This window comes from Ruegeria sp. I3, from assembly GCF_056532525.1.
The window spans coordinates 792,410-848,123 of record NZ_JBQFNI010000001.1 but is presented as its reverse complement, the minus strand read 5'-3'; the positions used below and the strand labels follow the sequence as shown (position 1 = coordinate 848,123).

Here is a 55,714-nt window from a genome sequence, read left to right as displayed (position 1 = left end):
CATCAAACGGCCCTGCATGTCAACCAGACAAACCAATACCGTATCAATCTCGCCAGACGAAACCTCAGCCTTCAAATGCTCAAATGTCAGCATGCAATACCTCTGTGATATGCGAGAATTTTCGACGAAAATTCTTTGTCCCTGTAACGACCGGCCCGCGAAAGAACGGGCCGGTCAAGTATTTTATCCGTAACGATAGGGCCGCCCGGCCTTGAGCATTTCGGCGTTGTAGCGCTTGAAGATATCCACGACCTTTGCCTTGGTCTCGGATTCCGCAGCAATTTCGTCCCAGAACTTAACAGCAGCTTCTTCAACCGTCGCCCACTCTTCATCCGGGATGGTCGTCAATTGCATCTTGGTACCGTTAACCCGCAGGTTGGCTTCGCCGCCCCAATACCACCACTGGCGGTAGTAGTGCGACTGGTCACAGCAGACCTTGAACAGAGTTTGCAGATCTTCCGGTAGCTCGTTCCAGCGATCCATATTGGCAAAGAAGTGGCCGGCCCAGGCCCCCGAAATGTTGTTGGTTAGGAAGTAGTTAGTCACATCCGCCCAACCCACGGTGTAGTCTTCGGTGATGCCCGACCAGGCAATACCGTCCAACTCGCCGGTTTGAACTGCAACTTCGATGTCTTCCCACGGCAGTGTGACGGGTACCACGCCAAACTGGCTGAGGAACCGGCCTGCTGTCGGGAAGGTGAAGATGCGTTTGCCCTTCATATCCTCCAGCGAATTGATCGGATCCTTGGTCGCAAAGTGACACGGATCCCACGCGCCGGCGCTGATGTGTTTAACGCCAACCTTCGAATACTCTTCGTCCCAGATTTCGTTCAAGCCCCACTGGTTGAATAGCACCGGCACGTCCAGCGAATAGCGCGAAGCGAACGGGAAGTAGCCGCCGAAAACAGTGACTTCGGTGGGCGAGGCCATCGAGTCATCATCCGATTGAACCGCGTCGATGGTTCCCTTCTGCATAGCGCGGAACAGCTCTCCGGTCGGGACCAGTTGATCGGCGTAGAACAGCTCGATCTGCATACGGTCACCGGCGATCTGGTTGAACATCTTGATAGCCGGGTCGATCACATGCTCGGCCAGTGCAGGACCGGCATATGTCTGCATCCGCCATGTGATCGTGCTTTGCGCCAGTGCAGGCGTTGCCAAAGGTGCCGCCGCAACCCCTACCCCCGCAGTTTTCAGAAACTTACGTCTTGTCGTCATGTCAATTTCCTCTCCGTTTAAGTTTGGGTGCCCGTGTGTCGGGCCTTCTGGTTAATTTCCGTAAACATACCCGGGCAGCCACAAGGCGATCTCGGGGAATATCATGATTATTGCGAGCGCCAGGATCATCACCCCGACAAAGGGCACGATTGAGCGGTAAATGTCCCGCAGGCTGATTTCTGGTGGAGCCATTGCGCGCATCAGGAACAGGTTGTAGCCGAAAGGCGGCGTCATATACGCGATCTGGGTGGTGATGGTGTAAAGTACACCGTACCAGATCAGATCAAAGCCGAGCGCACCTACCAATGGCACATAAAGCGGGGCAACAATGACCAGCATCGCGGTGTCGTCCAAAAACGTACCCATCACGATAAAGCTGAGCTGCATCAGGATCAGGATCAGCCAGGGCGACAGACCAAGTTGCTCGGTGAACAGGTTTTCTATTGCCTTCACTGCGCCTAGCCCATCAAACACCGCACCAAAGCCCAGCGCTGCAAGAATGATCCACATGAACATGCAGGAAATTGCCAGCGTCTGTTTGGTGCAGTCCTCAAAAATCTTCCATGTCATTCGACGCTTGAGGATCGACGCCACCAGCGCTGCCAGCGCACCGATGGCCGAGCTTTCCACCAGAGAGGTCCAGCCGTTCACGAAGGGCAGCATCATTGCGGCAAATATGATCAACGGCAAAGCCCCTGCCCCAAGAAGGCGCAGCTTTTCTGCCCGAGGCACTTCGTGCGCATCTTTCATCGCGGGGCCCAGATGTGGCTGAATGCGGCATCGGATCCAGATATAGAGGATGAACATCGACGCCATTAGCAGCCCCGGCACAATGCCAGCCAACCACAGCTGTCCCACAGGCTGCCGTGCGATCATCGCGTACAAGACCAGAACTACCGAGGGCGGCACAAGGATGCCCAAGCTCGACCCGGCCTGAATGACCCCCGTCACCATGGTCTTGTCGTATCCGCGCCGCAGCAGTTCAGGCAGTGCAATCGTCGCCCCGATGGCCATACCTGCCACGCTGAGCCCGTTCATCGCCGAGACCAGCACCATCAGGCCGATGGTGCCGATGGCAAGCCCACCGTTCACCGGCCCCATCCAGACGTGGAACATGCGATAGAGGTCATCGGCCAGACGACTTTCGCTCAGGACATAGCCCATGAAGATGAACATCGGCAGGGTCAGCAGTGGGTACCATTTCATCAGCTTCATCGCCGCCGAAAACGGAATGTCCTGCCCGCCTGTCCCCCAGAGCGCCAGTGCCGCAATGGCTGCGACGGCACCAATGGCACCAAAGACGCGCTGCCCTGTGAACAGCATCAGCATCATCGAAGCGAACATGAAGATTGCGATAAATTCCTGGCTCATGCCCGCGCTGCCCCGATCTCTTGCCCGTTGATCCGCGCAATGTCTTTGAAAAATTCTGATATCGCCTGCAGCAGCATCAGGAAGAAGCCGAAGACCATGATCGCCTTGACCGGCCAGATGTATGGCCGCCACGCCGTGGAGGATCGTTCTAGCCGTCCGACCTCTTCGCTGCCGGTCAGAAGGCCTGTGAAATAGGCGACAGGCTCATCACCCCAATAGCCCAGGCTGTACGCCGTGGATCCAAGCCCACCGTAGAACAGTACACCCAGATAAAGGATCAGCAGCAGTACCGTGAAGGCATCGAACCAGGCTTTCCGGCGATGGCTCCAATTATGATAAAACAGATCCATTCGCACGTTCGAACCCAGTTGGATCGAATACGGCCCCCCCATGATGTAATAGGTCACCATCGCAAACTGCGCCATTTCTAGCGTCCAGAGCGAAGGCAGAAAGAAGGTCTTCGAGATCGAGGACCACAGCAGGATGCCCATCATCACGAACAGGCCCCACATCATGACCCGCCCGATCCGGTAGTTCACCGCATCGACTACACGCACATATGCTGACATTGCCTTGATCATTCGCCCACCCCGCTACAGAACGGAGCAATGGTACGATTGATCCACGGGGCCAGACAATCGGCCATGACCCGCTGCTGCTCGGCTGTCTGAATCAGATCATTCCGGATCTCGATCATGACGTTTAACAATCCGTTGGGCGCTGCGTGAAGATCCAAAGTGTGCGCCACCCCGTCTGCCGCCGAATAGGGTTCGTTCAATCGAGTAACCAGGGGCAGCTCGTGCGCGGCGCTGGCCAACATCGCCTTGGCAAAGCGGGCGTCCTGGCCATGCAGCAAACCAAGCTCAACATCGCGCGGTGTTCCGCGGTATATCGGCGTGAAACTATGAACCGTCACCATGAGTTTTAGCGTGCGGTGATGACGGATCAGAACATCCTCTAGCCCTTGGCAAAACGGCACGTATACGCCTTCAATCCGCTGCTGACGCGCATTGGCGCTCAGTTCAAGGTTCGCCGGGATCGGTGTGTCTTCACTGCATTCCGGCATAGCATCGGGGGCTTCGGGAGGGCGGTTGCAGTCATAAACCAGCCTCGACACCCCGCCATGCACCAGCACGCCGTTCAACTGCTGGGCCAGTGCCTGTGCAACCGGCAGCGCGCCCGGGTCCCACGCGATATGGCTGCGCAGTGCCTCGGCACTTAGCCCCATGTCCCCCAGTCCGTCCGGGATACGATGCGAGGCGTGTTCGCACACCACCACAACCGAAGGCTCTTCCGGCGCGTCGTCGATGTGAACGACGGGACCGAAATCAGGCTGAGCAGAGGTGAGAGTGGCGCTACGTGATTCCATTTGGAAAAAATTCCACAGAGGTTCTTAACCTGTCAATAAATTTCCTGTATAAAATTCCCCAAGTCAGATTGCATTGTCAAATTTTCCACATAAACATGGGTAGAAAGGGAAAGGAGTATTCCGTGCGAGTGACAGAAAGGCTCCTTGCGCATCGCGAAATGATGACACCGACCGAGCGGCAGTTGGTCAACGTGCTGCTGGATGATTACCCCATGGCAGGGCTTGGCAGCATTACCGAGCTGGCCAGTATCGCCTCGGTTTCCACCGCCACGGTTGCGCGGATGCTTCAGAAAACCGGCTTTGATGGCTATCCGCAGTTTCAGTCCGCGATACGCAGCGAAGTGAAAGAGATGATCTCGGGGCCCGTCGCCAAACGGGATGTCTGGCAGAATGACTTACCTGAAGAACACATTCTCAACCGCTACTCCCGCCAAGCGCTTGAGAACCAGCGGCGTTCGATTGATGAGGTCGACCCGGATGAGTTTGACAGTTTCTGCCGTATGCTTTGCGATCCCAAACGGCGTGTTTTCATCACCGGCGGACGCATAACCGGGACCCTGGCGCAATATCTCTACCTCCACCTGCAGATGATCCGTCCTGATGTGAAGCTGCTGTCAGATGCAGCGTCGTGGACTCACGATCTGCTCGAAGTGCGCGAAGGCGACGTGCTGGTGGCCTTGGATGTGCGGCGTTATGAGAACACTACTTTGTTGATCGGGCAGCTTTGCCATGAACGCGGGGCCGAGGTTGTCCTGCTGACGGATCAATGGCGATCCCCCATCCACCGGCTGGCGAAACACACCTTTGCGGTAAGGATCGCAGTGCCTTCGGCCTGGGATTCCATGACTTCGCTAATGGTGCTATTGGAATGCGCCATTGCCGAAATGCAGGAACGTCTCTGGGACAGTGTCAAGCAGCGCACGGACGAGTTAGAGCAGGCCTTTGACCGGACGAAGCTGTTTCGCAAGTTCGGCCAAAGCTCGGGGTCCTGACGTCAGGTAGCGACGTTTCATAAGGTACAACTGCGCGTGAGCCCTGTTGTCAGACGCTGCGCAGACCGTACACTCCAGCGTATGACATTCATCGCTGAAAACCAATTACCTCTGCTGATACTGGCCTTTATGATCGGCCTGTTTGGCACAGGATTTCTGTTCCGCAAACCTGCAGGGCATCGGGCGTGGAAACTGGCGGATCTGGTCTGGGTCGTATTGGGTGGGATCGGTGCGCTGGTAGCCGTGTTGGCCGGGCTTTACACCTCGGACAGTTCGCGGCTGGACCGGCAGATCGACGTTGCTTATGCCGCCACGCTTGCATTCGACCGTGATGCCGCGCGGTTTCGGCTGAGGTTCTGTGACCCCGCTTACGACCCGGATACAGCTGTTTTGTGCGAAAAGGTAGAGTTTCTGTCCGCCTCAACCGCAAGCAATGCCGATTTACCGTTGTTCATCGCGGTCACGAACGAAGTAGCCCCGCTTCAAGGCCTGCATTTTCTATTCGGCCGCACGTCGAGTGATGACATGGATGAGGCCCGCGAGATGGCCGCGAAAGCGGATGCCTTCAGCATCGATCAATTTCTCGTCTTCACATCTCTGGACGATGATACACAAACCGCAATTGACAACATGCGGCGCAAGGTGCCTGCGATTGCCGGTGATTATCTGATCCTGGCCCAAAGCTATGACGATCTGATCGAACAGGTCGGCAAGCTCAAGGATGAATGGGAATATCTGCAGGCGAATGCGCACATTTTGGTACTGCAGATCATTGCCCTATGTCTGGTAAGCTTTGCTGCACCCTTCCGTTTGGGCAAATCCATCGTTGAACTGCGCACCGCCTTCAACGCCGATACGACTGCGCCAGCAGATGCGGATCAGCCCCCAGAAAGTACCGCGCCAGAGTCCAAAGGTTCCGTGCGCCCCGCCGAAACCAACCCTGACGGATATAGCGTTCCGCACTCGTAACCGCGTCTGCTTTCAACAGCACCGGGCGCGGCAAAGCGCGGATCAAGGCGACATCCTCCATCAGTGGCTGATCTGGGAATCCTCCGACAGAGTCATAATCCCTGCGGCGTACCAACAGCCCCTGATCGCCGTAGGGCAAACCAAACACTCTGCTACGCAGGTTGGCCCAACCAGCAACCCAGCGGGCACCAATCCCGCTGACGCGAAACCGCAATCGGAAGGCTGCTGGCCTGTGCGAACGCAGATGCTCTGCCACGATGGCGCTCCAGCCTGACTGCAGCTCGGTGTCGGCATGCAGGATCAGCAGCCAATCGCCAGATGCTTTGGCACACCCCCTTTGCAACTGCCCTCCCCTTGACGCCGGGCCTGTTACGATCTTGGCTCCGGCTTCATCCGCCATCTCAAGTGTTGGATCCTCTGAGCCGCCATCGGTCACGATTAACTCTCGGATCAGGCCTGAATGAAGCCCTTCCATCAAAGCCTGTAGCGTTCCCGGCAGGGAATGCCCCGCGTTAAGGGTTGGAATCACAATGCTGATCGGGGCGGACACGTCTGAAACCCTCTGGTCATGGCGGCGCGATTTCCTATATCACGAAGCCAGACGAATTGACGAGGATCAACCCATGTCCAATCGCCGCATTCTGCGCCTGACCGGCAACGATACTGATAGCTTTCTGCAGGGGCTGATCACAAATGACGTGCAGCGGCTGGACGACGGGCTGGTCTACGCCGCCCTTCTGACCCCGCAGGGCAAGTACCTGGCTGACTTCTTTCTCAAACGAGACGGTGAGTCGGTGCTGCTGGATGTGGCCGATGTGCTCGCCGACGGGCTTGCCAAACGACTGACGATGTACAAGCTGCGTGCAGATGTGACCATCGACCAGACCGACCTGAACGTACAACGCGGCACCGGCCCCGCGCCCGAGGGCGCCCTACCCGACCCGCGGCATCCTGATCTGGGATGGCGCGCTTATTCTACCGCTCTGGAAAGTGATGACGGTACGGACTGGGATGCGATCCGCGTCCGTCACTGTATCCCCGAAACCAACATCGAACTGACGCCAGACAGCTATATTCTTGAGTCCGGGTTCGAGGCGCTGAATGGCTTGGACTTCAAGAAGGGCTGCTATGTCGGACAAGAGGTCACCGCGCGCATGAAGCACAAGACTGAGTTGCGCAAAGGTTTGCGCGTTGTCGAGATCGCGGGCACCGCTCCGGTCGGGACCGAGATTCACTCCAGTGGTAAACCCGCCGGGGTGTTGTTTACACAGTCTGGCGGAAAGGCGATCGCATACCTTCGGCTGGATCGCGCGGGGGACGACATGCAGGCGGGTGGCGCGACGCTAAAACTGCCAGGTTGATTTTGTTGCTGAACCGGCACGCCCATTCTTTTGAAACTGTTTGCGTATTTGACGCGGCCGGGCCGCGCGGTATCACTGACTGCAATTGGCCTAACGGGATACGTGCATGTTTCGCCTCTATACCGCGATATGGCGTGTCAGCGCCGGACGGCAAATCATCCTTATTCTGCTGTCATTGGCGGTGGCTGCGCTGGCGGCCGCTCCGCTTGAGTTCCAGCGCGACATCGTCAATCACCTGACATCTGATAGCATCGAAGTGGATCGCCTGCTGTTGCTGGGCGCCGGGATGATGGGCGTCATCCTGTTGAGCCTTACGTTGAAATGGGTGCTCGGGTATCGCTCTGGAACGCTGGGCGAGGACATCATCCGACTGATCCGGGGACGGTTGCTTGCCCGATCAATCGATCTCAGCGAAGAGGGGCAAGACCTTCGTTCGGGCACGATGACAACGGCCGTATCTGCTGAGGCGGAAGAGCTGGGCAAGTTCGCAGGCGGTGCGTTTTCCGATCCTGTGGTGCAAATCGGCACATTGATCAGCGTGATCGGCTACATCTCCTCAACCCAACCGGGGCTGGGCTTGATCGCACTTTCCATGATCGTTCCGCAGATCATTATCGTTCTGGCCTCTCAGCGAAAAGTGAACATCTTCGTGGCCGAGCGTGTTCGAATTCTGCGCAGCGCGACCGACCGCTTGACGCACGAGGATATCGAGGCGGCATCGCGAGCGATTGAGAAACAGTTCGACGAGATATTCGAGACCCGCCGCAAGATGTTCATCTGGAAACTCTCAGCCAAGTTCCTGCTGAGTGTCATCAATGGCGCAGGGACTGTTGGGATTCTGATGCTGGGCGGCTGGCTGGTGTTGCAGGGTAAAACCGATGTCGGCACCGTCGTGGCCGCGATAAGCGGTCTCGGACGCATTCAAGGCCCGACCGCTTTCTTGATCGCGTTCTACCGACAGGTCAGCGCCAATCGCATCAAGTACGAACTGATGCTGGAGCTGTTTGGAGATCATCCCGAGCGCTATCGCATTCGGACCTAAAAAAGGGCCGCAGAGCGACCCTTTTGCACCGAACCATCGTCCGCTTACGCGCGTTCGGAATATTCCATGGTCTCGGTATTCACTACGATCATCTCATCCTGCCCGATAAAAGGCGGCACCATGACCTTGACGCCATTGTCCAGAACCGCTGGCTTAAACGAGTTCGCCGCAGTTTGACCCTTCACAACCGGCTCGGTCTCGACGATCTTACAGGTCACTTTTTGGGGCAGCGTGGCGTTCAGCGCCTCGCTTTCATAAAACTCCACTACGATGGTCATGCCGTCCTGCAGAAACGGGCGGCGCTCACCCAGCAGTTCCGAAGGCAGTTCGATCTGCTCGTAGGTCTCGGAATCCATGAACACCAGCATGCCATCGGATTCGTACAGGAACTGCTGATCCTTCTGCTCAAGGCGCACGCGTTCGACCTTGTCGGCCGAACGGAAGCGTTCGTTCAGCTTTGAGCCATTGCGCAGGTTGCGCAGCTCGACCTGGGCAAAAGCGCCGCCTTTGCCGGGCTTTACGTGATCCACTTTGACCGCCGCCCACAGTCCGTCATTATGCTCAAGCACATTGCCGGGGCGAATTTCGTTCCCATTTATCTTGGGCATGACTTAAATCCTTCACAAACGGTTGATGCGTCAGTTCTCGTCCCTATATCTGGCGTGACCACACCTGACAAGACAACGAAACCTAGTGCTGCACCTGCAGCGAGCCATGCAAATGACGCAACGCAACTATGCATTTTAGGTGTATCCGAATCGCATGTAATAGGTCATAAGGACCGTCACGCCGAAAATTGCAAGAGCAAGAAAAACAGGAAAGACGAGATGAGAGATTTCGTTGACGGCACTGCCTTTAACAACGAACAAGGCAATCGTGCACGCAAACTTTTCGCAGCCGTTGTACTGGCTGCTCTGGATGATGCCATCGCCGACGACAAGAAGTATGGCAACGGACCGGAACAAATTGCCCGTTGGGCACGTTCGCGCGATGGGCGCGAAGTACTATCGTGCGCCGGCATCGACCCCAATGAGCGGGTTGTAGGCGGGCTGATGGAATTTGTTGGTCGCGGCGTACGGACGTCTGTCGCCCTGTCCCGCGAAGAAAGCGAACGCCGGAATGCGGCTCAGCAGGCCGAAGCTGCCTGATTGTTCCCCGCATCCGATTGAAAAAACGCGCCCTGACATCGGGGCGCGTTTTTCTTTGGGCTGATTGGTCAGATCAAAAATACATGATCCATTGCCACGCCACCCAAAGCTCGGCCGCCAGTAACAGCGCAAAGAACAGTTTTGCCGAAACCGACAGGCCGCGCTGCCAAAGCACCACATAGGCGGCAATGCAAATCGTCACTGAGATCGGCGCGATCCAAGCCGCATGATGTGTGCTGTCCCAATAGCTGATCGGACTGTGAAAGACCCATGAACTGATCGGCCAGAACTGTGGTCGGCCATCGCCTGCGTGCAATAAGAAATCCATCACCAAATGAAGTATCCCTGCGGATGCGCCAATGGTCAGCAGGTGCCAGCCGCGCCACAGCCCGAGTGCAAGTGCCACTCCCCACAAAATAAACGAGTTATCGATGGCGAATACGGTTTGCCACGCGGGTGAAAAGTAAAGCTGATCAAACACCACCTGTGCCGGGATGTTCAGGATGTGCAGCGAAACGCCGGCCATCAGGTATAGCGACAAATCCGGCAACAAGGACCCAAACAGAGCTGCCCATAGCGTCGCGCCCCGGGCCGGGCGGGCAAAAACAGCAGCACCAATCAAAAGATGCGCAGGCGTATTCATATGGGGCTTTTCCTTTGGCCTTAAATCAGATCATCTGCGCCCGAGCATAGGAGACAGGCCATGGCGCGGTCCATCATGATTCAAGGCACCGGCAGCAATGTTGGCAAATCGGTTTTAGTGGCCGGGTTGGCCCGCGCCTATACGCGACGCGGGTTGCGCGTGGCTCCGTTCAAGCCGCAGAACATGTCGAACAACGCCGCTGTTACGGAAAACGGCGGCGAAATCGGGCGCGCGCAAGCCCTGCAGGCGCGGGCGGCCAAACGACCGACGCATACGGATATGAACCCAATCCTGCTCAAACCCGAAACTGATACCGGCGCGCAGATCATTCTTCAGGGCCAGCGCGCAGGTACAATGAAGGCGGGCGATTATCGCAAGGACAAGTCTAAGCTACTGGGGGCGGCTCTGGAAAGCTTTGAAAGGCTTTGCTGCGACGCTGATCTGGTGTTGATTGAAGGCGCGGGTAGTCCGGCAGAAACTAATCTGCGCAAGGGTGACATCGCCAATATGGGATTTGCCTGTGCCGCACAGGTTCCGGTGGTTCTGGTGGGCGACATTCATCGGGGTGGCGTGATCGCTCAGATCGTGGGGACGCAAGCCGTCTTGGAGGCCGAGGACCTTGCGATGATCCGGGGTTTTGCCATCAACCGCTTCAAAGGCGATGTCTCCCTGTTCGATGAAGGGCGCGACGATATCGCATCCCGGACCGGCTGGCCCTGTATGGGCGTGGTGCCCTGGTTCCATGATGCATGGAAGCTGCCGGCAGAAGACATGATGGACATCCGCTCTCATACCGGAGGGGCATGCAAGATCGCTGTGCCTCAGCTTGAGCGGATGGCCAATTTCGACGATCTCGACCCGCTTTCCGCCGAACCGGGCGTTACGGTCGAGATCATCCCAGCAGGCCGTCCCCTGCCCGGAGATGCCGATCTGGTGCTGTTGCCGGGCAGCAAGTCTACAATCGGCGATCTGGCCTATTTCCGGGCGCAGGGCTGGGATATCGACCTTTATGCCCATGTCCGCCGCGGGGGTCATGTTCTGGGCCTGTGCGGGGGTTATCAGATGCTGGGCAAAACCATCTCGGACCCCGATGGCGTCGATGGACGCCCCGGTCAGGTCGAAGGGTTGGGATTGCTGGATGTCAGCACGACAATGGCCGGAGAAAAGCAGGTTATCCTGCGCTCAGCAACCGCCCTGCCCGGTCATGAACCCGTCAGCGGATATGAGATCCACATGGGCCGTACTGATGGCCCGGATTGCGCTCGGGCCTGGCTGCAGATCGAAGGTCGCCCGGAAGGTGCCGCCAGCGCCAATGGGCGCATACGCGGCAGCTATCTGCATGGGATTTTCACCTCGGACACGTTTCGCGCCAGCTATCTGGCAGAGCTGGGCGTGACATCGGAAACAGCTTACGAAGACGGCGTCGAACAAGTGCTGGACGACCTTGCCGACCATCTGGAACAGCATATGGATCTGGATCTGCTTCTCGCGATGGCGCAGACGCCACGCACCATTTAGACCTCAGTCAACATCCGCTGCGGCGATCGCCCGCGTGATCTCACGCCGAACCATCTTGCGCAGGTTTTTCGTGATCCGTTCGCCCAGCGCGCCCTGCAGCTCTTCCCGGACGATCTGGGCGACGAGTTCGCGCAATTCCTCTTCTCCGATTGTAACATCGGTCGGCTTCTGTGCCATATCTTCCACCACCTCCGGGTCGCGAATAAATGTGGCTTCGGATTTTGGTTCAGCCGCCTGAGACTGCGCAAAAGCTCTGTCTGCCGGCCATTCAACAGCCTGCGTCTTGGTGCCAGAGTAGTCGTCATCGCTCTCGCCATCAGGCTCCCACTGATCCTCGGTGCGCGCGATAGCAGCTTCCAAAGCTTCAATCTTGGCGCTGAGGCTTCCCGCTAGGTCGCGCTTTGGTGCGTCTGCCTTGGCGTCGACATCACCAGCGCGTACAATATCGCTGGGTTGCAGCCGCATCGGTTCGGCAGGGTTGCTTGGCGCATTTGCGGCCCGCTTTGGGGTACTGTCACCCGCGCTATGCTGGGGCATCAGTTTCAAGGGCGCGGCCTTCTTGGCGATCAGCGGTTCATTGCTGACGCGCAGCGCATCCGTTAAAACCAACCGGCCCGGCTTGGCAGCCGGGGCCGTCGGAACAAAGATGAATTCTGATTCGTCATGCGCGTCCTCGTCGACCATTCGCTTAACCGACGAAAGAACGTCCTGAATATTGGCGCTTACAACACGATCTGACATTATTTTCTACCGCTCTAACCTAGGCCCGATTGTAGCCAATCCGAGCCAGCGCCACAACAGGTAGCGATGCCCTTTAGTCGCGGCGCAATGCCTTGAGCACTCGATCCAGATCGCGGCTTTGCTTACTGACCTGCGACGGCGCCTTTTTCACGAGGTTGTAATACAGGGTCGGATCATAGATCTGCACTGCAAGACCCAAACGCTCTGCCGTCAACAGCCCCTGGGCCTGCAGCAGTTCATATGCCGCCCGCGACCGCTCGGTCCGGGATGCTACCTCGGCCAATTGCGCGTCCAGCAAATCCTGCTGGGCATTCAGGACGTCCAAGGTCGTCCGTGCACCCAACGTTGCTTCTTCACGAATACCGTCAAACGCCACCTGCGAAGCACGAACCCGTTCTGTTGACGCCCGCAGGCTTGCAGTTGCCGCCTGAAACGCAGCATAGCGATCGGCAACACCTTGTGTGATGTCTTTCTGAACGTTCAGAAGGTTGGCACGCGACGCATCACGAGTTGCCATCGCACGACGCACCGCTGCCGCCAGACCGCCACCAGAATAGATCGGCTGATTGAAGTTCAGTGAGATCGTCGCATCGTTGATGTAATCGTCATTGTCGTAGCTCTCGGTAATGCCCGCATCCGCATTCAGGCTGACATTCGGACCCAGATTTGCACGCTGCTGCTGCACGATCAGGTCCAGCGCACGCACCTGATGCTGCGCGGAAAGAATCGCAGGGTGGTTCCGCTGAGCCAAATTCACCGCATCCGCCTCTGAACGCGGCAGGTTGGGCAGCCTTGGCTGGCCAGCCGTCCGCCCAGGTGTCTTGCCAACGGCGTTTACGTATTCAGCCTGAGCAATGCTCAGGTTACCACGTGCGACCGCCAAATCAGCCTGAGAGCTGGCCAATTGTGCCTCGGACAGGGCAACGTCTGTACGTGTAACCTCACCTACTTCAAAGCGATCCTGCGATGCGCGCAGTTCTTCCGCCGACACTTCCACGTTGTTCTGGCGGATCGCAACCGTCTCTTCCTGCAGCAGAACACCCAGATAGGCGTTCGCGGCTCTGATCAGGATTTGTTGTTCAATATCAATAAGAGACTGACGGGTGGATAGCACAGTTTCCTGCGCCGATTGCTTGCCAAGGATGGAAGCGCCACCGTCATAGATCAACTGGCTCAGCGTGAGACCGGAAAAAAAGCTCGAAGGCTCGCGCGTCGTGATCAAGCTGCTCGTGTTGGTGCGCGTGTAATCCCGGCTCACCCGCACGGTCCAGTTGATGATCGGACGCAGCGCCGAGAGCGCAATGGCGACATCTTCATCCGCTGCGCGTAACAAGGCACGGTTCTGCTCAAGCAGGCCGCTGGTGTTATACGCGCCGATGAATGCATCGGTCAGATTATCTGCCCAAACCGACCTTCCGGGCATCACACTTAATGCAACACCAGCAGCCAAAGTCAGGCCTTTGACCAGCTTTCCTGTCGTCGTCCCGCGCATAACTAAGTCCTCTCAAATCGAAATTACGCAACCACCAGCGCAGTTTGCGCCGGTGTTTTCAAGTAATCAAGGCATCAAAATACTTCTATTGCCAACTATAGCGAAAATGCACACTCAGCGCAAAATGCGGGCAAAATCGGTGCGCTAGCATTGAATGCAAATCGCCACGAGACACGGCCTGAGGACTTGAGACCCATACGAACCGTGCCAAGATCACCCTCCATGAACAGGCAAATGATCCGGCCCCCATCCTTGAGTTGATCCAGCAAAGTGTCTGAAAGCTGCTCGACCCCACCCTGAATCATGATCACATCGTAGGGTCCATGCTCAACCGCGCCTTGTTCAAGCGGTCCTTCATGAACAATGGCGTTGTCTACATCAGCTTCCATCAGAAGCGTCTGAGCTTCAGCCGCCAATGCCGGGTCGGATTCCACGGCCACAACCAACTCTGCCATTCGCGCGGCAATTGCGGTTGAGTAACCCAGCCCCGGCGCGATATCCAGCACCACTTCATCATTGGAAATGTTGACTGCGTCCAACATCTTAGCCAGCGTCCTGGGCTCAAGCAGACAACGTCCATCACCCAACTCGACCAGATCACCAACATAGGCTGCCTCACGTTGCGCATCCGGCACGAAATTTTCGCGCGCAACGCTCAGCATCGCATCAATGATAGGGAACTTGGTCACATCCGAGGGCCTGACCTGAGTATCAACCATCGTAAGGCGCCGGGCTGCGAAATCTGTCATGTGATCGCTCATTCCTTATCAGACTGTTATCTGGCTTTTGCCACATCCGCCTGCCTGCAGCAACGGGCCAGATTGCATTTCCGGGCGCGGCAAAAACGTACCATTGGGGTATTGTCAAATTTCCAAACAAGACAGAAATAATCGCCCTCAAGGCTATGGACGTTCATCCTGAAAGCTGATAGAACGCCCCTCACACCACGGCAAGTTATTGATATTGCTTAAAAAGGCGAGTTGGCGGAGTGGTGACGCAGCGGATTGCAAATCCGTGTACACCGGTTCGATTCCGGTACTCGCCTCCAATTCACTCCAGATCCTTGACTTAGGGCGATTACGTTTTCCGCCTTGTGCGCATTTTCCTGGAAAACGACAACACGCTACGCCAGTCCCACCTGCGCCAGCTGTTTCGTCATTTCTCCCAAATTATCCAGCTCCTGTACTACGCAGTTCTAGACGGTGTTGGCTGAAAAGCGAAGGCGCTGGCGACAAACTATGTCGCTGTGTTTCAGAATCTGGATAAAAGGCATCCGAAGCCATGAGGAACGACAGGCGGCATAACTCAACTTCCATTGCGTAGATATGTCCAGCGATAGTGGGGCGGCGTAGGACCTTTGTTACGTCCGCCTTGCTGGGTCTGCTCCCAGGCATGGGCCAGAATACCGACCGACCGCGAAAGGCAAAACAAACCCCGTGCCAATGGAGGGGCAAAGCCTAGCTCTGCATAGATCACTGCCGTGACACCATCGATATTCATCGGCACCGGCTTGCCTTTCCGGCGCATCAGGTCGGTTTCCACGGCTTGCCCGACTTTCATGAACCGACCCTCGCAGGCGTCCTGTTCGACTGCATCAGCAACCAGGGCCATCAGCCGGGGTGCGCGCGGGTCCGTCGGTGTATGGAACCGATGCCCGAAACCCGGCAGTATCTTCCCGCGCTCGGCGATCCAGTCGTCCAATGCCTGTTCTGGGCCTTCGGCATGGGCGTCTACAAAGTGATAAAGCTCCATCGCCTGCTCGCCGGCACCACCATGGATGTCACCCAGCATGTTAACAGCACTCGCCATCGCGTTGTTAAGAGACAGCCCGCAGGTCACCGCCATTCGCGCAGCCGCGATCGAGGGGGCTTGCGGGCCGTGATCCACGGCGGCGACCAAAGCGGCCTCGAACAATCGAGCCTGCGCAGGTGTCGGTCTGTCACCCCGCACCATCAACCAAATCATTTCAGCGAAACCCAGATTGCCGATCAGGTCTTGAATCGGCTGGCCACGCAGTTCAATGCGCCCGGGCTCCATATCGATGATGGCGGTGCGCCACCAATCGGCAACATCGCTCATATCACCCTCTCATGTCGCAACGTTTCGATCTCTGCGTCCGACAGTCCAAGCTCGGCCCAAATCGAGAGGTTGTCGGCCCCAAGATCCGGTGGTGCGGATCGTGGCATGCAGCGTGCGCCATCAATGACCACTGGGCTGCCCGCAAGGCGTAAACTCTCTCCGTGCGCCGACAGAGTTCCAATCAGCCCGCGACCTGAGAGTTGGTCGTCGGACAAAGCCTGCGGCACCGTCATCACCGGCCCGGCCGGTACACCCAACGCATTCAACTCTTGGACCCAATCACTGGCTGGACGGGTAGAAAGAGTGCGTTCCAGTTCTTGGCGCAATTCATGCCGGTTGGTCTTGCGATCCTCGCGGGTTAGATAGTCCGGATGCGTCAAAAGGTCGGCGCGGCCCAGATGTTGGGCGAGCGCATGCCATTGTTCGTCGCGATTGGCGGCGATATTAATAGGGTTGTCGGATGTGGCAAAAGTTCCGGACGGGGCCGAGGTTGTGTTTTCGTTCCCATGCGGCGCAGGAGTCACACCACCGACCAGATAGTTGGACACCACCCACCCCATGGTCGAAACCACCGCCTCGTTCATTGCGACATCAAGGAATGCCCCGCGCGGGTTGGCATTCAAGGCCGCGCTTATGGCAAAGGCCGCCGTCATCCCGCCGACGGTATCTGCCAGAGGATAGCCGACCCGGTAAGGCGCGGTATCCGACGCACCTGTGATTGACATGACACCGCTGATCCCCTGCACGATCTGGTCATAGGCCGGGTCATCCCGGCGTAGTCCATCCTGACCAAACCCGCTGATGGCACAATAAATCAGTCTGGGGTTCTCGGCGCGCAGAACCTGATACCCCAGCCCAAGCCGGTCCATCACGCCGGGCCGGAAGTTCTCGACCAGCACATCGGCAGTCTTGACCAGACGCTTGAGCAGAGCCTTTCCCCGATCAGCCTTCATATCCAAAGTCACGGATTTCTTGTCTGCATTCTGCGCCAGAAAGCTGATGCCCATGCCAGCCTTGTTCCGATCAGGATCCGCCCCCAGCACACGGGCCAGATCTCCGCTGCCGGGCCGTTCGACTTTGATCACTTCGGCCCCCATCAGGGCCAGTTGGTAGCAACAATACGGCCCGGCCAGGACATTAGTCAGGTCAAGAACCCGAATGCCTGAAAGTGGCTCAGTCGCCATCGGCCACGCCTGCCGCTCGCGCCTTGGCGCGACGTGCGCGGTAACTGGGCAACAGCACCAGAAGGAGGGCAATCACCAACAGACCCAGCGTCATCGGACGTTCCCAGATAAAGGCGATGCCGTCATACAGCTGCATGGAACGGGCGAAGTTATCCTCCATCATGCCACCAAGGATGAAACCGATCAGCAGCGGTGCCAGAGGGTAATCGGCAAATTTCAGTGCTGTGGCGCAGACGCCGAAGCCAACCAATATCAGCAGTTCCGTGGCATTGTTCTGCCCGATATAGGCCCCCATGAGGGTGAAGAACAAAATGAACGGGATCAGATAGTTGCGCGGTACTGCAAGTACCTTGGCGATATAGGGGATCAACGGTAGGTTCAGGATCAGCAGCACCAGATTGCCAATGAACATCGACATGATGACAGCCCAGAATACCTGTGGCTCGTCGATCATCAGGCGCGGACCCGGTGTCACATTCAGCGCGATCAGAGCGCCCAACAAAATGGCCGTAGTTCCGGAACCTGGAATGCCGAGCGTCAGCAACGGAACAAAGGAACCGGTACAGGCAGCATTGTTAGCTGTCTCGGGTGCTGCCAGACCTTTGATCGAGCCTTTGCCGAACTCCTCCTGCTCTTCTTTCGGGGCAATATTGCGTTCAACCGCATAGCCAAGGAAACTGGCAATCGTTGCCCCTGCCCCTGGAAGCACACCGATAAAGAAACCCTGGACAGATTGGCGACCAACCACCGGAGCGATGGCCTTCGCCTCGGATCCTGTGATGCGCAGGTCCTTGATTTCGCCTTCATCGCCTTGCAGGTCCTTGGGTTTGAGAACCAGAAACAGCGCTTCGGGCAGGGCAAACATCGCCATTGCAAGCGTGATGAAACCAAAGCCGGACTGCAGATCCATGATCCCCATCGTGAAACGCGGCAAGTTGAACAGCGCGCCCTCGCCGACGGTAGCCATGATCAGCCCGAGAATGGTCATGACAATTGCCTTGGCCACCTGCCCGGTTCCCGCAAAAGCGGCGATGGCGGACAGACCCACTACCATCAAGGCAAAGTACTCAGCCGAGTGGAACAGCAGTGCGACCGAGGATAATGCAGGCGCAAAGACCATCAGCAGCAGCGCGCCTATCGTACCCCCGGCGAAACTGGCGATAGCGGCAACTGTGAGCGCCTTCCCGGCTTTGCCCTGACGAGCCATCGGATAGCCGTCGAAGCTTGAGGCCACGGTTCCCGCGACCCCCGGCGCGTTCAGAAGAATGGAAGATGTCGAGCCACCAAAGATCGCGCCGTAGTAGACACCGGCAAGCAGGATCAGTGCGGCGGACGGATCGCCCATCGAAATGGCGACCGGAATCATGATGGCGATGATCGACATCGGCCCAAGACCGGGCAGCATGCCGATGAATGTACCAATCAGACAGCCCGCTATGACCATCAACAGGTTTTGGATGGAGAATGCCGTTTGTAGGCCGATCAACAATCCTTCAAGCATGTCAGCCTCCGAAAACGCCCGGCAAGGGTCGCATGTAGATGCCAAGAACCTCTTGCACGAGGTACCAGACTGAACCTGTAGCGATTACGGCAACCGGCAGCATGACGTGCCATTTGCGTTCGCCCAGAATGAAAGAACCGAGGATCAGGAACCCGGATGTCGAGATCAGAAATCCAACCGGACGCAGGCACAGCGCATAGGCAACCATCAAAGCCAGTAACAGCAGCGCCTGGCCTAGGTGATATTCGCCCAGCCTCCGATAATCGATATCAGCCTCTTTGGGCTCAGCCTTTTCAAAGCCCAACAGAATAATCGTTGTGGCAATTATCCCCAAAATCGACAGCACCTTGGGAAAGGTGCTCGGCCAAATGGGGTTGCGCTGCATGAAGGGGGGCAGACTGCCATCCATCGTGAACCAAGCAGTGTAGCCATATGTCAGGCATATGCCCAGCAAAACGAGCGCGATCCAGCGATCCAGCGCCATGTTTCCCCCTCCTTTGATTTATTGTTGGTTGAGGCAGAGCGGTTGCCCGCTCTGCCCGAGGTATCCTTACAGGAAACCCAACTTTTTCATCAGATCGCCGATCTGCTTTTCCTGCTGTTCCAGGAACGATTGGAAATCAGCACCCGAGTTGTGGATGTTCACCCAACCGTTACGGGCGCGGACCTCTTCCCATTCAGGTGTGTCATACATCTTGGCGATGGCTTCTTGATAAGCGACCAGCTTGTCCTCTGGCAGACCGGGAGCAGCAAAGAACCCACGCCAGTTCACGAAAGTTGTGTCGATGCCCTGCTCTTTCATGGTCTGCGCATCAGGGGCTGCATCCACGCGCTCTTCCGCGGTGACGCCAATGATCTTCACCTCACCCGCATTCGCCAGATCGACAGCCTCCGAGAAACCGGTCGACAGCGCGGCAATCTCACCGGACAGAAGCGCGGCCATCGCTTTGCCACCTGCATCATAGGGGATGTACTTCACGCCCAAAGCGTCCTTGCCTGCCGCTTCCATAACCATCGCCGCGACCAGATGGTCCATCCCACCCGGCACAGAACCACCGCCGATGGCCGTTGTACTTGGATCGGCGTCATACGCGGCTAGCAGGTCCGCCATTGAATTGATGGGGCTGTCTTTGCCCACAACAATCGCCGCGTAATCACCGATCGTGCCCGAGACCAGTGTCAGGTCGCGGAAATTGTGCGGGAACACTCCGGTCAGAGAGCGGATCACGATCGGGGTCGAGTTGACCATGAGCGTGCCGTGGTTGCTGTCGGCGTTTTCGATCAGATATCCGATGGCTTTACCACCGCCGCCGCCCGACATGTTTTCGTAGGATGCAGTTCCCACGAGACCCGCATTCGTCAGCGCCTCACCTGTGCCACGGGCAGTGCCGTCCCAGCCGCCCCCTGCGCCACCGGGGATCAGAAAGTGGATGCTATCTACGACCTCTTCAGCGAAAGTCGGTCCAGCCAGACCAATAGCGGTCACAGCCGCGATCAGGGCGCGACGGCCCAGTTTGATTGTCGTCATGAATTCCTCCCGTTTGACAACCGGCCGCAGTGCGGCTCAGATTATTCGAAACCTAAACACATCAACCTGACATCAACCTGTCATGGGTGAAATTACTATTGGACCCCGATGAAATTCCTCTTGGTCGAAGACAATCTGGACCTCGCCAATGCCATAAGTTCGCGCATGCGACTGGACGGGCATGTGGTTGATCACGCAGAGAAAATAGAAGATGCTGTGGCCTTTGTTGAAATCGATGAGTATGACCTGATCCTGCTGGACATCATGCTTCCCGACGGGGACGGGCGCGATTTCCTCAAACGGCATCGCGCCAGCCATCTGGACACACCTGTCATCGTTCTGACCGCCCGCAGTCAAGTGTCGGATCGAATCGGCTCACTCGATCTTGGGGCGGACGATTATGTCACCAAGCCCTTCGACCATGCCGAACTTGAGGCGCGCTGCCGCGCAGTGCTGAGACGCAAATCCGGCAAGACCAAAACGACGATTGAAATTGGCGGCGTCGTCTTTGATCCGGTTGCAGGTCATTTGACGGTGGGCGACGATATCGTCTCGCTTCGCAACCGCGAACTGCGCTTGTTGGAACTGCTGATCAACGCCCCGGGTCAGGTGTTTTCTAAGCAGAAGCTGGCGGACCGGTTGTTCTCCTACGACGACAGTGTTTCGGACAATGCCATCGAGGTCTATGTCGGCCGGCTGCGCAAGCATCTGGAAAAATCGGAGCTCAGGATCACAACGTTGCGCGGTTTGGGATACAGGCTGGATCATGGCAACTAATCCAAACGTTTCCGGATCACTCCGAAACCGTCTTGCGCTAACGCTAATCGGCGGTGCCGCGATTCTGGCCCTCGTGCTGTTCTTTGCTGTCCGCGACTATGCAGTTCAGGTTGCCCAGCAAGGTCAGGACAACATTCTGGGTGCCTCAGTCACCTCGATCCTCGATGCCGCGGCGCTGCGTGGAGGCGAGCTTGAAGTCGATATCCCCTATGCCGCCTTTTCAATGCTGAGCACGCCGTCGGACGACCGAGTGTTTTATGCGATCTTTCAGGATGGCGAGTTCCTGTCCGGCTACGAAGACCTGACCCCAACTCAAGGACCCGCTGATGGAAAATGGACCTTTCGCTTCGGTGAGGTGCGTGGTGAAAACGTTCGTCAGGTCAGTGCCAGCCGCACACTGGTCGGGCTGGGAAATCAGACAGAAATCGAAGTGGCCTTGGGACAGACCCAAGATGCGCTGTCGGAGACGCTGGATCAAATCTCACGCAATGCCGGCCTTTTGGGATTGGGGTTCTTTGTACTTGCGGCTCTATTGTCTTTCTGGGTGAGTTCGGCCACCATTGGTCAGCTCGACAGATTAACGACATCCGTCACCCGTCGGGGACCGCAAGATCTCAGCCCATTCAAAAAACCAGTACCGCGTGAAATGGCGCCTTTGGTGTCATCGCTGAATTCGCTGATGGGACGCCTGGACCAGTCACTCAGCCAATCCGAGGACTTTATCGCCGAGGCCGCCCATAGGGTCCGCACCCCGCTGGCAACGGTCAGGTCTTATGCCGAGGCGACGCTGCAACGGGTCGAGAGAGAAGACAACCGCGAGGCGTTACGATCAATGATGCGCGCCATCGACGAAAGCTCTCGGGCTGCGGGGCAACTACTGGATCACGCCATGATCACATTCCGCGCCGACCATCTGGAGCGCGAGGATATCGATCTGGTGACTCTGATCCGAGAGCTTGTCCAGCGCTTGACGCCCATCGCTGAAATGAAGGACCTTTCGCTTGCTTTGACCGGCGATCCGCAGGTCATGTATTCGGGCGACCCCATCCTCATCCAAAATGCGGTGCGGAACATGGTAGACAATGCGCTTAAATATGCGCCAGCGGACAGTACCGTAGTCATCGATGTCGCAGGATCACCCACAGCCCGGATCACGGTCAGCGACCAGGGGCCAGGCTTTCCGCCCGATGAAATCGAAACGCTCACAAGACGTTTCGAACGTGGTCAGAACGCGGCAGGAACCATCGGATCGGGCCTCGGGCTAACCATTGCCCAGGACGTCGCGGTCGCCCATGGTGGCACGCTGGTACTGTCAAACAAAGCGGAGGGCGGCGCATGCGTTATCTTGTCACTCTGATCCTATGCCTGTTCGCCAGCGGCGCAGGGGCTCAGGATTGGGAAGACCGACAAATATTCAACGAAAGTGCCGACGGCCCCCGACTGCGGGTCATTTCCAGCACCGATACCGCCCTGTTTGCGCCGCTGATCGAGGATTTCGTCGCCCAGAATCCAGCGATATCGGTCGAATATCTGGTGACCGGCACGGCCGATATCGACCGACGCGTCCGAGCCACGCCAGAAGCGTTCGACGTTGTCGTTTCCAGCGCGATGGACCTGCAACTGAAGCTCGCGAATGACGGATATGCGCTGGCGCTTAACGATCTTCCGCACCCCCCTTGGGCGCAATGGCATCAAAGCCTGTTCGCCTTCACTTCGGAACCCGCAACCATCGTTGTCAACCGCACCGCGTTCGAAGGACAACCAATGCCGCAAACGCGGCAGGAACTGATTGAAGCGCTGCGCGCCCGCCCAGATGATTTTCGGGGCAAAGTCGGCACTTATGACGTGCGCCAGTCGGGATTGGGCTATTTGTTCGCCACGCAGGACGCCCGCGCCTCGGAAACCTATTGGCGCTTGATGGAGGTTTTGGGCGGCCTGGACGTGCGGCTGTATTGTTGTTCGGGCGACATGATTAACGACCTGGCGGATGGTACGATCGCGGTGGCCTACAACGTGCTTGGCAGTTATGCGGCGGTACGAACAGAAGGAAAGGATGCCCTTCAGATCATTCTGCCTTCGGATTTTCAGACGACGATGATGCGAACCGCCATGGTAACTGGCAAAAGCCGCTTGCCGGAGGAAGCGGAAACCTTTGTCCGGCACCTGACCACGCTGAATCCGGAATCAATGGCAGCACTGCCACTTCTGGACACGCAGGACTCCACGACCGAAAGCGCAGCGATAGCGCTGGACCCTGCGTTGTTGACGTTCCTCGATACGCTGAAGCGCAGAAAGTTCCTGTCTGCCTGGGAAAGTGCCGCTATTCAAAGATGATCGGACTTAGACAACAACCCTATCCGTCATCGCTGAACTTGTTGCTTAACACTGTTGACGCTGGAAGACACTAGCCAGCCTGGGTTACGTCGCACGAATCTATAATCAGAAAAATGATCTCGGCTCAAAGTTTCTCGACGGCCACTTGCGCCCCCATGATGGCCTTGAGCCGCAGCCCCGCAGAATGTGCCCCGAGGAATTCGTGGAACGCACGCATCACGTCATCTTTCCACCACCCTCGCCTGTGATAATCGTCAAGCATGATTACGCCGCCTTCGATCATCTTGGGCAGCAAAGCATCCAGATCCGTTTTTACGCCCTCGTAGGAATGGTCGCCGTCCAAATAGGCAAACCCGATGCTTTGATCTTCAAACAGACTCAGCGCCGGTTGCGAATAGTCGCGAATGATCGAAATTTGCCCCTTGGCAATCTCGGTGCTGTATTTGCCCGTCACTGCCTCGTAAATTCGATCCATATCCTTTTGCGAGCGCGCTCCGGCAAGCGAAGCACCGCCATCCGGGTCTTGCTGTACTTGCCAGGGATCGATGAGGCACAATTTCGAGGGCTGCAGCTCTTCCAGCAGAATCCGCGAAAATTCGCCCTTCCAAACGCCAATTTCAACGCTCAGCCGTCCATGCGGCATGGTCTTGAGCATTTCGCGCCGCAGGGAATCCTTCCGCTCGCGCTGCTCAGCTTGCTTCTTGCGGCGATCCTCAGCAGATACAGCTTCACCCATAGACGTCTTCTCCGGTTGAGGAATTTTGCAACGCTTCAACCAGATCAACCCAATCCGGTCTGGCTCTCAATTCTTCGGCTTTCGACCTGTGCCACTCACATGCTTTATGATGAAGGTCTGCCAATTGCGGATCTGCCATCATCTCAGCTTTGATGTCGTGCATAGCCGGCATGTGTTCCAGAATTGAGCGATCCTCAACATCATTGTGGTTCATCATGAGCCAGTATTTGAGCCCTTGATCCTGCCCCACATGATTGGTGCGCCCACGGTCGCGCTTGACTAAAAAGCTATCAGTGCTGCGCACAGCATAATGATGAATGCGCGCGAATTCATGGCTGAAACCACGCCATGCTTTCCATTTCACTTGGTCTGCTGGGTAGAGGTTCCCGCCCGAATCCCGCCACAACACGCCTTCGTATGGCGCGTCAGGGTTCGGTGCATCTTCTGGATTGATCCTGGGACGATGGGCGCGAAAACGGCTGAATTTTCCGTTGTTGCGGAACAGCGTTTTGAACCCTTTGGTCCGGTGATGCGGATAGCCGTCTTCCGTGGCGGCCAGAAAGAAAGTCTCAGGTACAGGTCGATCAACGAAATCGTTCTGACCCGCGTTTCCGAACATGCGCCAGCAGATCGAGATCGCGTCCGCCACGCCGCTGGCCTCAACGAGGCTTCTTATATCACTATTGGGCAAACGGATATTGATATACTCGTCCACATCCAAACTGAGAATCCAATCCGAAGACAGATAGCTTGGGTGGTTCCGCGCAAGCGAAAATGCACGAACCTGCGGCGCGGCGCGCGGACCCAGTCTGTTTCGTTGGTGGTGAGCCCAGCCAAGCACTTGCAACCGTTCGCCCATGGCATCGGTACCATCAGCGCAATCATTGGTATAAATCAGAATGTCATCAAAACCGATTGCGTGGTTGTAGGCCACCCAATCGATCATGAAAGGCCCTTCGTTTTTCATCGTTGTTACGATGAGAAAGGTCTCATTCGTCATAAGTTGTTCTCTTGCCTGTGCCGGTGTCGGACTCCTGTCGACCTATTTAGAATAGCACCAGAATTTTGTCCAACCAGGTCGCCAGACAGCCGCAATGCTTGCCGATTAATCGATCTACCGATTCTGCGGGATCACCTCATAACCCGGTTCTTCTGGCTCGTCGTCCAGCATCTCGGTTGGGAACCCTGGCGCTTGGATCTCCAGTCCGGTCGCGTCCTCTAGCCGCCTGATGATGTTCGGGGACAGTTCACGCTCACCATATCGCGCGATGCCATCTTCGAAAATCTTGATCATCAATGGGTTTATCTCCAGAGGAACTCCGGCACGGTCGGCGACCTCCTGAAACAGACCGATATCTTTTTTCACCAGATCCATGGTGAAGGAAATATCGCGCGAGCCGTTCAGGATGACCTGACTTTCGGTCTCGTGCACGAAGGATGTGCCTGACGATATCTTGATCGCTTCATAGGTGGTTCCAAGGTCCATACCGGCGGCCTTGGCTGTCACCAATGCCTCGGCGCAGGTGATCAGGTTGGCGGTAGCCAGATAATTGGTCAACACCTTCAGAACAGAGGCCGAGCCCAGATCGCCCGTGTGCAAAATGCGCCGCCCCATGGTGGTCAGGAATGGCAGGATACGTTCAAAAGTCTCACGATCACAGCCTGCGAAGATCGAGATATTACCCGTCGCTGCCCGGTGACATCCGCCGGAAACCGGGCAATCCACCGCTGCGCCGCCTCGTTCGATGACCATTGCGCCAAGGCGTTTGACTTCGGCTTCGTCAGTGGTCGACATTTCCATCCAGATTTTGCCAGGGCCGACCTCTGGCAACATTTCCTGCATCACCGCATCCGAGGCCGCAGGAGAAGGCAAACAGGTTATAACAGCATCGCAATCGCGCATCAGTTGCGCCGGGCTTTTGGCGGCTTTGGCACCCTTGGCGACGAATTCGGTCACCAGATCCGGGTTCAGGTCATGAACCGTCAGATCGATACCGTTTCGTAGCAGCGATCCAGATAGCTTGCCCCCTACATTCCCCAGCCCGATAAACCCTACTTTCATGCGCGGTATCCTCCTGTTCGCATCTTGCTGCCATGCCAGCACGTCGTTGCAGAAGTATCATGCCGCCCAGCGACCCCGACAGGTCGCTTTTTATCCGCTTTTTCACGGATCGGCGCGACTCGCTTGACAAGCAACCCTGCCCTGCCGCATGTCCCTTTCGTTGGTGTCTGCGAGAGCAGATGAAAAGGGAATGCGTCAGCGGTTTTTGCCGTCAAACGCAGCCGCCCCCGCGACCGTGACCGGAGAGGGTGCCCAAAGCCACTGGCAGTATGGCCGGGAAGGCGGGACATCCGACAGAGGCCTCCTCTGACATCCGCAAGCCGGGAGACCTGCCAACGCCCGAAGATGAAACCGGACGGGGTGTTCCGGTGTGGGGCTGTGATCGGCCCGCATGAAACCCCGTCCCCCACGAAGAGGATTTGGGGGGATGAGAGACATGACCGAGACCGCACCGGTCGAACTGCTGGTTTGCACTACCTGCCGTCGCGGGCTGCCTGTCGAGGATGACGCCCAGCGCCCTGGCACGTTGCTGCACAAGGCGCTTGAAAAGGCGGGCCTGCCCGAAGGCATTACCTTGAAAGCTGTGGAATGCCTGTCGAATTGCGATGAAGGCTGCTCGATCGTGCTACGCGGAGGACCGGATCGCTGGACTTTCGTGTATGAGCATCTGAACGAGATCGACCATGTCGAAACCATCGTCGAAGGCGCAGCCAAATACCTCGCCACCGAGGACGGTTTGGTCAAATGGCGTGAACGTCCTGAACACTTCCGCAAAAACTGTGCGGCCCGCATTCCCCCGATTGGAGCCCTGAAATGAGCAATCTCGAGAAACTCCCCGTCACTGTGATCACCGGCTTTTTGGGCTCGGGCAAAACCACTTTGGTGCGACACCTGATGCAGAACCCGCAGGGCAAGCGTCTGGCGGTGGTCGTCAACGAATTCGGCGATGTCGGCGTCGATGGCGATATCCTGAAATCCTGCGCCATTCCTGATTGCCCGGCGGAAAACATCATGGAACTGGCCAATGGTTGCATCTGCTGCACCGTGGCCGATGATTTCATCCCGACCATTGAAGCCCTGATGGCATTAGAGCCGCGCCCCGATCACATCCTGATCGAAACCTCCGGTCTTGCCCTGCCAAAACCGCTGCTAAAGGCGTTCGACTGGCCCGATATCCGCTCGAAAATCACCGTCGATGGCGTGATTGCTCTGGCCGATGCCGAGGCCGTGGCCGCTGGTCGGTTCGCTCCGAATGTCGAGGCGGTGGATGCGCAACGCATGGCAGATGACTCGATTGATCATGAAACTCCCTTGTCCGAGGTGTTCGAGGATCAGATTTCCTGCGCCGACATCATTCTGCTGACCAAGCCCGATCTGGCTGGCCCGGAAGGCGTTGCGAAAGCGAAAGAGATCATCGCCGCCGAAGCGCCCCGCCCCATGCCCGTGGTCGAAGTGGCCGAGGGTGCCGTGGACGTCCGCGTCGTGCTGGGTCTAGAAGCCGCGGCCGAGGATGACATGGACGCGCGTCCCAGCCATCACGACGGCCATCACGATCACGAGCATGACGATTTCGAAAGCATCATCGTTGAACTGCCCGAGCAAACCGATCCGATTGATCTGGTCGCCAAGATTGAACGATTGGCCAACGAGTTGAATATCCTGCGCGTCAAAGGCTATGCCGCCGTTCAAGGCAAGCCCATGCGCCTACTGGTTCAGGCCGTCGGTGCGCGCGTGCGTCACCAATATGACCGCCCGTGGGAGCCCGGCGAAGACCGTCGCTCGCGCCTTGTGGTCATTGCCGAGCATGACGATATCAAAGAGGCCGAGATCCGCGATATCCTCGTGGGTGTAACCGAGGCTGCCGAGTAAGACTTATGCACGTCGTCTTCCGCGAAAGCCATGGGCTCGAAGAAACCGAGACCCCGACCGATCTGGGTCAGAGCCCGGCGGACCTGGTGGTGCTGTCCTTTTCCGACAGTGACCTTGGCGCTTTCGCGGCGGGATGGCATCGTGGAGGTGGGCCTGAAGGACGCATGCCAACGATGCGGCTGGCCAATCTGACGGCGCTGAAGCATCCCCTCTCAGTCGACACATATGTCGAGCAGACACTGGAGGGCGCAAAGGGCATCCTGATCCGTCTGATCGGTGGAGTGCCCTATTGGGCGTACGGCTTGCAGCAGGTTCTGGCGCTGGCGCAGGCCAAAGGGATTGCACTGGCCGTACTGCCCGCAGACGGTCGCGAGGATACGCGGCTGGATGATTACTCTACCCTGCCTGTCTCGACCCTGCGGCGGCTGGCGCATCTGTGCGACACCGGCGGTGAGGTCGCGGCGCAGGCCGCTCTGGCGCAGATGGCACTGGCTGCGGGGTTGTATGCAGGTCCGGTCATGGGCGCCAAGACCATCCCCGAATGCGGTGCCTGGTGCCCAGATCACGGCGTGATCCCTGCAGAAAACGCTCTGCCCGGTGATGCGAAACGTATCATCGTAACCTTTTATCGCGCATACCTGACCTCGGCAGATACCGCCCCAATTGCGGCGTTGATCCGCAGCTTGCGGGCGCGGGGTTTTGAGGCCGTCGGCCTGTTTGCCCCGTCGCTCAAAGCACCAAATGCCGCCGATTGGCTGCGCGAGACTATTGTGGCGCTGAAGCCTTCGGCGATCGTCAACGCCACCTCATTCTCAGGCAAGGGCGGATCAGGCACCTCACCTCTCGATGTGGCAGAGGTGCCGGTCTTTCAGGTCGCGCTGGCCACGTCACGCCGCAAAGCGTGGGCCGAAGCGGAACGCGGCCTTTCACCAGCTGATCTTGCCATGCATGTGGTCCTTCCGGAAGTGGACGGGCGGATCAACGCGGGCATCGTATCCTTCAAAGAGCCGGGCAAACGCGACCCGCATCTCGAGTATTCTCGCTTCGCTCATCGGGCTGAACCCGAACGGATCGAAGCCATCATCAACCGCATCTCCGGCTGGCTGAACCTTCACGACAAACCCAAGGCGGAGCAGGTTCCGGCGCTGGTACTATCGACCTATCCCGGCAAAGACTGGCAGATGGCACATGCAGTGGGTCTGGATGCGCTGGCCTCGGCTGAGGCAATGTTGCTCGATCTGCAAGGCGAAGGGTATGACACCGCGCCTGCCGAGCCAATTGCTGAAACTCTTCTTGATGCCCGGATTTCATGGCCGCTAGAGGATTATCAGGCGGCGCTGGCGGCGCTGCCGGAAACACTCCGCGCCGATCTCAATAAGGTTTGGGGCACTCCCGAAGACGACCCTGCTTTCACAAATGGCGCGTTCCACTTCACTGCGCTGCGTCGCGGAAAGGCTCTGATCGCGCTGCAGCCCGAGCGCGGCGCACCCGAACTGCGCGATGACGACTATCACGATCTGTCGCGCACACCGCGCCACGCCTACGTCGCCTTTTACTTGTGGCTGCGCAAAGGATTGGTCGCGGATGCGCTGATCCATATCGGCGCGCATGGCACGCTGGAATGGTTGCCGGGAAAATCAGTCGCCTTGTGCAACGAATGTTGGCCCGAGGCGTTAATCGGCGATCTGCCGGTGATCTACCCCTTCATAGTCAACGACCCCGGCGAGGCCGCGCAGGCCAAGCGTCGGATCGGGGCGGTTACGTTGGGCCATATCCCACCCCCGATGAAGGAAAGCGGCACACCAGATCGCATGGTGCGGCTGGAATCGCTGTTGGACGAGTTCTCGAACGCGGACGGGCTAGACCCCAAACGCCGCGATCGCCTGCAGGAAGATATCCGGGACGAGGCGCAGGCGATCGGGCTGGAAAGCGATCTTGGCCTCGATCAGGCCACCTGTACCGCCGAGGCGATCACGCGCATTGACCGATTTGTCTGTGACATCAAGGAAAGCCAGTTCGGTGATGGGCTGCATATCTTTGGGCGCGTCCCCGATGTGACGGGCAATTTCGACACTGCCCCCTCAGCCCAAGCTGAACGCTCTGCGCTGATTGACGCTTTAGCGGGCAAACGGATCGAGGCCGGGCCGTCCGGATCCCCCTATCGCGGGCGTACGGATGTTTTGCCGACCGGGCGGAATCTATATACGACCGACCCACGCTCGGTTCCCACGCGCGCGGCCTACACACAAGGCGTCAAGCTCGCCGAAGAGCTGGTTCGGCGGCATCTGCAGGAAGAAGGCGACTACCCCAAGGGCTTGATCGTCGATCTATGGGGTTCGGCCACTATGCGCACAGCGGGCGAGGAATTCGCCATGGCGCTGCATCTGCTGGGGGTGAAGCCGGTTTGGGATAAAGGGTCTGAGCGGGTCTCGGGCATCGAAGTGTTGCCGATCACCGATCTCAGCCGCCCGCGTCTGGACGTAACATTGCGCGTCTCAGGTCTTTTCCGGGACGTGTTCCCGACGCTTTCGGCGCTGTACGGTCAGGCTGTCCGCGCATTGACCAAACGAGATGAAGCACCCGACTGGAATCCTTACGCCGGTCAGGAGCCTGCGGCGCGGGTCTATGGGCCAGCCCCCGGCAGCTATGGTCTGAACATGACTCATCTGTCCGAAACCTATACGGATGAGGCACGCGTGCAAGCGGGTGAGGCTTGGCTTGATGCTAGTTCCTTCGCTTTGGAAGGTGAACACATCGCGCAGGATAAGGACGGTATCTCGCAACGCGTCGCCAACGCCGACAGCTTTGTGCACCTACAGGACCTGACCGAGACGGACTTGTTGCTGGCCAATGATTATGCCACGCACGAGGCCGGATTTGCTGCCGCCAAGAAAATCACCGGCGGTACTGCACAGCTTTATCATCTGGACAATACCAACCCGGACAACCCGCGCGCCCGCACCCTGCCCGAGGAAATCAGCCGCGTCGTTCATGCCCGCGCCGCCAACCCGGGCTGGATTGCCGGAATGCAGCGGCACGGGTTTCGGGGTGCCGCTGAAATCGCGGCGACGCTGGATCATATGGCATCTTTCGCGCATCTGTCCGGCACAGTCGCACCGCATCTGTTCGATCTGTACCACGACGCCACGCTGGGCAATGAAGAGGTCGACGCCTTCCTGCAACAGGCAAACCCGCAAGCACATCAGGCCATGCAGGATCGGTTCCGTGCACTGCTGGAGGCAGGGCTATGGCATACCCGCCGGAACTCGATCCGCGCCGACCTGGAGGGGTTGGGATGAGTGCGCCCATCGTGCAAGGCTGGTGCCCCGGTGCCCATCGCCCGATGATGTCCGGTGATGGGCTGGTCGTGCGTGTGCGCCCTCGGCTGGCGCGCCTGGATGCGCAACAGGCGCTGGGACTGTGCGAATTGGCGGAACGGTTCGGCAATGGTACCATCGACCTCACCAACCGCGCCAATCTTCAGCTGCGTGGAGTGAAGGAAACCGACCACCAATCCCTGTTGGCAGCGCTTTCCGCGCTGAATCTGCTGGACGCCGAACCCGGAATCGAAATTCGCCGCAACATTCTGGTCTCGCCACTCTATGAAGCCGGTGATCTGACCGCTCGGCTGACACAGGAATTGATCCAGCGTCTGGCCGAGCTCCCGGATTTACCTGCCAAGTTCGGCTTTGCCATCGACACAGGTCCCGAGCGTTTATTGGCCGATGACTCGGCGGATATCCGGCTTGAACTCGGTTCAGGCAGCCTGATCCTGCGCGCGGACGGGGCCGAAACCGGGCGAGTGGTGTCGGAAGCTCAAGCCATCGACCAAGTGATTGCGTTGGCGAAGTGGTTTGCGCAAACCCACACAACCGAGACCCGCCGCATGGCGCGGACCGTTGCCACATATGGTTTACCCAGCGAGTGGCAAGGCAGCGCGCCCGGCCCCATTGGTGTGCCTCTTCAACCGGGAGCCTGCGCGCAGGGGACACTCTATGGCGCTGCCTTTGGGCAACTACCGGCGCGGCAACTCCATTCACTGATTGAAAACAGCAACCCCACTGCCCTGCGGGTCACACCATGGCGGCTGTTCCTGTTGGAAGGCGGGGCGGCGATACCCGCCCTTGACTTTGTCACAGATGGCACCGACCCGCTGAGAACAACCGACGCCTGCCCCGGCGCGCCATACTGCCCGCAGGCGCAGGTCGAAACCCGCGGAGTGGCGCGCGCCCTGGCCGCGCGCGTTGCAGGCAGCCTACATGTGTCGGGCTGCGCCAAAGGATGCGCCCGAATGGGTCCGGCCGATGTCACTTTGGTTGGCAATTCCGGACGATTTGACCTTGTCAAACAAGGCCGCGCGGGGGATGAGCCCTGCCAACGCGGCCTGACCGAAGAAACACTCATGACCATGGACTTCACCTGATGCCCTATGAATACGAAACCGACGGCGCGGCGATCTACAAGCAGAGCTTTGCCACCATCCGATCCGAGGCCGATCTGGCCCGGTTCGATGCCGATGAAGAACAGGTCGCCGTTCGGATGATCCACGCCGCAGGGATGGTCGGGCTGGAAGAGTTCGTCCATTTCTCGGACGGTTTTGTCTCGGCAGCGCGTTCCGCGCTGGAAAATGGCGCGCCGATCCTGTGTGATGCCCGCATGGTCAGCGAAGGCGTCACCCGCTTTCGCCTGCCCGCCGATAACGAAGTGATCTGCACCCTGCATGACGAGCGTGTTCGCCCTCTGGCTGCCGAAATGAGCAACACGCGCTCTGCCGCCGCGCTAGAGCTGTGGCGTCCGCATCTGGAAGGAGCACTGGTCGCGATCGGTAACGCCCCTACCGCGCTTTTCCACCTGCTGAACATGTTGGAAGATCCCGACTGCCCACGCCCCGCTGCCATTATCGGCTGCCCGGTGGGCTTCGTCGGAGCGGTCGAGTCCAAGGATGCCTTGTGGGAAGCGCAGCCCGTACCCTCCTGCATCGTCAAAGGCCGTTTGGGAGGCAGTGCGATCACAGTTGCTGCCATCAATGCTATCGCGAGCCGCACGGAATGAGCGGGGGTAAAATATACGGCGTGGGCCTCGGCCCCGGCGATCCGGACCTGATGAGTGTCCGTGCGGACCGCCTGCTGCGCAATGCCCGCCATGTGGCGTTTTTTCGCAAACCTGGCCGCACAGGTCAGGCCCGCAAGATCGTCAATGGAATGATCCCCGGCGATGCCATCGAGTTTCCAATGGAGTACCCGGTAACCACCGAAATCCCGGTGACGGATCCAAGGTATAATGAACTCCTTTCGGTGTTTTACGAAGACTGTGCCGCACATCTGAAGTCGCTTACCGAAAATGGTGAGGATGTAGTGGTTCTGTGCGAAGGCGATCCGTTCTTCTATGGATCATTTATGCACCTTTACAATCGACTACGAGACATATCTGAAGTCGAAGTCGTACCTGCCATAACCGGGATGTCCGGCGCTTGGACCGCGACCGGTGACCCGATAACTTGGGGCGACGATGTCCTCACGGTTCTTGTTGGAACCTTGCCCGAGGATACGCTGACTGAACGCATGACCCAGACCGACGCGCTGGTTGTCATGAAGATCGGGCGGAACTTCGACAAGGTAAAGCGCGCGCTGAGACAGGCCGGGCTTTATGATCGCGCGTGGATCGTCGAATACGCTCAGATGCCGAACCAACGGGTCTGCAAACTGTCTGACAATTGCGAAGGGATCACGCCCTATTTCTCAATCATTCTGGTTCATGGACAGGGACGCCGACCATGAGCGGTTGGGTCAAGATCGCTGGCCTTGGGCCTGGAAACGAAGCACTGGTCACTCCCGAAGTCACTGCCGCGCTTGCAGAAGCGACAGACGTGGTTGGCTACATCCCTTATGTTGCTCGGGTGGCCGAGCGTGAGGGGTTGACCCTGCACGCCAGCGATAACCGGGTCGAGATCGACCGCTCTCAGCACGCTTTGCAAATGGCGGCCGACGGTAAACGCGTCGTTGTGGTTTCATCTGGCGATCCCGGCGTGTTTGCGATGGCCGCAGCGGTGTTTGAAGCGCTTGAAAACGGGCCGAATGACTGGCGCGACATACAGATCGAAGTGTTGCCAGGGATCACTGCGATGCTGGCGGCTTCGGCCCGTGCCGGGGCACCGTTAGGGCATGATTTCTGCGCCATCAACCTGAGCGACAACCTGAAGCCATGGCCACTGATCGAAAAGCGCCTGCGACTTGCCGCGCAGGGCGATTTCGCCATGGCGTTCTATAACCCTCGCTCGAAGTCTCGACCGGAAGGGTTTGAAAAAACGCTGGAAATCCTGCGGGAAGAATGTGAGCCGGAACGCCTGATCCTGTTTGCACGCGCTGTATCCCGCGAGAATGAGGCTTTGCGGATTTCAACTCTGGAAGAAGCCACGGCAGATATGGCGGACATGCAGACCGTCGTCATCGTCGGCTCGTCCCTGACCCGCATAGTCGAGCGCAACAGCGCCCCGATCGTCTACACCCCGAGATTCACGCTGGCCAAGGATTAAGTATGCGCCAGCCAGTCCAAGACCTGCGTGACATTTGCCAACTCGGTCCGCTTCGGCAGGGTCGGACGGTCTATCATCAGAACCGGCAAGCCCAGCGCCCTTGCGGCATCCAGTTTGGCCCGCGCGCCGGTGCCACCCGCATTCTTGGACACAATCAATTGCGTATGGTGACGTTCCATCAAGGCCCGGTCCTCTTCAACAGAAAACGGGCCCCGCGAAACGATCACATCGCTTTTCGGAAGCGGCAATGCGTCCGGATCGTCTACAAGCCGCAAAAGATAGTGATGCTGAGGTTGGGCTGCGAAGTCATGAAGATGCATGCGGCCAACTGCCAGGAAGACGCGGCGGGCTGGACCGGCCAGAGCTTCAACCGCACCTTCAATATCCGGTACGTGCTGCCAGTTGTCCCCGTCTTGCGCGACCCAAGCAGGTCGCGTCAAAGCGGCCAAGGGCGTTGCGCCCCCCGCACAGGCATCCACAGCATTCCGGCTCATCTGCGCTGCAAAGGGGTGAGTCGCATCGACAACATGGCTGACGCCGTGCTCGTGAATGTACCGCGCCAGTCCCGCTGCACCGCCAAACCCGCCCACGCGCATCGGCACGGGTTGCGAGCGCGGGTTATCGACACGTCCAGCGTAGGAATATGTAGCGGGAATGCCTTGATCGGCAACCGATTTTGCCAGAGCATTCGCCTCGGTCGTGCCACCAAGAATCAGGAGGTTGGGCATGTCTGAAACTCCGTGGCTGACTGTATTGGGTTTGGGCGAAGATGGACTGGATGGCCTGTCCCCTGCAAGCCGTCAAGTGCTGGACCGCGCTGAGATTGTCATGGGTCCGACACGCCACCTGTCGTTGATCCCAGACAGCGCGGCGGAACGGATTGAATGGCCGGTCCCATTTGCCGATGGCCTGCCAATTCTGACCGGGTTGCGTGGTCAGCAAACCGTTGTGCTGGCCTCGGGTGATCCGTTTTGGTTCGGGGCCGGGTCCGTTATCGCGCGTAATTTCGATGCGAACGAATGGATTGCCCTACCCGGCCAGTCGACCTTTTCGCTTGCTGCTGCGCGGCTTGGTTGGCCGCTTGAAAACACGTTGACCTTCGGGCTACATGCCGCGCCTCTGACGCGCCTTCGCCCTCACTTGGCACCCGGCCTGCGCGCGATTCTCTTGCTGCGCGACGGCAAAGCCGTAGCCGAGCTTGCGACCTATCTGGGCAAAACCGATTTTGCGGATTGTACTCTGCACGTCATGGAAGCGCTCGGTGGCCCCCGTGAACGCGCGCGCAGCGTGTCGCTGACCGAGGCGTTGCTTGGTACATTCGAACATCCGGTTTGTGTCGGTCTTGATGTCGCGGGTACTGGGCGTGCCTTTCCCAAAGCCTCGGGAAAGCCCGATGACATCTTTGAAACCGACGGCCAGATCACCAAGCGCCCCATTCGCGCGCTAACCCTGTCGGCGCTTGCTCCTCAGCGGGGTGAGCATCTGTGGGATATCGGTGGTGGCACCGGTTCGATCAGCATCGAATGGCTGATGTGCGATCCGACGCTAACTGCAACGACTATCGAGCCGCGTGCTGATCGGGCCGAACGCATTCGCCGCAATGCCAATACGTTAGGGCAGGATCGGTTGTGCGTTGTGCACGGTTCTGCACCAGAGTCGTTGGCTGATCTTGACCGACCCGATGTGGTGTTCATCGGTGGCGGTCTGAGTGCGGATCTGCTGAACTGGCTACAGGCTAATCTTCAGGCCGGCACGCGGCTGATCGCCAACGCGGTGACATTGGAAAGCGAAGCGTTACTAGCTGAATGGCACGACAAGCTCGGCGGAGACCTGCTGCGCATCGAACTGGCGCAGGCAGCTGCGCTTGGTCCACGGCGAGGCTGGAAATCTGCCTACCCAGTGGTGCAGTGGAGCCTCACGTTATGATCGTCGCGGGGTTAGGTTTCTCATCCTCTGCTACGCTGGCCAGTCTTCGTGCCGCTTTCGAGCTTGCCTCGACAGGAAAAACTGTCGATGCCCTTGCGACCGTTGCGGACAAGGACGGACACGCCGCACTTGCCGCGCTTGCAGAAGCAACTGAGCTGCCGATACATTTCATTCCGGCAAATGATCTTGCCGAACAACGCACACTTACTTGCTCAACCCGCAGTCGCGCCACATATGGCACCGGCAGCGTGGCCGAAGCATCCGCTCTTGCCGCCGCCGGACATGGCGCGCGGCTGATTTCACCCAGACAAATCTCGGACGACCGGCTTGCAACCTGCGCCGTCGCCATCGGAGGACAGACATGACCGTTCATTTCATCGGCGCCGGACCGGGCGCCGCCGACCTGCTGACCCTGCGCGGGCGCGATATCATCGCCTCCTGCCCGGTGTGCCTTTATGCGGGTTCATTGGTACCCGAGGAGATTCTAGGCCACTGCCCCGAAGGCGCGAAGATCGTAAACACCGCACCCATGGATCTGGATCAGATCATGGCCGAAATCGAAGCAGCGCATAAAGCTGGACAGGACGTGGCGCGGCTGCATTCCGGGGACCTCTCGGTCTGGTCGGCGATGGGTGAGCAAATCAGACGTCTGAAAGAGATGGGTGTCCCGGTCAGCGTCACGCCCGGTGTACCCTCGTTTGCGGCTGCGGCTGCAGCGCTCGGGACCGAGCTGACACTGCCCGGTCTGGCGCAATCAGTGGTCTTGACCCGCACGCCCGGGCGTGCGTCTTCGATGCCGGAAGGCGAGACACTGAAAAACTTCGCTAAAACAGGTGCGACTTTGGCTATCCACCTTTCGATCGGAAATCTGGACAACGTCATCGCCGACCTGACACCTGCCTATGGGGCAGACTGCCCGGTCGCCGTGGTCTACCGCGCTAGTTGGCCAGATGAGAAGATCATCCGCGCAACGCTTGCCACGTTGAAGGAGGCGCTGGACAACAGCATCTCGCGCACCGCACTGATCATGGTTGGTCCAGCGCTTGCAGGTGAAGGGTTTGACGAAAGCTGTCTGTATTCCAAGACATATGACCGCCGCTATCGCCCTCAAAGCGCCGACAGTCCGTGGTCGAGCTGGAGCCATGGTGATGACTAACCCACCGGGAATACTGATTTCCGCTCCGTCGTCGGGTACAGGCAAGACCACTGTCATGCTGGGATTGCTCCGGGCTTTGGCCCAGGACGGCTTGACCGTGCAACCGTTCAAAAGCGGACCGGACTATATCGACCCGGCTTTTCACCGGGCTGCGGCAGGCCGTGCCTCGTTCAATCTGGATAGCTGGGCGATGGGAGAGCCACTGCTAACCGCGATCTCAGAGCAGGCAACCGGAGCAGATATCGTGGTGGCCGAGGGCTCGATGGGTCTGTTTGATGGTGTCGCCAAACCCGGAGAGCTGGGGCATGGGTCGAGCGCTGAAACGGCGCTGCGCATGGGATGGCCGGTCGTTCTGGTCCTGGATGTCGGAGGACAGGCGCAATCGGCGGCGGCGACCGCGCTTGGCTTTCGGATGTATAACCCCGATCTACCTTTTGCCGGGGTGATCCTGAACCGCTGTGCCAGCCCAAGACATGAGCGGCTGACGCGGCTGGGCATGGAACGGGCTGGATTGCCGGTTCTGGGCGTTCTTCCGCGCCGAGGTGATCTGACTCTGCCCGAAAGGCATCTAGGCCTGATCCAGGCGGTTGAGCATCCGGATCTGGAAACGGCAATCGCCGGATATGCCGCATTCCTGCGTGAACATGTCGATCTGGATGCGATCAAACGGGCGGCCTCCTCAGGCCCTGCTGGGCCATCGTCAGCCGCGCTGCCGCGCCCCCCCGCGCAGCGGATCGCACTGGCCCGTGATGCAGCGTTTTCATTTACCTACCCGCATCTGCTGGAAGGGTGGCGCAGCGCCGGTGCAGAAATACTACCCTTTTCGCCACTGGCAAACGAAGCGCCAGCTGCAGACGCTGAACTGGTCTGGCTACCGGGGGGCTATCCCGAGCTGCACGCAGGAACATTGGCGGCAGCAGATACTTTCTTGACGGGGCTACGCAAACACGCGGAAACGCGGCCCGTGCATGGTGAATGCGGGGGCTATATGGCATTGGGGGAAGTTCTGGTCGACAAGGAAGGCGCGCCACATCAGATGGCGGGGTTGTTGGGTCTGCAAACCTCATACCAAAAGCGCAAATTCAACCTTGGCTATCGTAGGGCTGAACTTTTGGCGTCGATGCCTGGCTTTGCCAAGGGTACCGCCTTGCGCGGACATGAGTTCCACTATTCCTCGATCATCGAACAACCCGACGCTCCACTCGCGCGGGTCTTCGATGCGGAGGGGGCCGAAGGCCCTCAGACAGGATCGCGACGCGGCAATGTCACCGGCACATTTTTCCATCTTATTGCAGAGGCCTCGGCATGACCGGTTTTGTCTCTTTCATTGGCTCCGGTCCGGGTGATCCGGAGCTACTAACGCTCAAGGCCGTAGACCGGATGCAGAAGGCCGATGCGGTGCTGTTTGATGATCTCAGCAGCGGCCCGATCCTGACCCATGCGCGTGACGATGCTGATCTGGTTGGTGTTGGCAAACGCGCCGGTCGCCCTTCGCCAAAGCAGGATCACGTCAGCCGATTGTTGGTGGAGTATGCGCAGACCGGTCAGCAGGTGGTACGCCTGAAATCCGGTGATGGAGGATTGTTCGGTCGACTGGAGGAAGAACTGGTCGCGTTGCAGGCAGCCGGCATCAAATATGAGATCATTCCCGGCATCCCCTCTGCTGTCGCGGCGGCAGCTGCAGCTGGTATTCCTCTGACCCGACGCCTGACTGCACGTCGTGTTCAATTCGTCACCGGGCATGACGTAAGTGGCAAATTGCCGACCGATCTGAACCTTCCCGCCCTGGCTGACGCTACCGCGACAACGGTCGTATTTATGGGCAAGCGCACTTTTCCCTTGCTGGTCGAAGCCCTGAGCGCGCATGGCTTGCCTTTGGACACGCCTGCATTGATGGCCGAATCTGTTTCAACTCCCGAGCAATCCTTGGAGCGCTCCACAATCGGAGACCTGTCCGACAAGCTGCGATCCGAGGTTGGAACCGCCCCGGCCCTGATCCTGTATGGCCCGCTGGCAGAGTTCGAAGATGTTTGAACTGATCCTGATCGGAATCGGCACGGGTAATCCCGACCACCTGACCTTTCAGGGGGCGAAGGCGATCAGATCAGCGGACCTGATCCTGATTCCGCGAAAAGGAGAGAACAAAGCTGATCTGGCCGGTGTGCGCGAAGACATCATCACGCAGGTCACCGACAAACCTGCACGGATCGCCTATTTCGACGTTCCCAAACGCCGGGCAGATGACGGTTATCTCCGAGGCGTCGACGAATGGCACGACGCAATTGCCCTGCGCTGGCACGAGGCGATTTCAGCCTACCCGGACGCGCAGAAGGTGGCGTTGCTGATCTGGGGTGATCCGTCGCTGTATGACAGTTCGCTAAGAATTGCAGCGCGGCTGGACCCGCAACCGCAAGTCCAGGTTATGCCGGGAATCACAGCGTTACAGGCGTTGACTGCAGCCCATGCGATCCCGATCAATGATCTGGGCGCGCCCTATGTCGTGACCACAGGCCGTCGCATCCGCGATGATGGGTGGCCTGAAACGGCGTCGAAAGTGGCCGTAATGCTGGATGGCGAATGCTCGTTCCAGAGCCTGAAGATGACCGATTATGACATCTGGTGGGGGGCATATGTGGGCATGAAAGAAGAGATTCTTATCAAAGGCCCATTGGCGGATGTGGCGCAAGACATTCTGGATACCCGCGCGCAGGCCCGTTCTGATCACGGCTGGATCATGGATATCTATCTGCTGAAGAAACGTGCGGCCTGACGCGCGCACAGGATTGTGAGCCCCGTTTCAGCGCTTTTCTGTCATCAATTCCCCAGTCAACAGGAAGGGAAAGAACATGAGGGCGCTTTGGGCTGCGATCTGCCTGCTGGCGATGCCTGCTTGGGCCGACGGCATCGAACCTCTTACTGGATGGGCTGTTTACTCCAGCGGAAAAAGCTATGAGACCCTCGTGGATGACACAAAGGCCGCGGTAAAGGAAAACGGCCTGATCGTTGTGACACAGGCCGGGCCGACCAAAGCGGCGGCCTCGCGCGGTATCACCATTCCGGGCAACCGGGTGATTGGCGCATTCAACAACGATTACGCAGTTCGGGTTCTTGAAACCTCGACCAACGCGATGATCGAAGCGCCCATCCGTTTCTACGTGACCGAGAACGAGGACGGCACTGCAACCCTTTCTTACAAGACACCAAGCTTCGTCTTTGCCCCTTACGCAGACGAGGGCGGAGACGCTCTGCGCGAGATTGCCACAGAATTGGACGCAAAGTTTCAGGCCATAGCGGAAAACGCCGTCAAATAGTCACACTGACGTGAACCTGCTTGCGTCCGGACGCGTCCTCCGCAATCTGCTGACAGATAACTTTGTCGGAGCTTGATTAATGCAGGACCTGTCTCCCCGCGCTGCGGATTTGTTGGCACAACGCCTTTTCGAGGCCGGATGCCGCCATGCGTTCGGAATGCCCGGCGGCGAGGTTCTGACATTGGTGGATGCGCTGGAACGCGCGGGCATCACCTTTCATCTGACCAAGCATGAAAACGCCGCCGGTTTCATGGCCGAAGCCGTTCATCACCGCGATGGCGCGCCCGCGATTCTGGTGGCGACGCTTGGCCCCGGTGCCATGAATGGCATCAATGTGGTCGCGAACGCCTTGCAGGATCGGGTGCCGATGATCGTGCTGACCGGATGCGTTGATGCGGATGAGGCGCTGACTTACACCCATCAGGTGATGGATCACGCGCAAGTCTATCGCTCAATCACCAAGGGTACTTTCATGCTGACGGCTGACGGAGCTGATATCATCGCAGACAAGGCGGTATCGCTCGCTAACCAGCCGCGCCCTGGCCCGGTGCACATTGATGTGCCGATCTCGGTGGCCGATACGCGCGTATCAGAGGTTAAACGTCGCCGACTGGCGAAAATCGCCCCTGTCGCCCCCGGCGCGGAATGTCTGGAAAAGGCCCGTCGCTGGGTGGCTGAGGCCGAGCGTCCCTTGGCGATCATCGGTCTTGATGTTCTTTACGACGACTCGCGCTGTGTGGTGCGAGCATTTCTAGAGCATTTCAACATTCCCTTTCTCACCACCTACAAGGCCAAGGGGGTGGTGCCCGAGGATCATCCGCTGTGCCTGGGCGGGGCCGGTTTGTCTCCGCTGGCCGATAAACATCTTATCCCGCTGGTAGAACAGGCTGATCTGGTGCTGTGCCTAGGCTATGATCCTATCGAGATGCGCCCCGGTTGGCGCGAGATATGGGACCCAGAAACCAAGCGCGTGATCGACATATCAGCCGTGGTGAACGATCATTACATGCATCAGGCTGGGCTAAATCTGGTCGCCGACACCGGCGCAACGCTTGAGGCCATTGCCAAGGGCAACCCTGCCGGCAAGACTTGGCCGAATGGTGAGCCTGAACAGGTCAAGGCTGCGCTGGCGAATGCTTTTCCGACAGATGAAGACTGGGGACCGGCGGCAATCATCGCAGAAACTCGTGCCGTTCTGCCACCCGAGACCCTCGCCACGGCCGACAGCGGCGCGCATCGCATTCTGCTCAGTCAGATGTGGGAGTGTTCGGAGGCACGCGGGTTGATCCAGTCCTCGGCGCTCTGCACCATGGGGTGTGCCGTTCCGATGGCGATCGGTCTGAAATTGGCCGAACCGGATCGCCCCGTGATCAGCTTTTCTGGCGATGCCGGCTTTCTGATGGTTGCCGGAGAGCTGTCGACTGCCGCCGAATTGGGTGGCAACCCAATCTTTCTGGTCTTTGTCGATGCCAGCCTTGCGCTGATCGAACTGAAACAACGCCAGCGCCAGATGGGCAATCGCGGAGTGGACTTTGACCGCCATGACTTTGCCGCTTTAGGCCGCGCATTCGGCGGTTATGGTCACACAGTTCGTAGCCGCAACGATTTGCGGGCTGCATTGGATCAGGCGTTGAAAGCAGACAAGTTCACTGTCATTGCTGCGGAAATTGACCGTGGAGGATATGATGGCCGCATCTGAAGGACCGCTGAAAGGCGTCAAGGTACTGGACCTGTCTCGCATTCTGGCAGGACCCACTTGTACGCAGTTGTTGGGCGACCTTGGCGCTACCGTCATCAAAATCGAAAACCCAGCGACCGGTGGTGATGATACGCGGCAATGGGGCCCTCCTTACGCCGAGGATGCGGATGGTAACCGCTCGGACCTGAGCGCATATTTCATGTCCTCCAACCGCAACAAGAAATCGGTCGCATTGGATATCGCAACACCCGAAGGACAGGCAGAAGTCCGACGCCTAGCCTCGCACGCTGATATTCTGATCGAGAATTTCAAGCCCGGTGGACTGGCAAAATACGGGCTCGACTACGCAACCTTGTCCAATGAGTTTCCCGACCTCGTCTATTGTTCAATCTCAGGCTACGGGCAGACAGGCCCAAACTCATCGAAGCCCGGATATGATCTAATGGCGCAAGGATATGGCGGGATCATGTCTCTGACCGGAGACGCCGACGGCGCGCCGATGAAAGTAGGCGTCGGAATTGCTGACGTGATGTGTGGTATGTATGCCTGCGTTGGTATTCTGGCTGCGCTGCGTCATCGCGACATGACTGGCGAAGGTCAGCAGATCGATCTGGCGCTGGTGGATGCACAGATTGCTTGGCTGATCAATGAAGGCGTGAATTATCTGACCTCGGGCGAAGTGCCTCAGCGGCGCGGCAACGGGCATCCCAATATTGTGCCTTACGAGGTCTATCAGACGGCGGATGGGCACGTGATTCTGGCCGTTGGAAATGACAGTCAGTTTAAAAGATTTTGCAGCTTCATCGAAAAGCCAGAGCTTGCCGACGATCCCCGATTTGCCACCAACCCGGCCCGTCTTGAAAACCGGGACGCGTTGAATGCAATCCTGCGCCCTGCTGTTCAGGCGCTGAATACAGGCAGCGTCATCGCGGGGCTTGAAGACCTGAAAGTCCCTGTTGGCCCGGTGCGGACGCTCGATCAGGTTTTTGCCTCGGATCAGGTCGCTGCCCGCCAGATGCAGATCTCGATGCAAGCTGAGCCTGGCGAGGTGCAACTGATCGGGAATCCCCTGATCCTGTCACGCACGCCTGTAACATATCGCAGCGCACCACCGGTCTGTGGGGCTGACACACAGGCTGTTCTGAACGCGGAAAACCCCTTCGAAGATTGAAACACTCTGCCCGTTTAGGCGGCAAGTTGCTGAAACATGCCCTTGAATCGGCGGTTTTTTTCGCGTTTCTCACACACGGGATTTCACCAATTCGAGAGCAGGGTCGATACTGTTACGACCCGGCTGCACACTCTGTTACATCGAACAGTGTAGAACGTCGCAATCAGATTGGACCCGAGTATGAAACAAGACGTCTTTGGACAGATGAACACCCTGAACCAGCCCGCAAGCGTCGAGGCATGGGATGGTGTTCTCCTTGGGTTCATGGCGCATGCCGCTGTCACACCGCAACATCTGGGGAAGGTTCTGGAGCTTGAGCCGGACTTTGCGCTGGGCCATGCGGTCAAGGGGCTGTTCATGGTTCTGCTGGGCCGGCGCGAGATGATCGCGGTCGCTGCCGAAGCGCTGAGTGCCGCGAATGAAGCGATGGGGCGTCAGCCAGTTTCAGCCCGGGAAAGGCTATATGTCGAGGCGCTTGGTTTGTATATGGCCGACCTTCCATCACAGGCCGTTCAGAAATTTGAAGAGATTCTGCGGGCGCACCCAACGGATACTCTGGCCATGAAGCTCAGCCATGCGACGCGCTTCGTTCTGGGCGATGCGGCGGGGATGCGTCGGTCGATCGAACGGGTGATGCCTGCGTATGAACCCGACCACGCCGGACGTGGATACTTGCTGGGATGCCACTCGTTCGCGCTGGAGGAAACCGGCGCCTACGAGAAAGCCGAGATCGCCGGCCGTCAGGCCTTGTGGATGGTTTCGGACGACGCCTGGGGATTGCACGCTGTAGCGCACGTGCACGAGATGACGGGCAACGCGCAGCTGGGACTGGACTGGCTCGCGGGACGCGAGGACGCTTGGGCGCATTGCAACAATTTCCGCTATCACGTCTGGTGGCACAAGGCGCTGATGCATCTGGATTTGGGGCAAGTCGATCAAGTTATGGCGCTTTACGATCATCACATCCGCCAGGACAAAACCGACGACTATCGCGATATCTCGAATGCAACCTCGCTGCTGTCCCGGCTAGAGCTTGAGGGCGTTGATGTTGGCAACCGCTGGGAAGAACTGGCCGATCTCAGCGCAGCACGAACCGAAGACGGATGCTTGATCTTCGCCGATCTTCACTACTTGCTGGCATTGACCGGGGACAATCGTTCGGAGGCTACAGCAAATATGCTGCAGCGTATTCAAAATGACGCCCAGCGCAATCAGGGTGACACGCCGATCCGCATGTCCGACCCGGGCATTGCCGCCGCCAAGGGGCTTGAGGCCTTTGGAGAAGGCCTTTACGGCCAAGCCTTTGATTTTCTTTCAAATGCCCGGGGTGGGATGCAACTGGCGGGTGGCAGCCACGCCCAACGTGATGTATTCGAGCGCATCACCATTGATTCCGGCCTGCGCGCTGGCCGCCTGGATGCTGTCGAGCGCATCCTGGACGACCGCCGCGCCAAACGTGCCGGGGGAGAGGACAATTACGCCCTCGCCCGCCGAGAATTGATCGAGGCCGCACGCGACAGCGGCGACGCACAAAGCGTCCCCGCCGAATAACAACAATAAAAGACCAAGAAGGACAGAAACCGTATGGCGACCGCATCGCCCGCTTCTGATTTTGCTCCGGTGGCGTCTCAGGTCGCCGCCCCCGCCGCTATGCGCGATCCGCGGTTGGATTTCTATCGCGGCATCGCGATGTTCATCATCCTGATTGCCCATATTCCGAACGATCCGTGGGCCAAATGGATACCTGCCCGCTTTGGCTTTTCGGACGCAACCGAGATCTTCGTATTCTGTTCAGGCATGGCTTCGGCAATTGCTTTTGGGGGGGCGTTCATGCGCAAAGGCTGGTGGATGGGCACCGCACGCGTGAGCTTTCGCATCTGGCAGGTCTACTGGGCGCATATCTGCCTGTTCTTCTTTGTCGCGATGACAATGGCGGCCCTGAACCAGAGTGGGCTGTTCGAGAAAAACTATATCTCCTCTCTCAATCTACAGCATTTCTTCAACGATCCGGCGTCACAGATCGTCGGACTTTTTACCCTGACCTATGTGCCGAACTACTTCGATATTCTACCGATGTATCTGGTGGTACTGGCGATGATGCCCCTGTTTATGGGGCTATATCGTATCGGATTCTGGGCGGTCGCCATGGCCTCGGTCACGATCTGGCTCGTTGCACAATTCGACTACCTTGACCTGCCGGCCGAGCCCTGGTCAGAGCGCCAGTGGTTCTTCAACCCATTCGGGTGGCAATTACTGTTCTTCACCGGCTTTGCGTTCATGCGAGGCTGGATTCCAGCGCCGCCGGTGTCGAAAACTCTGATCTGGGCGGCAGCATTGTTTTTGATCTTCTCGATGCCGTTCGGCTCGTGGAAGGTATTCACTTGGATCAATGCAGCAGCCCCTGATCTGGCTGATGAGATTCGCAAGGTCTGGCCAGTGACCAAAGAATTTCGCGACAAGACCGACTTTGGTCTATTCCGATATCTGCATTTTCTGTCGCTTGCCTATCTGGGTTGGGTTATCGCCGGTGAGCATGGCCGTCGCCTGATAGCGACCGGTCATGGGGCAGCCGCAAAGGTCTGGCAGTTCCTGCTGACCATCATCACCAAAGTGGGTCAGCAATCGCTCGCGGTGTTCGTATTTTCTATGGCAGCAGCACGACTTATCGGCGTCGGACTGGACCTGAGTGGGCGGGATGTTGCCAGTGTGTTCATCGCCAACATGATTGGCTTTGCCATGATCATCGGCGTGGCTTATCTGGCCGCCTGGTTCAAGTCACAACCTTGGAAATCAAAGAAATGAACTTTACACGTCGCGCTTTTCTCGCCTCATCAACCGCTCTGGCCTTCGCCCCAGCGGCATATGCCACAGGTGGAGAGACCCCGTTCAGCCGAGACGACGTCATCGCAATGGCCCGCGACCTGGCCAGCCGCGATTATGCAGAGCGTGAGATGGTTCCGCAGGAGTGGCAGGACCTGACGTATCAGCAATACCGTTCAATCCGGTTCCGGCTGGATCGCGCGCTGTGGTACGAGACCGAGACGCCCTTCAACGTCGATTTTTTCACGCCGGGCCTGTATTTTCCACGCACAGTGAAAGTATCGACCGTCGAGGACGGTATGACCAAGCCGGTCGCCTTTGATCTGGCCATGTTCGATAAGTCTGAAGACGTACCTGAGCTGCCCATTGACGACACGCTGGGCTTTTCAGGTCTACGCCTGCGTACTGAGATGCACCGTCCTGGCGAGACAGACGAGTTCTGCGTTTGGCAAGGGGCCAGCTATTTCCGCGCCATCGGTTTGCACGAAGTCTATGGCCTTTCGGCCAGAGGGCTCGCCTTGAAGACCGGCGATCCAGATGGCGAGGAATTCCCCGAGTTCATTCGTTTCTGGTTGGAGCGTCCAGAACCGGATCAACGTAACATGGTCGTTCATGCGCTCATGGACAGCCCAAGCGTTACAGGGGCCTATCGCTTCCACGTTACCGCCGGTTCAGATTGCGTGATGGATATTGAAGCCACCCTGTTCCCACGTACCGAACTGCCCCATGTCGGCATCGCGCCCGGCACATCTATGTTCCTGTTCGATCAGACTAATCACAGCCGTTTCGATGATTTTCGCCCCGCAGTGCACGACAGTGACGGGTTGATGATCCGCAACGGCGCAGGAGAGGTTCTGTGGCGCCCGCTTGCGAACCCGACTCGCCTGCAGATCTCGTCTTTTGTCGACACAAACCCCCGCGGCTTTGGCCTGATGCAACGCAAGCGCAAGTTCTCGGACTATGCGGATCTTGAAGCCAATTATCACAAACGCCCAAGCTTGTGGGTCGAACCCAGCGAAGACTGGGGTAAAGGCACTGTCACGCTTGTCGAAATCCCAGCGGATCAGGAGATTTATGACAACATCGTCTCCTATTGGCGCCCGATGGAACCCTACGCAGCAGGCAGCCAGATTGATCTGTCCTATCGCCTGATCTGGGGCGAGGAACCGCAGCACACCCCTATGGCCCGCGTGATCAACACCGCGATGGGCGACAACACGTTCGGCGAGGGCCGTTTGGCTGTGATTGATTTCGAAGCCAGTGAGCTGCTTGACGATCCCGAGGCCATCACGGTGTTTGTCGACTCGCCCCATGCCGAAACTTCAGAAGGCGTTCTGCAGCGTAACCCAGACACGGGCGGGTTGCGGCTGGCGTTCTCATTCGAACCAGGCGAACGCAACCACGTGGAACTGCGCGCGCAGTTGCTGAAAGACAAACAACCAGCCTCTGAAGTCTGGCTTTACCGTTGGACCATATGAACCGCGATCTTCATATCATGCCGCCCGAGGCCCCTCTGGCGATGCCAGCGCAGAACTTTGCGCAGGGATTCCGCGATGCGCAGGTACCTGCCGGGGGTCGAAATCCCTCTGTCGGGTTCTGGCGCGCGTTGGTCTTCTCACCTGCCATGGCGGCGGCTTTGGGTCTGCTCTGGGTCATGTCCGACTGGTTCAGCGCCGAAGGGATCAATCTGGTCGAAGGTATCCTGCTGACGCTAATCTCGTTCAATTTCTTCTGGATTTCCTTCACGGTCTGCACCGTACTGCTGGGCATGGTCTCGCTGTCCCGGCAAGAGCAGCCAAAGCGTGAAGGACGCTCGCAACCATTGCGCGTGGCGCTGTTGACGCCTGTCTATAACGAGGTGCCGTGGAACGTGCTGGGGAACGCCCGTACGATGCTGGAAGACCTGCAGAAACGCGGTGGTCAGCACCACTATGCCATGTTCATTTTATCCGACACGCGCGACCCCGAGATCGCCGCGCAGGAACAGGCCAGCGTTGAGGCGTTGCGGACCACGCTGGCACCGGGGCTTGAACTCTATTACCGCCGCCGCCCCCAGAATACGGATCGCAAGGTCGGTAATATTGCCGATTGGGTCAGCCGCTGGGGCGCGGACTGGGATGCGATGTTGGTGCTGGATGCCGACAGCCTGATGACGGGTCGCGCGATCTCGCGCCTGACAGATGCGCTGGCGCGCGATCCCGGCGCAGGCCTGATCCAAAGCTATCCGCAGCTGATTGGCGCGCAATCGGTCTTTGCCCGGATGCAGCAGTTTGCCAACGGCGTCTATGGTATCGCCTTTGCCGAAGGCCTCGCGCGCTGGTGCGGGCAAGAAGGCAATTATTGGGGCCACAACGCCATCATTCGCACCTGTGCATTTGCTTCTAGCGCAGGTCTGCCCAAGTTGCGGTCGCTTAACGGACAAGACAAGCTGATCATGAGCCACGATTTCGTCGAGGCCGGATTGCTGCGCCGCGCAGGATGGGCCGTGCGCTTTCTGCCGCGCATACGCGGATCATATGAAGAAACGCCCCCCACCCTCATTGACCACGCAATGCGCGATCGCCGCTGGTGTCAGGGCAACCTGCAGCACCTGAAACTGCTGGGTTCGACCGGCTTCCGCGCAGTCTCGCGGTTCCATATGTTCCACGGAGCGGTCGGATATCTGATGTCGCCGCTATGGTTCGCACTTTTGGTGATGTGGGCCTTGATCGGTCAGGGCAAGGACGCCTCGGTCCTGCATTACTTCAGCCCGGACAATCCGCTGTTCCCGCAATGGCCAGAAATGTCCGAAACACGGCATGTGCTGATCATTCTGGTGATGTATGCGATGCTATTGGCGCCCAAGGTTTTGGGCGTCGCTGCCCTGCCCCTCAGCGGTGTGCGCTATTCCGATTTCGGCGGAGCGCGAAAATTCTTCACTTCATTTCTGTCCGAAGTCATCCTGTCGATCCTCTATGCCCCTATACTTATGGTGCAGCAGATGATTGCAGTGTTCCGCACCGCGTTGGGCATTCAAAAGGGCTGGTCCCCGCAAGCGCGCGATGGTGGCAGCTACGGGCTGCGCACGCTGATCCTGTGCCACAGCCTTGAGACTATCATTGGCGGTGCGCTTAGCGTTGGCATCCTCGCCGGTCTGGTCTCGGTCTGGCTGGCACCGATTGCGATCAGCCTGGCACTGGCGATCCCATTGTCTGCGCTCAGCGGCGTATCGGCAGGCACCGCGCGCCGTATGGTTGGTATGCGCGAAGATGTCAGTGAGCCTGCAATTACGCGCTCGGCCCGGCGCTATCGCGATGAGTTGAAGCGATTGATCGAAGGCAAGGGCGTGGTCACACCGGCGGAATGATCACCCGCCGGGCAGGCCCTCGTACCAGTCTACCATCATATCGGCCCAGCCGTTTGGCACCGTATGGCCGCCCGGGAACAGAGCAAATTCCAAAGCGCTACCTTCGGCACATCCCATCCAGTTGCGACGCATAAACTGGCCCGTGGTAGAAAACCCGCTGGGCTTGGTATCGGCACACTCATTGGCGACCCGCCAGATTTCCAATCCGGCAAAGATATCGCCCTGGTGGAAACGGCCTCCGCCCAAAAGGCGGCCCTCCAGCGGCACCACATTGTCCGTCCAACCATGGGTGTGGAACATGCGTACCGGACCATCACAGCTTTCGGGATGTGGCCGCCAGAACCCGCCTGAAACCGGGACATAAGCAGAAAATGAATCCGGCGCAGCGCAGGCGAGGTAATAAACCATGAACGCGCCAGCCGAGAAGCCGCCCAGCACCACGCGATCCGGGTCGATATCAAACCGGTCGGCAGCGTCCTGCACTACTTCACGAAGAAACGCGGGTTCATCCCGACCTTCCCAACCGGGAAAGAAGTTCCAGCTTTTTCGGCCGTTTCTCTCGGACCCTTCCGGTGCCATCACCGCGTAGCCGCGCGCCAGCAGTGGCTCGACCATGGATCGGCTCTTGAGCGTACCGGTGGCGCTGCCGCCATAGCCGTGCAGGAACACAACCAGCGGAGGGTTCTCCGCTTTCGGCAGTTCGATGTGATATCCGCCTGATGCGGTTTCGCACATCCCCTCGGTATCGCCACAAGCCGCAAGGCCGGGTTGCCCGGCAAAAACAAAGCACGCGGCCAACCAGTGTCTGACACTCATCCCGTTTCCTCCTCATAAGCGTTGACAGGCAACCCAGCCCGCACCCAACCGGGCCCAGCCGCCGAACCCAGCATGCCCTCGGGCACGTCGATGATATTGGTAAATCCAGCCTCGGTCAGTTGATTGCTTAATCGGGCCGAGCGCACCCCGCGTGCACAGATCAGTGCGACAGGTGCAGATCGGTCCCCCCCGAGCAGATGGTCCAAGGCCTGCACGAAATCCTCACGGCGCATGTCGAGCGGGTGGGCCGCTTCGGCGACCCCGGTCGCCCGCCATTCGCGTGGGGTTCGGATATCGATAAGATGGATCGCGCCGTCGAGAGCCTGTTGATGGGCTGTGGCCGCCGCAATCTGACCACCAGCATAGGCCTGCGGGATCAACCGGTATTCGCGGATTGCGAAACCCGCTGCAATGGCGGCCCCTCCGCCCAATAGGACCCATCTGCGGGTTCGGCGTTTCCCTTCTGCCATGCGGCACTCTCCTGCATTGTCAGATCGGTATTATCATATGGCAATTCGCGACGCTTTCAGGAAATCCAACCCTAAGATCAAGTTCGCGTCATAGTTACACAGGTAGATCACGTCCAATATGTGCGCTTTAGGACCTTTCGGAACCTTGCAATTTCCGGACAGTCAATAAATTATCCCTAGTAATTCAGTCATATTGACCGCACAGACCGGAGTATCGCACTTGTCCCTATTCCTTATCGCGGCCCTTCCCTTCCTCGGAGCTGTCTTTCCGGCCCTCCTGATCCGGGCAGGACGAAACGCAGCAGCATCAGCGGCTGGGTTGACCACCTTCCTCGCGTTGATGGGATTGCTGATCCACATTCCCAGCGTCATGCGCGGTGATGTTGTGACCGCGCGGTTCGACTGGATACCCGGGCTTGGACTAAACGCGAACTTCATGCTGGACGGCCTGGGTTTTTTGTTCGCCCTGCTGATCCTGGGCATCGGTCTTCTGATCATCCTCTACGCACGATTCTACTTGTCGCGCGAGGATCCGATGGGGCAGTTCTATACCTACCTGCTGCTGTTTCAGGGCGCGATGGTGGGAATTGTTCTGTCTGACAATATCCTGCTTCTGCTAATATTCTGGGAACTTACGTCGCTCAGTTCATTCTTGCTGATTGGTTATTGGAAGCACCTGCCCGAGGGTCGTCAAGGCGCGCGTATGGCTTTGGCCGTGACCGGTTCGGGCGGGCTGGCGATGATCGCAGGGATGCTTATCCTCGGCAATATCGTGGGATCTTATGACCTGAGTGTCATTCTGCAGAACAAAGAGCTGATCCAGTCCTCGCCGTACTACCTTCCTGCGCTGATCCTGATCTTGCTTGGCTGTTTCACCAAATCGGCGCAATTCCCGTTCCATTTCTGGCTGCCGCACGCGATGGCGGCTCCGACGCCAGTGTCGGCCTATCTGCACTCGGCCACAATGGTGAAGGCAGGCCTGTTCCTGATGGCCCGGATGTGGCCGGTTCTGGCGGGTACGGATGCGTGGTTCTACATCGTCGCCACTACCGGTTTGATCACCATGCTGCTGGGTGCCGTGATTGCGCTGTTCAAGGATGACCTAAAGGCGCTGTTGGCGTTTTCGACGGTGTCCCATCTGGGTCTCGTGACGATGCTACTGGGCTTTGGCACGACGATCGCCGCTGTTGCAGCCGTCTTCCACATCATCAACCACGCGACGTTCAAGGCGGCCTTGTTCATGACCGCCGGGATCGTGGACCACGAGACCGGCACACGCGATGTCAAACGGCTGGGTGGTTTGCGGCATCTGATGCCGATCACGTTTACTATCGGCACCATCGCTGCCCTGTCGATGGCCGGTCTGCCACCGCTGAATGGTTTCCTCTCGAAAGAGATGATGCTGGAAGAGACAGTCCACACGACTTGGCTTAACTCGCCTTACTTGGTACCCGGCTTGGCGCTTCTGGCTGCGCTATTTTCAGCGGCCTACTCCTTTCGCTTTGTCAGCCATGTCTTCCTTGGGCCCGAGCGGGACGATTACCCCGCGCATCCGCATGACCCGCCTGTCGGTCTTTGGTTGGCGCCGGCGTTCCTTGTGGTGCTGGTTGTCCTGATCGGTCTTTATTCCGCAGCCATTGTTGGCCCGCTTGTCGCGGTTGTCTCCAGCGCGGTGATCGGGGGCGAGAAGCTGCCTTATTACTCGCTGAAACTGTGGCACGGCTTTACACCTGCGCTTTACATGTCGGTGGTCGCGACGCTGGGAGGCCTGTTCCTGCTGTCGTTGCACAAACGCGGCGACCAGATATGGAACGCCCTGCCCCGGCCTGAGGCAAAGGTGATCTTCGAGGCAATCATCGACGCGCTGACCCGTCTCAGCCGCTGGATTACGGACGAGCTGCATAATGGTGTGCTCAGCCGATATGCGATCATCTTCGTGGCTTTTGTCGTTGGGCTTGGCTACTACGCCTACACCACCGGCACCATTGGCGTTGAAACACGCGTACCGCTTGAGGCTCAGGTCATCCCGATCATCGGCTGGATCTGTCTGGTGGGTGCGACGCTGGCGATCATGTGGTTCCACCGCAACCGCCTGCTGTCGCTGGTGTTGATCGGGGTGGTTGGCCTGATCGTTTCGATGGCATTCAACTACCTATCTGCCCCTGATCTGGCGCTGACACAGATTTCGGTCGAAGTGGTGACGATGATCCTGCTGTTGTTGTCGCTGAACTTTCTGCCGACCGATACACCCTGGGACAGCAGCGCGGCACGGCGTTGGCGTGATGCGGCAATTTCGGTGGTTGCCGGGATCGGCTCAGGCGCTTTGATCTATGCGCTGATGATGCGGGATTTTGCTTTCCCAACGATCTCGGAATTCCATCTGGCCAATTCGTACAAAGGTGGCGGTGGCACCAACGTCGTGAACGTGATCCTCGTCGACTTCCGGGGTTTTGATACCTTTGGCGAGATCATCGTGCTGGGCATCGCAGCCCTGATCATCTACGCCCTGACCGAAGCAGTGCTGAGCACCAATGTGCGCAGTTACCTGCTGAACCGTAAACCACATTGGCCGCAGTCGGGTGACTCTCACCCATTGATGATGGTGGTCGTCACCCGCGTGATGATGCCCATCGCATTGATGGTCGGGGCCTATATCTTCTTCCGAGGCCACAACCAGCCCGGCGGCGGCTTCATCGCAGGCCTCATCGTCGCGATCGCCTTCCTGATGCAATATATGGCCAGCGGCTATACCTGGGCGATTGAACGGCAGCGGTTCTACTATCACGGCACCATCGGTTGGGGCGTTTTGATCGCCGCTGCCACTGGTCTGGGTGCATGGTTCAATGAACGCCCGTTCCTGACCAGCGATTTCGGTTATATCCACTGGCCCCCGCTGGAAGAATTCGAATGGGCCACCGCGATTCTGTTCGATACCGGCGTCTTCCTTGCGGTACTGGGCGCTGTGATGCTGGCGCTCGACAGCCTGTCGCGCTTCGCGTGGCAGCCGGGAATGGCACAAGAATTCCCGATGGATATCAACCCGCTGCGGGATAGCCCTCAGGATGAAGATAACGAGAAGGAGCAGGCCTGATGGAAGCGCTCGTAGCCTCTGCAGTCGGCGTCATGACCGCCGCCGGGATATTTCTGATCCTGCGCCGTCGTACATTCCCAGTCATTCTGGGCCTGTCCCTGATCACCTATGCGGTGAACGTGTTCCTATTCGCCACCGGGCGGCTGGCGCTGAACGCACCTGCCGTTCTGAACAAATATGAAGATGTCCCCTATACCGACCCGCTACCGCAGGCGCTGGTGTTGACGGCCATCGTGATCTCATTCGGGATGACGGCGGTGATCGTGATGATTTCGCTGTCCGCCTATCTGTCCTCGAAGGATGACCATATCGATATGAGCGCAAGCGATAGCGTGGACGCACCGGGAGAAGACGCATGAACCATTGGATCGTCGCGCCGATCGTCCTGCCCGCGATCCTGGCCCCGTTTATCATTATGGTGTTGCGATATCATTTGGACCTTCAACGCATCTTCTCGGTCGCCGGCGTCGTGGGATTGCTGGGTATCGCCTTGACCATTACCGCCCAGGCATCGGGTGGCGAGGTTCAGGTCTATGAGCTCGGCAACTGGCCCGCACCGTTCGGCATCGTGATGGTGTTGGACAAACTTTCGGCCATGATGGTGTTGTTGACGGCCCTGCTGGCCCTGCCGGTTGTCCTTTATGCCATCGGCTCTGGCTGGGATGAGAGAGGCAAACACTTCCATGCTCTACTCCATTTTCAGCTAATGGGTGTCTGCGGTGCTTTTCTCACCGGCGACGCCTTCAACCTCTTTGTGTTTTTCGAGGTCCTGCTGATTGCCTCTTACGGCCTCATGACGCATGCAGGTGGCGCAGTGCGGTTGAAGGCCGGGGTTCAGTACGTCGCCTATAACCTGCTCGGCTCGACCTTGTTCCTGTTTGCATTGGGCACGATTTATGCTGTGACCGGCACGCTCAACATGGCTGATCTGGCCGTTCGCGTGGCCGATATCCCACCCGAAGACACCGCCTTGCTGCGGGTTGGAGCAGTCTTGCTATTACTGGTTTTCTGTATCAAGGCTGCAGTGTTGCCACTGCATTTCTGGCTTCCTGCAAGCTACGCAAATGCGCCGCTGCCCGTTGCGGCGCTGTTCGCGATCATGACCAAAGTCGGTGCTTATTCGATCCTGCGGGTCTATACGCTGGTCTTTGGGCCCGATGTAGCCGCAACCGAAGGGCTAGTCGGTAGTTGGCTACAACCTGCAGCACTGCTGACATTGGCCGTTGGCGCTATTGGCATTCTGGGCTCGCAACATATCGCGCGAATGGTGGCCTTTTGCGCCATCGCGTCGATGGGCACATTGCTGATTGCGATCTCGTTGTTTAGCGAGGCCGCGACGGCGGCAGCGCTCTACTATATCTTCCATTCGACGCTGGCGACGGCCCTGCTGTTCCTTGTCGCGGACATGGTAATGGAGCGCCGTGGCGGAGCCATAGCCCCTT

The 55,714-nt window shown here is 58.3% G+C and carries 52 protein-coding genes, 1 tRNA gene and 1 riboswitch (1 of these 54 only partly in view); of the genes, 32 read left to right on the top strand and 21 right to left on the bottom strand.

Annotated elements, in window-relative coordinates; genetic code table 11:
• Positions 1-183: 183 nt before the first annotated feature.
• From ACR0L9_RS04335 to ACR0L9_RS04320, 4 genes are read right to left on the bottom strand one after another with little or no spacing between them, the layout of a single operon-like run.
• Positions 184-1,218: a TRAP transporter substrate-binding protein gene (locus ACR0L9_RS04335; RefSeq protein ID WP_170391784.1), complete on the bottom strand. Its 1,035-nt coding sequence runs from the start codon at positions 1,216-1,218 to the stop codon at positions 184-186.
• 51 nt (positions 1,219-1,269) lie between these two features.
• Positions 1,270-2,589: a TRAP transporter large permease gene (locus ACR0L9_RS04330; protein WP_480894914.1), complete on the bottom strand. Its 1,320-nt coding sequence runs from the start codon at positions 2,587-2,589 to the stop codon at positions 1,270-1,272.
• Positions 2,586-3,170 carry a TRAP transporter small permease subunit gene (locus ACR0L9_RS04325; RefSeq protein ID WP_170420973.1) on the bottom strand — a complete coding sequence of 195 codons (585 nt, stop codon included), beginning with the start codon at positions 3,168-3,170 and terminating at the stop codon, positions 2,586-2,588. The genes ACR0L9_RS04330 and ACR0L9_RS04325 overlap by 4 nt, the downstream gene beginning before the upstream one ends.
• Positions 3,167-3,958, bottom strand: coding sequence for an N-formylglutamate amidohydrolase (locus ACR0L9_RS04320; protein WP_170420971.1), 792 nt, complete (start codon positions 3,956-3,958; stop codon positions 3,167-3,169). The genes ACR0L9_RS04325 and ACR0L9_RS04320 overlap by 4 nt, the downstream gene beginning before the upstream one ends.
• Positions 3,959-4,086: 128 nt before the next feature.
• On the opposite strand from ACR0L9_RS04320, the gene ACR0L9_RS04315 reads away from it, so the two are divergent.
• Entirely contained in the window at positions 4,087-4,950 is an 864-nt protein-coding gene (locus ACR0L9_RS04315; RefSeq protein ID WP_255611699.1) for a MurR/RpiR family transcriptional regulator, read from the top strand.
• 844 nt (positions 4,951-5,794) lie between these two features.
• Here ACR0L9_RS04315 and ACR0L9_RS04310 read toward each other — a convergent pair.
• Positions 5,795-6,469 (bottom strand): TIGR04283 family arsenosugar biosynthesis glycosyltransferase, encoded by a 675-nt coding sequence (locus ACR0L9_RS04310; RefSeq protein ID WP_480894912.1) that lies wholly within the window; start codon positions 6,467-6,469, stop codon positions 5,795-5,797.
• A gap of 73 nt (positions 6,470-6,542) precedes the next feature.
• Between ACR0L9_RS04310 and ygfZ the strand changes: the two genes are divergently transcribed.
• Together ygfZ and ACR0L9_RS04300 are read left to right on the top strand one after the other, a co-directional pair.
• Entirely contained in the window at positions 6,543-7,280 is a 738-nt protein-coding gene (gene ygfZ, locus ACR0L9_RS04305; RefSeq protein WP_480894910.1) for a CAF17-like 4Fe-4S cluster assembly/insertion protein YgfZ, read from the top strand.
• A 106-nt stretch (positions 7,281-7,386) separates the two neighbouring features.
• A complete protein-coding gene (locus tag ACR0L9_RS04300; protein ID WP_170391799.1) occupies positions 7,387-8,322 on the top strand; it encodes an ABC transporter transmembrane domain-containing protein in 936 nt (311 codons plus the stop codon).
• A 44-nt stretch (positions 8,323-8,366) separates the two neighbouring features.
• Here the strand turns inward: ACR0L9_RS04300 and efp are convergent, their stop codons facing one another.
• Positions 8,367-8,930 (bottom strand): elongation factor P, encoded by a 564-nt coding sequence (gene efp, locus ACR0L9_RS04295; protein ID WP_170391801.1) that lies wholly within the window; start codon positions 8,928-8,930, stop codon positions 8,367-8,369.
• Positions 8,931-9,149: 219 nt separating this feature from the next.
• Between efp and ACR0L9_RS04290 the strand changes: the two genes are divergently transcribed.
• Positions 9,150-9,470, top strand: coding sequence for a DUF6280 family protein (locus ACR0L9_RS04290; RefSeq protein ID WP_008757056.1), 321 nt, complete (start codon positions 9,150-9,152; stop codon positions 9,468-9,470).
• A 73-nt stretch (positions 9,471-9,543) separates the two neighbouring features.
• Here ACR0L9_RS04290 and ACR0L9_RS04285 read toward each other — a convergent pair whose 3' ends face one another.
• Positions 9,544-10,113: a cobalamin biosynthesis protein CobQ gene (locus tag ACR0L9_RS04285; protein ID WP_170391803.1), complete on the bottom strand. Its 570-nt coding sequence runs from the start codon at positions 10,111-10,113 to the stop codon at positions 9,544-9,546.
• Between the two features lie 60 nt (positions 10,114-10,173).
• Between ACR0L9_RS04285 and ACR0L9_RS04280 the strand changes: the two genes are divergently transcribed.
• The gene (locus ACR0L9_RS04280; RefSeq protein WP_480567141.1) at positions 10,174-11,631 is read left to right on the top strand and encodes a cobyric acid synthase; all 1,458 of its coding nucleotides are present in this window, start codon (positions 10,174-10,176) and stop codon (positions 11,629-11,631) included.
• A gap of 3 nt (positions 11,632-11,634) precedes the next feature.
• Here ACR0L9_RS04280 and ACR0L9_RS04275 read toward each other — a convergent pair whose 3' ends face one another.
• From ACR0L9_RS04275 to ACR0L9_RS04265, 3 genes are all read right to left on the bottom strand, one after another.
• Positions 11,635-12,372 (bottom strand): hypothetical protein, encoded by a 738-nt coding sequence (locus ACR0L9_RS04275; RefSeq protein WP_480894908.1) that lies wholly within the window; start codon positions 12,370-12,372, stop codon positions 11,635-11,637.
• Positions 12,373-12,445: 73 nt separating this feature from the next.
• A complete protein-coding gene (locus tag ACR0L9_RS04270) occupies positions 12,446-13,864 on the bottom strand; it encodes a TolC family outer membrane protein (protein WP_170391809.1) in 1,419 nt (472 codons plus the stop codon).
• Positions 13,865-13,959: 95 nt separating this feature from the next.
• A complete protein-coding gene (locus ACR0L9_RS04265) occupies positions 13,960-14,613 on the bottom strand; it encodes a protein-L-isoaspartate O-methyltransferase family protein (RefSeq protein WP_170401191.1) in 654 nt (217 codons plus the stop codon).
• A gap of 225 nt (positions 14,614-14,838) precedes the next feature.
• On the opposite strand from ACR0L9_RS04265, the gene ACR0L9_RS04260 reads away from it, so the two are divergent.
• Positions 14,839-14,912: transfer RNA gene (locus tag ACR0L9_RS04260), tRNA-Cys, on the top strand.
• A 257-nt stretch (positions 14,913-15,169) separates the two neighbouring features.
• On the opposite strand, the gene ACR0L9_RS04255 is transcribed toward ACR0L9_RS04260, so the two are convergent.
• The 5 genes from ACR0L9_RS04255 to ACR0L9_RS04235 form a co-directional block, all read right to left on the bottom strand.
• Positions 15,170-15,943 (bottom strand): citryl-CoA lyase, encoded by a 774-nt coding sequence (locus ACR0L9_RS04255; RefSeq protein ID WP_480752520.1) that lies wholly within the window; start codon positions 15,941-15,943, stop codon positions 15,170-15,172.
• On the bottom strand, positions 15,940-17,127 hold the full coding sequence (locus ACR0L9_RS04250; RefSeq protein ID WP_480894906.1) for a CaiB/BaiF CoA transferase family protein: 1,188 nt from the start codon (positions 17,125-17,127) through the stop codon (positions 15,940-15,942). The genes ACR0L9_RS04255 and ACR0L9_RS04250 overlap by 4 nt, the downstream gene beginning before the upstream one ends.
• On the bottom strand, positions 17,117-18,628 hold the full coding sequence (locus tag ACR0L9_RS04245; RefSeq protein WP_170391820.1) for a tripartite tricarboxylate transporter permease: 1,512 nt from the start codon (positions 18,626-18,628) through the stop codon (positions 17,117-17,119). The genes ACR0L9_RS04250 and ACR0L9_RS04245 overlap by 11 nt, the downstream gene beginning before the upstream one ends.
• Before the next feature lies 1 nt (position 18,629).
• Complete coding sequence (locus tag ACR0L9_RS04240; protein WP_170401217.1) at positions 18,630-19,112, bottom strand: tripartite tricarboxylate transporter TctB family protein; 483 nt, start codon at positions 19,110-19,112, stop codon at positions 18,630-18,632.
• Between the two features lie 66 nt (positions 19,113-19,178).
• Positions 19,179-20,156: a tripartite tricarboxylate transporter substrate-binding protein gene (locus ACR0L9_RS04235; protein ID WP_170391824.1), complete on the bottom strand. Its 978-nt coding sequence runs from the start codon at positions 20,154-20,156 to the stop codon at positions 19,179-19,181.
• Between the two features lie 108 nt (positions 20,157-20,264).
• Between ACR0L9_RS04235 and ACR0L9_RS04230 the strand changes: the two genes are divergently transcribed.
• The 3 genes from ACR0L9_RS04230 to ACR0L9_RS04220 are packed head-to-tail and all read left to right on the top strand — an operon-like array spanning position 20,265 to position 23,267.
• A complete protein-coding gene (locus tag ACR0L9_RS04230) occupies positions 20,265-20,933 on the top strand; it encodes a response regulator transcription factor (protein ID WP_170609335.1) in 669 nt (222 codons plus the stop codon).
• Positions 20,923-22,290 carry a sensor histidine kinase gene (locus tag ACR0L9_RS04225; RefSeq protein WP_170609336.1) on the top strand — a complete coding sequence of 456 codons (1,368 nt, stop codon included), beginning with the start codon at positions 20,923-20,925 and terminating at the stop codon, positions 22,288-22,290. The genes ACR0L9_RS04230 and ACR0L9_RS04225 overlap by 11 nt, the downstream gene beginning before the upstream one ends.
• Positions 22,269-23,267, top strand: a complete 999-nt coding sequence (locus ACR0L9_RS04220) for an ABC transporter substrate-binding protein (RefSeq protein ID WP_170512179.1) — start codon at positions 22,269-22,271, stop codon at positions 23,265-23,267. Before ACR0L9_RS04225 ends, ACR0L9_RS04220 begins: the two co-directional genes overlap by 22 nt.
• A 124-nt stretch (positions 23,268-23,391) precedes the next feature.
• Here ACR0L9_RS04220 and ACR0L9_RS04215 read toward each other — a convergent pair whose 3' ends face one another.
• The 3 genes from ACR0L9_RS04215 to ACR0L9_RS04205 form a co-directional block, all read right to left on the bottom strand.
• Positions 23,392-24,003 (bottom strand): class I SAM-dependent methyltransferase, encoded by a 612-nt coding sequence (locus tag ACR0L9_RS04215; protein WP_170735385.1) that lies wholly within the window; start codon positions 24,001-24,003, stop codon positions 23,392-23,394.
• Positions 23,996-25,003 (bottom strand): glycosyltransferase family 2 protein, encoded by a 1,008-nt coding sequence (locus ACR0L9_RS04210; protein WP_480562333.1) that lies wholly within the window; start codon positions 25,001-25,003, stop codon positions 23,996-23,998. The genes ACR0L9_RS04215 and ACR0L9_RS04210 overlap by 8 nt, the downstream gene beginning before the upstream one ends.
• 114 nt (positions 25,004-25,117) lie before the next feature.
• Complete coding sequence (locus ACR0L9_RS04205; protein ID WP_480439222.1) at positions 25,118-26,104, bottom strand: NAD(P)-dependent oxidoreductase; 987 nt, start codon at positions 26,102-26,104, stop codon at positions 25,118-25,120.
• Positions 26,105-26,209: 105 nt separating this feature from the next.
• Positions 26,210-26,416, top strand: a riboswitch (cobalamin riboswitch).
• An 85-nt stretch (positions 26,417-26,501) separates the two neighbouring features.
• Here ACR0L9_RS04205 and ACR0L9_RS04200 point away from each other — a divergent pair.
• Genes ACR0L9_RS04200 through cobJ form a run of 7 tightly spaced genes read left to right on the top strand, consistent with a single transcriptional unit; the run spans position 26,502 to position 34,466 of the window.
• Complete coding sequence (locus tag ACR0L9_RS04200) at positions 26,502-26,882, top strand: DUF1636 domain-containing protein (protein WP_170609338.1); 381 nt, start codon at positions 26,502-26,504, stop codon at positions 26,880-26,882.
• A complete protein-coding gene (cobW, locus tag ACR0L9_RS04195) occupies positions 26,879-27,934 on the top strand; it encodes a cobalamin biosynthesis protein CobW (protein ID WP_170420949.1) in 1,056 nt (351 codons plus the stop codon). The genes ACR0L9_RS04200 and cobW overlap by 4 nt, the downstream gene beginning before the upstream one ends.
• A gap of 5 nt (positions 27,935-27,939) precedes the next feature.
• The gene (gene cobN, locus ACR0L9_RS04190) at positions 27,940-31,233 is read left to right on the top strand and encodes a cobaltochelatase subunit CobN (protein ID WP_480894902.1); all 3,294 of its coding nucleotides are present in this window, start codon (positions 27,940-27,942) and stop codon (positions 31,231-31,233) included.
• Positions 31,230-32,357, top strand: coding sequence for a precorrin-3B synthase (gene cobG, locus ACR0L9_RS04185; RefSeq protein ID WP_480894900.1), 1,128 nt, complete (start codon positions 31,230-31,232; stop codon positions 32,355-32,357). The genes cobN and cobG overlap by 4 nt, the downstream gene beginning before the upstream one ends.
• Positions 32,357-32,986 carry a precorrin-8X methylmutase gene (locus tag ACR0L9_RS04180; protein WP_170391845.1) on the top strand — a complete coding sequence of 210 codons (630 nt, stop codon included), beginning with the start codon at positions 32,357-32,359 and terminating at the stop codon, positions 32,984-32,986. The genes cobG and ACR0L9_RS04180 overlap by 1 nt, the downstream gene beginning before the upstream one ends.
• A complete protein-coding gene (locus tag ACR0L9_RS04175) occupies positions 32,983-33,711 on the top strand; it encodes a precorrin-2 C(20)-methyltransferase (protein WP_170420941.1) in 729 nt (242 codons plus the stop codon). The genes ACR0L9_RS04180 and ACR0L9_RS04175 overlap by 4 nt, the downstream gene beginning before the upstream one ends.
• Entirely contained in the window at positions 33,708-34,466 is a 759-nt protein-coding gene (gene cobJ, locus ACR0L9_RS04170) for a precorrin-3B C(17)-methyltransferase (RefSeq protein WP_223116738.1), read from the top strand. The genes ACR0L9_RS04175 and cobJ overlap by 4 nt, the downstream gene beginning before the upstream one ends.
• Here the strand turns inward: cobJ and ACR0L9_RS04165 are convergent.
• Positions 34,463-35,194 (bottom strand): cobalt-precorrin-6A reductase, encoded by a 732-nt coding sequence (locus ACR0L9_RS04165; protein ID WP_480894897.1) that lies wholly within the window; start codon positions 35,192-35,194, stop codon positions 34,463-34,465. The two genes, cobJ and ACR0L9_RS04165, sit on opposite strands and share 4 nt — an antisense overlap.
• Here ACR0L9_RS04165 and cbiE point away from each other — a divergent pair.
• From cbiE to mdoH, 13 genes are all read left to right on the top strand, one after another.
• Positions 35,193-36,392: a precorrin-6y C5,15-methyltransferase (decarboxylating) subunit CbiE gene (cbiE, locus tag ACR0L9_RS04160; RefSeq protein ID WP_480894895.1), complete on the top strand. Its 1,200-nt coding sequence runs from the start codon at positions 35,193-35,195 to the stop codon at positions 36,390-36,392. The two genes, ACR0L9_RS04165 and cbiE, sit on opposite strands and share 2 nt — an antisense overlap.
• Complete coding sequence (locus ACR0L9_RS04155) at positions 36,389-36,757, top strand: cobalamin biosynthesis protein (protein ID WP_170401248.1); 369 nt, start codon at positions 36,389-36,391, stop codon at positions 36,755-36,757. Before cbiE ends, ACR0L9_RS04155 begins: the two co-directional genes overlap by 4 nt.
• Complete coding sequence (cobM, locus tag ACR0L9_RS04150; RefSeq protein WP_480752496.1) at positions 36,754-37,548, top strand: precorrin-4 C(11)-methyltransferase; 795 nt, start codon at positions 36,754-36,756, stop codon at positions 37,546-37,548. Before ACR0L9_RS04155 ends, cobM begins: the two co-directional genes overlap by 4 nt.
• Positions 37,535-38,857, top strand: a complete 1,323-nt coding sequence (locus ACR0L9_RS04145) for a cobyrinic acid a,c-diamide synthase CobB (RefSeq protein WP_480894931.1) — start codon at positions 37,535-37,537, stop codon at positions 38,855-38,857. The genes cobM and ACR0L9_RS04145 overlap by 14 nt, the downstream gene beginning before the upstream one ends.
• The gene (gene cobA / locus ACR0L9_RS04140; RefSeq protein ID WP_170512197.1) at positions 38,854-39,582 is read left to right on the top strand and encodes a uroporphyrinogen-III C-methyltransferase; all 729 of its coding nucleotides are present in this window, start codon (positions 38,854-38,856) and stop codon (positions 39,580-39,582) included. The genes ACR0L9_RS04145 and cobA overlap by 4 nt, the downstream gene beginning before the upstream one ends.
• The gene (cobF, locus tag ACR0L9_RS04135) at positions 39,575-40,318 is read left to right on the top strand and encodes a precorrin-6A synthase (deacetylating) (RefSeq protein ID WP_170512199.1); all 744 of its coding nucleotides are present in this window, start codon (positions 39,575-39,577) and stop codon (positions 40,316-40,318) included. Before cobA ends, cobF begins: the two co-directional genes overlap by 8 nt.
• 76 nt (positions 40,319-40,394) lie before the next feature.
• Positions 40,395-40,859: a DUF302 domain-containing protein gene (locus tag ACR0L9_RS04130; protein ID WP_480866935.1), complete on the top strand. Its 465-nt coding sequence runs from the start codon at positions 40,395-40,397 to the stop codon at positions 40,857-40,859.
• Between the two features lie 79 nt (positions 40,860-40,938).
• Complete coding sequence (locus tag ACR0L9_RS04125; protein ID WP_480894891.1) at positions 40,939-42,558, top strand: thiamine pyrophosphate-binding protein; 1,620 nt, start codon at positions 40,939-40,941, stop codon at positions 42,556-42,558.
• Positions 42,545-43,729, top strand: a complete 1,185-nt coding sequence (locus ACR0L9_RS04120) for a CaiB/BaiF CoA transferase family protein (protein ID WP_480894889.1) — start codon at positions 42,545-42,547, stop codon at positions 43,727-43,729. Before ACR0L9_RS04125 ends, ACR0L9_RS04120 begins: the two co-directional genes overlap by 14 nt.
• 180 nt (positions 43,730-43,909) lie before the next feature.
• The gene (locus tag ACR0L9_RS04115) at positions 43,910-45,280 is read left to right on the top strand and encodes a tetratricopeptide repeat protein (protein ID WP_480894887.1); all 1,371 of its coding nucleotides are present in this window, start codon (positions 43,910-43,912) and stop codon (positions 45,278-45,280) included.
• A gap of 33 nt (positions 45,281-45,313) precedes the next feature.
• Positions 45,314-46,531, top strand: coding sequence for an OpgC domain-containing protein (locus ACR0L9_RS04110; RefSeq protein WP_170512206.1), 1,218 nt, complete (start codon positions 45,314-45,316; stop codon positions 46,529-46,531).
• A complete protein-coding gene (locus ACR0L9_RS04105) occupies positions 46,528-48,027 on the top strand; it encodes an OpgD/OpgG family glucan biosynthesis protein (RefSeq protein WP_480894885.1) in 1,500 nt (499 codons plus the stop codon). Before ACR0L9_RS04110 ends, ACR0L9_RS04105 begins: the two co-directional genes overlap by 4 nt.
• Positions 48,024-49,895: a glucans biosynthesis glucosyltransferase MdoH gene (gene mdoH / locus ACR0L9_RS04100; RefSeq protein WP_480894883.1), complete on the top strand. Its 1,872-nt coding sequence runs from the start codon at positions 48,024-48,026 to the stop codon at positions 49,893-49,895. The genes ACR0L9_RS04105 and mdoH overlap by 4 nt, the downstream gene beginning before the upstream one ends.
• Here mdoH and ACR0L9_RS04095 read toward each other — a convergent pair whose 3' ends face one another.
• Entirely contained in the window at positions 49,896-50,711 is an 816-nt protein-coding gene (locus tag ACR0L9_RS04095; RefSeq protein ID WP_170801849.1) for a PHB depolymerase family esterase, read from the bottom strand.
• A complete protein-coding gene (locus ACR0L9_RS04090) occupies positions 50,708-51,181 on the bottom strand; it encodes a rhodanese-like domain-containing protein (RefSeq protein WP_170609352.1) in 474 nt (157 codons plus the stop codon). The genes ACR0L9_RS04095 and ACR0L9_RS04090 overlap by 4 nt, the downstream gene beginning before the upstream one ends.
• 220 nt (positions 51,182-51,401) lie before the next feature.
• On the opposite strand from ACR0L9_RS04090, the gene ACR0L9_RS04085 reads away from it, so the two are divergent.
• The 3 genes in view from ACR0L9_RS04085 to ACR0L9_RS04075 are tightly spaced (each overlapping or abutting the next) and all read left to right on the top strand, a layout consistent with a single transcriptional unit that may run on beyond the window.
• Positions 51,402-54,272 carry a monovalent cation/H+ antiporter subunit A gene (locus ACR0L9_RS04085; RefSeq protein ID WP_170401275.1) on the top strand — a complete coding sequence of 957 codons (2,871 nt, stop codon included), beginning with the start codon at positions 51,402-51,404 and terminating at the stop codon, positions 54,270-54,272.
• Positions 54,272-54,631, top strand: coding sequence for a Na+/H+ antiporter subunit C (locus ACR0L9_RS04080; protein ID WP_170391885.1), 360 nt, complete (start codon positions 54,272-54,274; stop codon positions 54,629-54,631). The genes ACR0L9_RS04085 and ACR0L9_RS04080 overlap by 1 nt, the downstream gene beginning before the upstream one ends.
• Positions 54,628-55,714, top strand: the 5' portion of a protein-coding gene (locus ACR0L9_RS04075; protein WP_480894879.1) for a monovalent cation/H+ antiporter subunit D. The gene runs 452 nt beyond the window's last position; only the first 1,087 of its 1,539 coding nucleotides appear in the window; its start codon is at positions 54,628-54,630; the stop codon falls past the right edge of the window. Before ACR0L9_RS04080 ends, ACR0L9_RS04075 begins: the two co-directional genes overlap by 4 nt.

Coding starts and splice junctions, on each gene's coding strand:
- mdoH (WP_480894883.1), top strand. CDS start 48,024: ATGAACCGCGATCTTCATATCATGCCGCCCGAGGCCCCTCTGGCGATG.
- ACR0L9_RS04270 (WP_170391809.1), bottom strand. CDS start 13,864: ATGCGCGGGACGACGACAGGAAAGCTGGTCAAAGGCCTGACTTTGGCT.
- ACR0L9_RS04175 (WP_170420941.1), top strand. CDS start 32,983: ATGAGCGGGGGTAAAATATACGGCGTGGGCCTCGGCCCCGGCGATCCG.
- efp (WP_170391801.1), bottom strand. CDS start 8,930: ATGCCCAAGATAAATGGGAACGAAATTCGCCCCGGCAATGTGCTTGAG.
- ACR0L9_RS04080 (WP_170391885.1), top strand. CDS start 54,272: ATGGAAGCGCTCGTAGCCTCTGCAGTCGGCGTCATGACCGCCGCCGGG.
- ygfZ (WP_480894910.1), top strand. CDS start 6,543: ATGTCCAATCGCCGCATTCTGCGCCTGACCGGCAACGATACTGATAGC.
- ACR0L9_RS04265 (WP_170401191.1), bottom strand. CDS start 14,613: ATGACAGATTTCGCAGCCCGGCGCCTTACGATGGTTGATACTCAGGTC.
- ACR0L9_RS04275 (WP_480894908.1), bottom strand. CDS start 12,372: ATGTCAGATCGTGTTGTAAGCGCCAATATTCAGGACGTTCTTTCGTCG.
- cobM (WP_480752496.1), top strand. CDS start 36,754: ATGACCGTTCATTTCATCGGCGCCGGACCGGGCGCCGCCGACCTGCTG.
- ACR0L9_RS04320 (WP_170420971.1), bottom strand. CDS start 3,958: ATGGAATCACGTAGCGCCACTCTCACCTCTGCTCAGCCTGATTTCGGT.
- ACR0L9_RS04290 (WP_008757056.1), top strand. CDS start 9,150: ATGAGAGATTTCGTTGACGGCACTGCCTTTAACAACGAACAAGGCAAT.
- ACR0L9_RS04095 (WP_170801849.1), bottom strand. CDS start 50,711: ATGAGTGTCAGACACTGGTTGGCCGCGTGCTTTGTTTTTGCCGGGCAA.
- ACR0L9_RS04120 (WP_480894889.1), top strand. CDS start 42,545: ATGGCCGCATCTGAAGGACCGCTGAAAGGCGTCAAGGTACTGGACCTG.
- ACR0L9_RS04090 (WP_170609352.1), bottom strand. CDS start 51,181: ATGGCAGAAGGGAAACGCCGAACCCGCAGATGGGTCCTATTGGGCGGA.
- ACR0L9_RS04230 (WP_170609335.1), top strand. CDS start 20,265: ATGAAATTCCTCTTGGTCGAAGACAATCTGGACCTCGCCAATGCCATA.
- ACR0L9_RS04180 (WP_170391845.1), top strand. CDS start 32,357: ATGCCCTATGAATACGAAACCGACGGCGCGGCGATCTACAAGCAGAGC.
- cobA (WP_170512197.1), top strand. CDS start 38,854: ATGACCGGTTTTGTCTCTTTCATTGGCTCCGGTCCGGGTGATCCGGAG.
- ACR0L9_RS04200 (WP_170609338.1), top strand. CDS start 26,502: ATGACCGAGACCGCACCGGTCGAACTGCTGGTTTGCACTACCTGCCGT.
- ACR0L9_RS04225 (WP_170609336.1), top strand. CDS start 20,923: ATGGCAACTAATCCAAACGTTTCCGGATCACTCCGAAACCGTCTTGCG.
- ACR0L9_RS04115 (WP_480894887.1), top strand. CDS start 43,910: ATGAAACAAGACGTCTTTGGACAGATGAACACCCTGAACCAGCCCGCA.
- ACR0L9_RS04245 (WP_170391820.1), bottom strand. CDS start 18,628: ATGCTTGAAGGATTGTTGATCGGCCTACAAACGGCATTCTCCATCCAA.
- ACR0L9_RS04125 (WP_480894891.1), top strand. CDS start 40,939: ATGCAGGACCTGTCTCCCCGCGCTGCGGATTTGTTGGCACAACGCCTT.
- cobJ (WP_223116738.1), top strand. CDS start 33,708: ATGAGCGGTTGGGTCAAGATCGCTGGCCTTGGGCCTGGAAACGAAGCA.
- cobN (WP_480894902.1), top strand. CDS start 27,940: ATGCACGTCGTCTTCCGCGAAAGCCATGGGCTCGAAGAAACCGAGACC.
- ACR0L9_RS04110 (WP_170512206.1), top strand. CDS start 45,314: ATGGCGACCGCATCGCCCGCTTCTGATTTTGCTCCGGTGGCGTCTCAG.
- ACR0L9_RS04235 (WP_170391824.1), bottom strand. CDS start 20,156: ATGACGACAATCAAACTGGGCCGTCGCGCCCTGATCGCGGCTGTGACC.
- cbiE (WP_480894895.1), top strand. CDS start 35,193: ATGTCTGAAACTCCGTGGCTGACTGTATTGGGTTTGGGCGAAGATGGA.
- ACR0L9_RS04130 (WP_480866935.1), top strand. CDS start 40,395: ATGAGGGCGCTTTGGGCTGCGATCTGCCTGCTGGCGATGCCTGCTTGG.
- ACR0L9_RS04215 (WP_170735385.1), bottom strand. CDS start 24,003: ATGGGTGAAGCTGTATCTGCTGAGGATCGCCGCAAGAAGCAAGCTGAG.
- cobW (WP_170420949.1), top strand. CDS start 26,879: ATGAGCAATCTCGAGAAACTCCCCGTCACTGTGATCACCGGCTTTTTG.
- ACR0L9_RS04165 (WP_480894897.1), bottom strand. CDS start 35,194: ATGCCCAACCTCCTGATTCTTGGTGGCACGACCGAGGCGAATGCTCTG.
- ACR0L9_RS04300 (WP_170391799.1), top strand. CDS start 7,387: ATGTTTCGCCTCTATACCGCGATATGGCGTGTCAGCGCCGGACGGCAA.
- ACR0L9_RS04210 (WP_480562333.1), bottom strand. CDS start 25,003: ATGACGAATGAGACCTTTCTCATCGTAACAACGATGAAAAACGAAGGG.
- ACR0L9_RS04325 (WP_170420973.1), bottom strand. CDS start 3,170: ATGATCAAGGCAATGTCAGCATATGTGCGTGTAGTCGATGCGGTGAAC.
- ACR0L9_RS04220 (WP_170512179.1), top strand. CDS start 22,269: ATGCGTTATCTTGTCACTCTGATCCTATGCCTGTTCGCCAGCGGCGCA.
- ACR0L9_RS04155 (WP_170401248.1), top strand. CDS start 36,389: ATGATCGTCGCGGGGTTAGGTTTCTCATCCTCTGCTACGCTGGCCAGT.
- ACR0L9_RS04145 (WP_480894931.1), top strand. CDS start 37,535: ATGGTGATGACTAACCCACCGGGAATACTGATTTCCGCTCCGTCGTCG.
- ACR0L9_RS04330 (WP_480894914.1), bottom strand. CDS start 2,589: ATGAGCCAGGAATTTATCGCAATCTTCATGTTCGCTTCGATGATGCTG.
- ACR0L9_RS04285 (WP_170391803.1), bottom strand. CDS start 10,113: ATGAATACGCCTGCGCATCTTTTGATTGGTGCTGCTGTTTTTGCCCGC.
- cobF (WP_170512199.1), top strand. CDS start 39,575: ATGTTTGAACTGATCCTGATCGGAATCGGCACGGGTAATCCCGACCAC.
- ACR0L9_RS04240 (WP_170401217.1), bottom strand. CDS start 19,112: ATGGCGCTGGATCGCTGGATCGCGCTCGTTTTGCTGGGCATATGCCTG.
- cobG (WP_480894900.1), top strand. CDS start 31,230: ATGAGTGCGCCCATCGTGCAAGGCTGGTGCCCCGGTGCCCATCGCCCG.
- ACR0L9_RS04280 (WP_480567141.1), top strand. CDS start 10,174: ATGGCGCGGTCCATCATGATTCAAGGCACCGGCAGCAATGTTGGCAAA.
- ACR0L9_RS04255 (WP_480752520.1), bottom strand. CDS start 15,943: ATGAGCGATGTTGCCGATTGGTGGCGCACCGCCATCATCGATATGGAG.
- ACR0L9_RS04335 (WP_170391784.1), bottom strand. CDS start 1,218: ATGACGACAAGACGTAAGTTTCTGAAAACTGCGGGGGTAGGGGTTGCG.
- ACR0L9_RS04250 (WP_480894906.1), bottom strand. CDS start 17,127: ATGGCGACTGAGCCACTTTCAGGCATTCGGGTTCTTGACCTGACTAAT.
- ACR0L9_RS04105 (WP_480894885.1), top strand. CDS start 46,528: ATGAACTTTACACGTCGCGCTTTTCTCGCCTCATCAACCGCTCTGGCC.